A 55,384-nucleotide genomic window follows, 5' to 3' on the forward strand; every position below is an offset into this window, starting at 1 on the left:
ATGGAACGGATGATCGAGGAGAACATACTCGGATACCACGAGGTAAACGAGGCCATCGAGTCGTTCCAGCGCGACGGCGTCGAAGGACTCTCGTTCGATATGCACCGCTCGATATAGCATGGCCGAGGCAGAGTCCCAGACCACGGACGCGAAGGACCTCTTTTCCAGCGCCGTCTCCTCCACGTTCGAAGCCTACAGCGAGATGGAGATGTCGCCCGAGCGGTATCTCGGGCAGATCGTCGTCCCGTCGATCGTCTTCTTCGTCCTCTCGATTCTCGTGGTCGTCCTGGTGGACCTGCCGCTCATGGTCGCGGTGCCGATCCCGCTGCTGGGATTCCTCGGGGTCGTCACGGCCATCACGTTCCCGAAGATCAAGCGCGACCGCAAGCGCAAGCAGATCGAGGACCGGATTCACCTGTTCATCACCCACATGACCATCCTCTCGACTGCGAACATCGACCGCGTCGAGGTGTTCCGGCTCCTCGCGAAGGAGAAAGAGTACAAGGAGCTCGCGAAGGAGATGCGTCGACTGACCGAACTCGTCGACACGTGGAACCAGAGTCTGGACGACGCCCTCCGGCTGCGAGCGAGACAGGTGCCGAGCAAGACGCTGTCTGACTTCTTCGACCGGCTGGCGTACACGATCAACGCAGGCCAGGAGATCCAGGACTTCCTGCTGTCCGAACAGGACGCCGTCATCCAGAGCTACGTCACCATCTACGAGGGCGCGCTGGCGAACATCGAGGTCATGAAGGACCTCTACCTGTCGATGATCCTTTCGGTGACCTTCGCCCTCGTGTTCGCGACGGTGCTTCCCATCCTCACCGGGACGGACCCGACCATGACGGTCGGTGGAGTCGTGGTGATGTACGCGTTCGTCCAGGTCGGGTTCCTCTTTCTGGTCCAGCGGAGCGCGCCGTACGACCCTATCTGGTACCACCCGGACGACCGGGGCCAGACGGCGGCCGAGCGCAAGATCCGCGGTAGCGTCATCGCCGGCATCCTGCTCACCTCGATCGCCATCGCCGGGAGCCTGTTCGTGCTGCTCGGACAGACGCCGATCTCCCCGGAGGCGATCCCGCTGCCGATCTACGCCGCCTTCCCGACGACGCCGCTGCTCATCCCCGGCCTGATCGTCCGCAGGGAGGAGCGGAAGGTGAAGGACCGCGACGACGAGTTCACCAACTTCATCCGGGCGCTGGGCGCGACCGAGACCGCCAAGCAGTCCACGACGTCGCGCGTTCTGGAGACCCTGCGGAAGAAGGACTTCGGGGCGCTCACGCCGAACATCGACGACCTCTACAAGCGACTGAACATCCGCATCGAGCCCGAGATGGCGTGGCGACACTTCTCGTCGGACACGCGGTCGTACCTCATCCAGAAGTTCAGCGAGATGTACCTCCTCGGCCGCCAGATGGGTGGCGAACCCAAGCGACTCGGGGAGCTCATCAGCGGGAACATGAACATCGTCATGCAGTTGCGCGAACAGCGCGACCAGGCGACGGTGACCCTCATCGGCGTCCTCTACGGTATCACCGCTGCATCGACGTTCGCGTTCTTCATCGGCCTGGAGATCGTCAACATCCTCGCCGGGATGTCGATCGGTCTCAACACGCCGCAGTTCAACTTCGGGACTATCATCCACACCGAGGTGTACGACAACATAATGATCGAGTACCTGCTGGTCATCATCATCCTCCTCAACGCGGTGCTGTCGTCGCTGATGATCCGCATCGTGGACGGCGGACACAAGGTCAACGCGTACATGCACTTCGTCCTGTTGACGTGGACCAGCGCCGTCGTCGCCTGGATAACCCAGACGGTCGTCGGTGCCTTCCTGAACGTCTGAATATTTATGTACACGGAGTGTTTTTGAAGAAGCAGTAGCTGGCACGCGAGAAACCATGTCAGAAACAGTCATCGCCGACTTCGTCGCACGTTACAGCCTCGACACCACGGCGAGGTCCGAGCCCGTCCAGGGCCGGGTCGTCCTCAGCCAGAAGCGTCTCGTGCTAGCGTCGGAGGAGTCCAAGACGACGGTCCCCCTCTCGTCGGTCTTCGACGTGACGCTCGGTCACGTTCCCGACGAACTCGAATCGTTCTTCCAGGACACGCTGACGGTGGCGTACGAGCGCGACGACGGCCGCCACACCGTCGTCATCGAGGCCGACAACGATTCGGTCGGACGGTTCAAGACGTTGCTGTTCAAGGCGATACTGAGTGGGACCCCGGTCAAGGTGAAACATCCCGCGCGGCAGGGCGGTCGCATCATGAACAACGCCTACGAGACGGGGAAGATCCGCATCCAGCCGGGCGAGGTCGAGTTCCGGCAGATCAGCACGCCGTTCGCGGTCGACCTCTCTGCGGTGACCTACTTCCAGAAACAGCGGCGGGAGGTCAACGGGACCGAGCGGACCGTCGTCGCCATTCGGCACGCGACCGAGGGTCAGACGGTCACCTCCGAGTTCTTCGTCGCCTCCCAGCGCAAGCTCAACCTCCTGGGACGCTACTTCCGGCTCGAGTACTCCGAGATCGCCAAGGAGGCAGAGCGCGTCGACGCCTCCGAGCAGGAGATGGAAGCCCTGGTCGCCATCTACTCGGGCGGCACCAGCGGCAACCTCGCGGGCATGCTCGGTATCGACGCCGGGAGCGCCGCCATGCTGCTCACCGACCTCGAGGAGAAGGGGCTGGTGAACGAGGGCGACGGCGGCCTCTCGCTGACCTCCGCCGGGAAGATGCTCGTCAGCGACCGCATCGAGAAGGTCAACACGTAGCCACCGCTCCGCATCCGTACACTTCCCTCTGTTTCTGCCCACGACGCTTCACTGGTCCGGCGACGTCCGCCGTCCCTGCACGCCAGCGCGTACCCATGACCATCGCGTGGGCCGAGAGCACTGCAGTCCGTCCGCGGACCGCGTCGTTGGAGCCGGTCGACGTTGGCGGCCCGGACGGGGGAGCACGGACGGGTGACGATGGCGGGCAGCCGGACGTGGTAGTGCGAACGGACGACAACGGTGGACGGCAGGACCGTGGCGAGCGCGAGACGAGGAGAAAGCAGACGTAGGCGACGCTCGCCGGGAAGACCTGTGCGCCCTGGAACCCGCGACGAACTGCAGGAAAGCGTTACTTGTCGTTGATCGACTCGCTGGCGATGTTGCGGCCGCGGGTCTTCAGACTGACCTCGCGGCGCTTGCGGACCTCCTCCAGGACGTCGAGTTCGATGAGACGTTCGAATATCTCCTCGACCCTGTCGACGTCCATGCCGAGGAAGTCGGGAATCTCGAACGACGAGACGCCGGTGTACAGCGCCATCAGGACCTCTTTCTCCATTTCGTCGAGTTCGACGCCGGCCGAGCTCTGCTGCTCGCCCTTCTGGAAGATCGACCCCAGGAGCGAACACCGGCGAGCCTTCCCCGAGATGTACGTCTGGACGCTGGTCGACCCCTCGGAGTGTTCGACCTCGAGGACGGTCCGGGTCTCGCCCTCGACGGTCCGCTTTGCCGTGTCGACCTGGCCGACGTCGTCGAGCTCGATCTGGATGAACGTCCCGCTGGCGACGGCGATACCGACCTCCCCGACGTCGATCTTCACGCGAGCGCGCTCCCAGTCGGTGTCCTGCACGACGCCCCCTTTCACGGCCGGGTGTTTCGTGAGGATCATCTTCTGGTCGAGCATGGCGCCGTACAGTTTGGACTCGAACTTGTCGATGTCCATGCTCGTCGAGACCAGCAGCACGTCCTCGCCGACCTCGAGACTGAGGTAGTCGGACACGCTGGCGACGGCCTGGTTCACGTCGTACCGGCCGCTCATCCCCCTGACCTCCGAGAGCGGTATCGTTCGCTTGCCCTCGTTGCCCGCGAGGACGAGGCGCTTGTTCGACAGGAGGATCCGGCCGCTAGTCCAGGCGGCGTCCTTCAGCTTCTGGCCGTCCCGCATCGCCTGGAGGAACTTCCCCCTCGTGTCCGTTATCTTGTATTCGCCTTCACTCATACGTAAAAACCGGCGCGGTCAGTCGTTCAGCGCCTGCTTCGCCTCGGCGGACCCGTCGGTCAGGTCGGCGACGCGGTCGGCGAGTTCGTTGATGGCGTTGGTCTGTACGTTGCTCGCGTCGACGATGTCCTCGGTCGCCTCCTGGACCTCCTGGGTCCGGTCGCGGACGTCTTCGACGGTGGCCATGACCTCCTCGACGTTCGCGGCCTGTTCGTCGTTCGCCTCCGCGACCTCCGTCACGCCGGTCGCCGCCTCGTCGACGGCGTCGGCGATCTCCTCGAGGGCGATCAGTGCGTCCTCGATCTCGTCGCCGGCGTGCTGGACCTGTTCGTTGGACTCCTCGACGGCGACGACGGTCTCGTTGGCCTGCGACTGGATGTCGTTGATGCGCTCGGCGATCTCCTCGGTGTGCTTGCGCGTCTCGTTGGCGAGGTCCTTGACCTCGTCCGCGACGACCTCGAACCCGCTACCGGCCTCGCCGGCGCGTGCCGCCTCGATGTTGGCGTTGAGCGCGAGCAGGTTCGTCTGGTCGGCGACCTCGGCGATGACCTCGACGACGTCCTCGATCTCGGCCATCTGCGATTCGAGTTCTGTCACCGTGTCGACCAGGTCGTCGCTCATCTCGATGACCTCGTCGGTCGCCTCGCGAGCGCCCTCGCTCGACTCGAGACCGCTGTCGGCCGCCGCCTGCGCCTGTTCGGCGGCAGACGCGACCTGGTCGGAACTGGCTGCGACCTCCTGCATGCTCGCGCTGAAGTTCTCCATCTCCGTGGCGACGGTCGACAGCAGTTCCGTCTGTTCGTCCACGCGTTCCTCGATGGCGTGAGCGGACGTGGAGGCCGACTGCACGGAGTCGGCGAGGTCGGTCGCCGAGTCGTCGACGCGGTTGGCGAGCGTCTGGAAGCGTTCGCCCATGTCGTTGACCTGTCCGACGACGTCGATGAGGCCGTCGTCGATGACGTCGTGCTCGTCGGTGAACTGGGCGCGGGCAGAGAGGTCTCCCTCGCGCATCGTCGTCAGCGTCTCGCTGAGTTCCTCGACGAGCGCGGTCACGGCCTCGTGCCGCCGAATGTCGTCGGTGCGGTCGTGGACCGTCTCGACGACCGCCACGAGCTCGCCGTCCTCGTAGATGGGCTTCGCCGAGAACGTGATCTCCCGCTCGTCGCCCTCGGTGTTCAACATCGTCGATTCGTCCTGGTAGAGGTCCCGGCTAGCGTCCGGGCGCTCGACGCCGAACTCCGTATCCGCCGACCGCGGTGCCTCGACGACCTTCTCCGCCAGGGTCTTCCCGCGACGACCGTCCGAGTAGAAGGCGTCACTGAGGTACTCGAGTTCCCTCGCCTCCTCCTCGGGGACGCCGGTCAGGTCCGCCATGGCGGTGTTCCACGCCCGGACCTGCTTCTCCGCGCAGATCATGAACGTCGGGATGCCGATACCGTCGAGGAGTTCGTCGTCGTCGACGTCGAAATCCTCCTCTTCAGCTTCGGCGTCCAGTTCGACCTCGACGCTGTTCTCGTGCGCCTCCAGCCCGCTCTCCATCCCGGAGATGCCTGCCCAGATACCGTCGACGAGGTCGGACCTGGCGCGACGGATCTCGTCGGACACCGCCTCGTTGTCCTCCCCGAGCCGGTGGTCGAGTCGCTCGAACACCTCGTCGGCCATCTTCTCGAACGCCGCACCGTAGGTGGCGGCGTACGCAGCTCCGGAGATGCCTGCGTCGGCGTGCCTGCGACCAAGTGTCGGAGCGTTGTCGATGGCTGCGTCCGGATCGGTGAACAGTTCACCGAGATGATCGGCTTGTGCTCGCTGGAGTCGTTCGCTCGCACCGATCTCGCCGTAGACCTCCCCCAGCGAATCTATCGATATTCCGGTACTATTCGAGACGGACACCCCACGGGTTTCCGTCCCTCCGTCGAACGTGATACGCTGCTGAGATTCGCCGGACGTGGCGTTCCTCCTGCGAATCGCCCTTAAAACCCGTATGAGAGCGTCCGTAACCATCTTTGGCGAATCAAGACGTTAATCGGATATAAAACTTTAGTAAAATCTCACCAGAGATAACGCACGCGCACGAAGAGTAGTCAAGAATATGATAATAGCTCGGGAGCCGACCGACTGTCGGTGAGCGTCTATCGGCCACCGAGCTTCGACAGCGCAGAGAACGCTCGCTTCCGGACCTCCTCGTCATCGGTGTTGTCGACGAGTTCGTTCAGGCGCTTGCGAGCTCGCTCGCCACCTACCTTCCCGAGACCGAACGCCGCCATCGCCTGGGCGTCGGTGCTCGCCTCCCGATCCGATAGCAGTTCGAGCAGCGCTGTCTCGACCGAGTCCCCGCCGATCTCGGCCAGACTGGTCACCGCGAACTGTGCCGTCATCTCGTCCTCGTCGTCCAGCACGTCGACGAGCGTCTCGATCGCCGGCCAGCGGTTCTTCTCTCCCGTCACGCGCCCCAGTAACCACGTCGCGTTCCGTCGCTGGTGGGCCTGCGACCCCTCCTCGATGATGTCGATCAGCGACGTGACCACGATGCGGTGGTCCGTCGTCGCCAGCCGTTCCACCATCGTCTCGCGCAGGTCGTGGCTCTTCTGCGGCGGCGCGTTCGAAAGCAGTTCGATGAGCGAGAACACGGCCGCCTTGCGGACGGTGTCGGACTCGTCGCCGAGCAGGCCGACGAGCGCGTCGAGCGCCTTCGGGCTGCCGAACTCGCCGAGCGAACTGGCTGCGATACGACGGACCGCCTCGCTCGGGTCGTTCAGCATCTCGAGCAACGCCGCCAGCGCCTCGCTACCGTCCATCCGACCGAGTGCCTCGGCCGTCTCGCGTCGAACCTCGGCGTTCTGGTCCTTCAGCACCTTCGTGAGCGCCGACACTGCGCGCTTGTCCTCGAGCCGTCCGAGCGCTCGGGCGATGCGCGCCCGGACGCGGGGATCGGAGTCGTCGAGGTGCTGTATCAGGTCCTCTGTCGCCGACCGACTCCCGATGCGGCCGAGGACGTTCGCTGCGGCCATCCGCAGTTCGGGCTGGTCCGACGAGAGCGCGTTCGTCAACTCCTCGGCCCGTGCCCACTCGGCCTGCCCGCCGGTGATCTCCTCGCCGACGATGGCGGTGATGAGCTCCTCGACTGCCTCGCGCTGGTCGAGCGCGTCGATGGCGGCCGCCCGAACGTCGCCGTCGTCGTCCTCCTGTGCCGCCTCTGTCAGCGAGTCGACGACCTCCTCGTCCGGTGCGTCGACGCCGCCGAGGATCTCGGCGGCACGACGCCGAACACCCTCGTTGTTACTGTCTTCGAGCACCGACGTGAGCTTCTCCACGTCGTTTTCCTTCTCCAGGGTGAACAGCGAGGTCACGTCTATCGATTGATAGACGCCGGCAAAAATATAACTTTCCGTATGTCGATGCGCTCCGCGCTCGAAAGAAGGCGTATAGGGTTTACAGCGAGACTGCGCTGTCGCCGGAGAGCGACTGCGGGATGTCCGCCTGGTAGAACGTCACGGCACCGTACTGGGTGGTGAGCTTCAGTTCGACCTCTTCGCCTTCCTCGAGGTCTTCGCCGCCGATAGTCGAAGCGTGCATCGCGATCGAGAATCGGTCGTCCTGGTCATTCAGGACCGGAGCCGAGCCGTCAACGTCCTTGATGTCAGATACGTTGAAACCGGGATCCGACTCGAGATTAGCTGCACTGACTTCGGTAAGCGTCGTTGCCTCGTTCGGGCCGATCCACTCGATGGTGGCGCTGGAGAGGTTGATGTCGTCGGCGCCGGAGCCGCGCATCACCGTGATGTTGATGTACTCTACAGCTTCCCCGGAGCTGGTGGTGTTACCGAAACCGGAGACGACCTGAATGCGATTCGAGACCTGCGAGGTGGACTCCTCGCCGGTCTGTTCTGCCTTCGTTTGCAAGAAGCCCGCCGTGTTGATGAGCACGCCCGCCGCGATCGCGGCGACCAGCACCATCGCGATGAACACGATGAGCGTCCCGATGCCGACCTGACCGCGGTCGTCGAACCGCTGTTTGAGAGATTCCTTCATAGTATCACGTTAGACAGTCACTGCGCTCTCCTGGGAGAGCGACTGCGGGATGTTTGCCCGGTAGATAGTCACGGCACCGTACTGGGTGGTGAGCTTCAGTTCGACGCCCTGTCCCTCACCAAGACCGTCGCCGTCACCGATCGTCGGCGCATGCATCGAGACGGTGAAACGGTCGTCCTGATCGTTCAGGACTGGTAGCGAGTCGTCCGTGTCTTTGATAGCCGACACGTTGAAACCACCCGGATCGGACTGAAGATCACTTTCACTAACCTTCGTCAGCGTCGTCGCGCTGTCCGGACCGATCCACTCGATGGTGGCGCTGGAGAGGTTGATGTCGTCGGCGCCGGAGCCGCGCATCACCGTCAGGTTGATGAAGTCAACCTCCTCGTTCGTAGTGACGTTACCGAAGCCGGAGACGACCTGCACGCGGTTGGAGACCTGTGCGGTGGACTCCTCGCCGGTCTGTTCTGCTTTCGTCTGGAGGAAGCCCGCCGTGTTGATGAGCACGCCCGCCGCGATCGCGGCGACCAGCACCATCGCGATGAACACGATGAGCGTCCCGATACCGACCTGACCTCTGTCGTCAAGTCGCGTTTGGATTGCGTCTTTCATAGTTTCTCACGTAGGGTCCGGAACCGTAGTGTAAGGCTCCGGACGCTATCGACAACGAGTCAAAGCTATGTATTAAAACTACGCATCCAATTATCACGTCTGATACGACACCATAATCGCAGGACGAAAGCGGGACTTTGCGGCCGAATTGTCGGGGTGAATTCAATTGTATAGCGAGATTCTGAGGCGTGATTTCGGGTTATATCAACCTGTGAGAATACCAAAGATGACGAACAGGTTCCCGGCCGTGGTGAGCAGGTAGTTGACTGACAGGAGTACCGGCGTCCGGTCGAAGCCGGTGAGGAACGCACTCACCGTGGTCGCGATGGCGGCCGCGACGATGAGCGTGAATCCGATCGAGAGGTGCAACAGTGCACGACGCGACGTCCGGCGGTAAGACCGGACGGCGAACCCGACCATCGACAGTCCGGCGACGGTCAGGGTGAGGCTGAACGCCACGTAGAGAAGTTCGAGCGGAACCATCACGGCTCCTCCTTGAGGTCGCGCCAGACGTCGACCAGCGAGTTGTCGACCTCGGGCCGGTCTTCGAGTTCGACGTCGATTTCGTCGGCGTCGAACGATATCCGGATGTTGTCGATGTCGCGGCGGTACACCTTCGTACGTCGCCCCTCGTCGGAGAACTCCCGCCCCGAGAGTTCGAGCAGGTCCGCCTCGGTGAGTTCCTCGATGCGTCGGTAGCTCGTCGCGATCGGAATCCCGAGTTCGTCGCTCAGTTCCTGTGCGGACTTTGGCTCGCCGGTAGCGCTGAGTATCTCGGCGTTGTACTTGTTGCCGAGCACCCGGAGCAGTTCCACTGACCCCATCGGTTATCGGGTTTGATAACGCCCCCATAAAAAGATACCGTCACGATTCGCACCGTAACTAACGACGAGAATATTCGAATCATAGATGGGAATCGAACCGACGGTAGACCAGTCGGGCGGAAAACGCGGTCAGCGGAACAGTAAAGTGGATTCCATCGGGAGACACAGGTATGTCAAAAACCGTCGCAGAAACGCAGGTTCTGGTCTTCCGTCTGGAGGACAAGCAGTACTGTGTCGACATCGCGCACATCGACGAGATCGTCGACCGCGAGAAGTTGACCCACCTCCCGGATTCCGAACCCCACGTCGAGGGACTGATGGACCTCCGCGGGACGACGACGACCATCGTCAACCCGAAGACGGTCCTCGGACTGGACGACTCGGAGACTGGCGACCGCGTCGTCGTCTTCGAGACGGACGACGACGCGAGTACGGGGTGGCTCATCGACGAGGTGAGTCAGGTGGTCGGCGTCGACGAGGACAATCTCGACAAGTCCGTCGAGAGCGACTCCGTCCGCGGCGTGGTGCGACGCGACGACGACTTCGTCATCTGGGTGAAGCCGTCGGCGATCCACGGCTGACGACGACCGAGCGGCCCCTTTCACGAATCCTTCTGCACGGCTGACGACAGTACGGTTCTAGCTCCGGCACTAGTACGGTCCCCCTCGGCACTGTCCTGGTAGCTTCGACGTGGTCCCGTCCACGTGGTTCCGTTCTGGCGTCCACGTGGTTCCGTTCTGGCGTCTAACACACCCGGACGTGTCGAGAACGACGAGTACGAGGAGACCGGACGGTGAGGAAACTGGACAGTACGAGGGGTTGGAACCAGGCGAACGACTCCGTGTTCGGCGAAGAAGATGGCGTAGGACAGCGCGCGCGGCGACCGGACCCGCAGGATGGCTACCCCTGAAACAGGCATATCGTACCACGCAGCCAGCGATTTATCCACCGGGTCCGTTCGACCCCTCGACCGTCGGTACGGCCGAAGTATCGGGCTTAGGCGTCTCCTGCAGTCCGTTCAGCAAGCGTATAACAAAGGTCGTATCCGGGGTTTCATAGTTACCGTTCGGCCCTCGACAGGCGCGCTGTCGGGGTGCTCAGGACACAGAGAGGCGAGTTACCTATGAGATTCCCGAGAGCTAGGCGAACGTTATCCGACCGGGTCGAACCGGACGCCAGGACGACTCCAGCACGCCCGAGGATCCATGAGTGACGGTGACTCACCGGGGGGCGGCCGGCATTCGAACCGACGAACGCCGACGATTCAGGGGGTAAACTGTATGTCTGAACGCACGAACTGCTCACGTCTACGCGTACGAACGACAGGAACAGGAGCCACGACGGACAGCCACGTCTCGCAGGGGGTGGTCGCACGATGTGCGGCATAATCGCTCGCGTCGGTGACTCCGACGACGCCGTCGACGAACTGCTCACTGGCCTCGAGAACCTCGAGTACCGCGGCTACGATTCGGCGGGACTCGCGGTGAAGAACGGCGGCGGTCCGAACGTCTTCAAGCGCGAGGGGGAGATCTCCCGGCTGAAGACCGCCCTCGACGACGAAGCGCCCTCCGGCGGTCTTGGCATCGGGCACACGCGATGGAGCACGCACGGACCGCCGACGGACGAGAACGCCCACCCGCACACCGGCTGTGGCGACCGCGTAGCGGTGGTTCACAACGGGATCATCGAGAACCACGATCAGCTACGGGAGGAGCTGCAGGCACGCGGCCACGTCTTCGAGAGCGACACCGACACCGAGGTCATCCCGCACCTCGTCGAGGAGCATCTCGCCGAGGGAGCGACGGCCGAGGAAGCGTTCCGTCGGACCGTCCGCAGACTCTCCGGGAGCTACGCGGTCGCGATGCTGGTCGAGGACAGCGACGCCGTCTACGCCACGCGGCGCGGCTCGCCGCTCGTCCTCGGCGTCGACGAGGGCGAGTACTTCCTCGCCAGCGACGTGCCCGCGTTCCTCGACTTCACCGACGACGTCGTCTATCTCGACGACGGCGACGTGGTGGTCGCCGAACCCGGCGGCCACGTCATCACCGACCTCGACGGTAACAGCGTCGAACGGACGGTGAAGACGGTCGAGTGGGACCCCGAGGACGCCGGGAAGGGGGGCTACGACCACTACATGCTGAAGGAGATCCACGAACAGCCTGCCGCGCTCCGCCAGACGCTGCGGGGCCGCGCCGACCCGGCCACCGGCGAGGTCACGCTGGACGACTTCCCGCCAGGCACGTTCGACGACGTCGAGCGGGTCCAGTTCGTCGCCTGCGGAACGTCTTACCACGCCGGCCTCGTCGGCTCGCGGTTGCTCGGGACGCGAGGCGTCCCCTCGCAGGCGTTCCTCGCCAGCGAGTACGCCACGTCGCCGCCGCCGGTCGACGGGGACACCCTCGTCGTCGGCGTCACCCAGAGCGGAGAGACGGCCGACACGCTGGCTGCGCTCCGGCAGGCGCACGCCGCCGGCGCGCGGACCGTCGCGGTGACGAACGTGGTCGGCTCGACGGCGGCCCGGGAGTGCGACGACGCGCTGTTCATCCGCGCCGGCCCCGAGATCGGCGTCGCAGCGACGAAGACGTACTCCTCGCAGGTGGTGTCGCTGGCCCTGTTCGGCGAGCGCCTCGTCCGCGACGTGACGGGGAGCCGCAGCGACGACGTCGAACGACTCCTCCAGGGGCTCGCCGACCTCCCCGGCCAGGTCCAGCAGGTGCTCGACTACTCGAAGGCGCGGCGCGTCGCCAAGCAGTACCGCGACAGCGACGCCTACTTCTTCATCGGCCGGGACACGGTCCACCCCGTCGCGATGGAGGGGGCGCTGAAGTTCAAGGAGATCTCCTACGAGCACGCCGAGGGGTTCGCCGCCGGGGAGCTGAAACACGGGCCGCTCGCGCTCGTGACGCCGAACACGCCCGTCTTCGCCGTGTTCAACGACCGCGACGACGAGAAGACGCTCGGCAACGTCAAGGAGGTCGAGGCGCGCGGTGCTCCCGTCGTCGCAGTCGCGCCGGAGGGCCACGAGGAGGTGGTCCAGCACGCCGACGAGGTGCTGACCATCCCCGACACCCACCCGGACGTCACCGGCGTCCCCGCCAACGTCCAGCTCCAGCTGCTGTCGTACCACGCCGCGGACATCCTCGACCGCCCCATCGACAAGCCACGGAACCTCGCGAAGAGCGTAACGGTCGAATGAGCGGCGGCAACCCGGGCTTACAGCGCCGAACCGGGTTGAACGGTCTGGGCGGTTTAATCGCGGCCCGGCCGCATCCAGTCATCGAATGACCGCTGTCGTACTCTCCGTCGACGCCGAACTCGCGTGGGGGGACCGGGACCGGCCGGACCCTCCCCGGCACGTGGAAAGCGCCCGCGACTCGTGGTCGCGACTGCTGGCCACGTTCGACGAGTTCGACGTCCCCGTAACCTGGGCCGTCGTCGGACACCTCTTCCTCTCGGAGTGTGACGGGGAACACGACGACCACGCGACGCCGACCGACGACTGGTTCGAGGACGACCCGGGTGGACGCGCGGCGCGGTCGCCACTCTGGTTCGGCGGCGGCCTGGTCGGGTCCATCGCGGACGCGGACGCCGGCCACGAGATCGCAGGCCAGCCCTTCTCGCACGCAGCGTTCGACGACGGTCGGACGACCCGCGAGGTGGCGGTCGTCGAGACGCGTGCGACCCTGGAGGCGGCGGCCGACGCCGGGTTCGACGTCGAGACGTTCGTCCTCCCGCGGAACGAGGTCGCCCACCGGGACGTACTCGCGGCCTACGGGTTCACCTGCTATCGGGGCGCGCGCCCGGCGCTGTGGTTCGACGGCGCCCGTCTCGAGTCGCTCGCGAAGACGGTCGACCTGACCGTGAGCAGGACGAGCCCGCCGCTCGTCGAACCGGCGGTCGACGACCACGGACTGGTGACCGTCCCGGCGTCGATGCGCCTGGCCGACCTCGACGGGCCGGCGGGAACGCTCGTACAGACCCTGGGCGACCCCGTGGCCCGAGCAGCCAAGCGCGGCATCGACCGCGCCGCCGAAGAGGACGGCGTCTTCCACCTCTGTCTGCGGCCGAGCGACTTCTCCGAGGAGCGCGACTTCGAACGACTGCGAACCGTCCTCGAACACCTCGACGCCGTCCGCGAGGAGACCGGCCTCCCGGTCCGGACGATGGGCGAGGTAGCGGCGGACCTGCAGGTCGCCGACCCGGCGACCTCCCGGACGCCCATCGGTCCGCGGTGACCCGTCGGTCGCCCGATCCACTGCCACCGTCGCGATGCCTGCCGGTCCGTCGACTGCCGCTGTTCTGATTCCTGCCAACCCGTAGCGACCCTGCTACCCCCGTGACAGGGGGTCCGCAACCTCGGTATCGCAGTCGGGACAGACGGCCACCGGCCGGGACGCCTCGCCGAGCCCGACCTGCATCTCCTCGCGGCCGCATGCGGGGCACGCCCGCGGGGTCCGCGCGGCGCCGCAGTCCGGGCAGCCGAGCTGGACGCCGTCCTCGCTCACCGTCGGGCGGACGCCGACCCGGCCACAGGCCGGACACGACAGCGGCACGCGCACGTCCTCGCTGTCCGGCGGTGCGCCGACGGCGATGGCCACGAGGTCGCGGTCGGCGTCGTTGCGTCCCGACCTGAACTCGTCGCGAGCGAACCGTATCGCCTCACCGGCGCGGACCGTGACCGTCCATCCGTCCGCGGCGGCATCGCTATCGGCGCTTTCGTCGTCCGTCGCGTACACATCGAACGTCGACTCGCCCGCGAGGACGACGAACACCTCCTCCTGGTCGGCGTGTGCGTGGAGACCGCCGGGGAACCCGTCGCCGGGGCCGAGCCGGTAGTGGGTGACGGCGACGTCGGTCGTCGCCAGGTGCTCGGACAGTCGGGTGCGCCCGGCGTCGAGGTCGTCGTTCGACGCCGGGTCGTCGACGGACGCTCGTCGCATGGACGACGTTGACGAGCGGAGGGACAAGTAGGTTTCCGCGACGGACGACGGAAGGGGCGGGATTCGAACCACGCGAAGCCTGTCAGGCCCCCACCGGCGAAGCGGTGGTGCTCTACCACTGAGCCACCCTTCCACGCTGGTAGCCGACGCGATGTGTCCGAAAAACCGCGAAGTGGGTCAGCGACACTTCGACAGCGGACGAGTGGCCGAGACCGACATCGATATCCAGGCGTCGTCCCTGGACACGTCGGCGATCACGGCCCGCCGTGCGCCGTCCTCGTCAGTGTCGAGGGCGAACATCACGTCGTCGTCCGGTCTCGGTGCATCACCGTCGTCTATGATACGTGTCCGTTTCAGGGAGGATCACCGTGATTTCACTGCCCACCGCGGGGCGTACTCGCGATGTTGGGGCGTCCGTATCTTTGTTATTCACCTCCTGTGGCGGCGTAAGCGCGGCTTACGCTCGCTAACTGTCGCCAGGGTAACGCTCGCTGCGCGCCGGCAGGGCGGCGTCAGCGCGACGCGGCGCGGGTACGCGCGGGATAACAAAGTGCCAATCCGGAGTAGGGACACAGGGATTGATTTCATGGCTTCCGGACGTCTGACGACGAAGCAGCACCGCGCGGGGAGCACGCTTCGCCCGGACGAACAGGTTCGGCCACTCGCAGGCGCTCGTCACGGCGCGAGCACCGGACCGCCCTCGACGACCGCCCGCCGGTCGGGGGATAGATGAGCCACGACACCTCCGGTTCGGTGCGAGAGTGGGTCACCGACCCGGTCGGGGCGATACCGGTCGACCTCGTCCTCCTGACGCTGTTCGTCGCGGCGGTCGACTTCGCACTCGCACAGCCGGCCGTCTACGGAACGCCGCTGGCGGTCGTGCTCGGGGCCCCACTCGTGCTGTTCGCGCCGGGGTACGCCATCGTGGCGGTGCTGTTCCCCGGTGCGGGCCCCGAGAACGAACCGAGCGGCTGGGTCCGTGCGACCGTCAGGTCGAACCGCGCCGGGCTCACCGTCGGCGAGCGTCTCGCCGTCTCGTTCGGGACGAGCCTCGCGCTGCTCCCGCCGCTCGGCGTGGCGCTGTCGCTGGCCGGCGTGGGCTTCACGCCGTGGACGGTGCTCACGTCGCTGAGCGCCATCACGGTCGGCGGCGGCGCCGTCGGCGCGGTGCGACGCGTCCACCTCGCGCCGTCCGACCGGTTCGGCGTTCCCGTCCGGGCACTGTGGCGACGCCTTCGAGCTGGCGTCGTCGGAACCGACACCGCCATGGACGCGGTGCTGAACGTCGCGCTCGCGATCGCCGTACTGGCCGCCGTGGCGAGCCTTGGGTACGCCGTCGCGGTGCCGAGCGACGGCGAGGAGTTCTCGAACCTCTCGCTGGTGACCGAGAACGAGTCCGGCGAGTACGTCACGTCGGGCTACCCCCGGAACTTCTCCGCGGGCGAGACGAAGCCGCTGACGGTCGCCGTCGAGAACCACGAGGAACGGACGGTCGAGTACACCGTCGTCGCCAAACTCCAGCGCGTCGAGCAGGCGTCGAACGGCGAGGCGCGCGTGCTCAGGGAGACGGAGCTGACGCGACTCGACCAGCGCGTCGAGGCCGGGGAGACGTGGCGCACCCGTCACGACATCGCTCCGACGATGATCGGTGAGGACCAGCGGCTGGTGTATCTCCTCTACACGGACGACCCGCCGCGGAACCCGACGACGAGCAACGCCGACGAGCACGCTCACATCTGGATCAACGTACGCGGGGTCGAGACCGACGGATGACGCGGCTTGACGACGGACGGTGGTGGTGACCGATGTGGCCCTGGGAACATCTGGCCGTCGGCTACCTCTGCTACTCGGTGTACAGCCACCTGCGAGGAGCGCGACCGCGCAGTGACGCCGTCGTCGTCCTCGCGTTCGCCACGCAGGCACCGGACCTGGTGGACAAGCCGCTCGCGTGGTCGCTGTCGGTGCTGCCGAGCGGCCAGTCGCTCGCCCACTCGCTGCTGACGGCGGCACCGCTCTCTGCAGGTGTGCTCGCGCTCGCAGCGCGCGCGAATCGAACCGACGTCGGCGTCGCGTTCGCCCTCGGCTACCTGTCGCACCTCGCTGGCGACGTGATTTACCCCGCACTGCTCGGCGGCCCGGCGAACGTCGCGTTCCTGGCGTGGCCGGTCGTCCCCGCGCGGGCCGACCCCGCCGGTCCCGGTCTGTTCGCTCGCTTCTCGCAGTACTTCGGCGACTACGTCGCGCGCCTCGGCGACCCGCAGCTCTCGGGGTACGTGGCGACGGAGATCGGCCTGCTGGGCGTCGTGCTCGTCCTCTGGCTCTACGACGGGATGCCCGGACTCCCAAGGCCGTTCGCTTCCCGGCAGTAGCCTCGGTCACGTGACGTCGAACCTCGTCGGTAGCCGAGCGGCCGCGGGACGCCAGAAGAAGAGGCGGGAACGTCGTCGGTTCAGCGGAACCGCTTGTACACGTCCGAGAGCAGGTTCATCATGCGGGTGCCGCGCTCGACGCTGTAGTAGCGGACGAGTTCCGGGGCAAACTTCGCCTTGTAGCCACAGAGCCGGCGCTCGTTCGCGCCGACGAGGTCGTAGCGGCCGATCCCCTCGTCCATCGCGTCGGTCATGATGGCCCAGTCGACGAGGTCGTTGACGGGGACGTCGGCGTCGTGTTTCGCGCCGCCCTGCCAGCGATAGACGCGGTCGTCGTCGGCCAGGGCGACCATCCCGCCGACGAACTCGCCGTCGACCTCGCAGACGTAGGGGCGGACCGTGCCGTCCGGGAGCCGGTCGCGGAGCGCCACGACGAACTCGGGGTCGAGCGTGTAGGGTTCGCCCTGTTCCTCGTGGCGGGCCTCCACCTGCCGGACGATGCGGCGGACGGCGTCGTCGCCACCGACCCGGACCTCGTAGCGGTCGTCGTCGGTCCGGATGTTGCTCCGGGCGTCGCTGCTGAAGCTCGCTAGCAGGTCGTCCTCGCCGACCGTGAGGTCGACCTCGTAGGTGTGACGGGGCTGGATCTCGAACTCGTTCCACTCGAAGGGACGGACGTCCTCGTACCGCCCGCCGGTGCGGACGTGGACGTACTTCGGTCCGCACTCGCGGTCGAGCCAGTCGAGGCAGTTGTCGACGAACCGCCGGTGGCGACGCTCGGCCTTCCGGCGCTTCAGCTTGTCCATGTTCAGCAGTGCAGGGCCGAGATGGGGAATCCAGAGGTTCGGGGGCGGCGAGAACGCGGTCGAGACGCCGCCCTTGGAGATGGTGAACGCCGGGAAGATGCCGACCGGCTCCTGGCCCTTGAACCCGACCAGCGGGTGGTAGTCGGCTCCGGTGTACTCGGCCTGGACCTTCAGGGCGTCCAGGCGGTGGAACAGGTCGCCCTGGGGGGACCGCTCCACGAGGTCGTTCCAGCGGTCGAGGACGTCCTCGTCCGCGCGCTCCACTCTGATACCGTCGCGTTCGATGGTGACACTCATGTCATTCGATGTAACCGAGGTCGGCGAGTCGGGCCTCCACGTCCTCGTCGTCGACCGTGACCGTCTCGCCCGCGTCGTACGCGGGGTAGCTCTGCTCGCCGACGTCGTCGACGACGGGGAGGGGCTCGCCGTCCATCCGGTCGCTCGCGGGAACGTCCAGCGAGGCCAGGACCGTCGGCGCCACGTCGAAGAGGTGGGCGCTCGCGAGGTCGACGTCGGGGTCGACGCCGGTCCCGGCCGCGGCGACGATGCCGTCGCGCTTGTGGTTCCACGGCTCGCGCGGCGTACCGAACTGCGAGCCGCGCAACTGCGCCGAGAGGAACTGGTCGAAGTCGTTCGGGACGGTGACCACGTCCGGCGCGCGCTCGACGTGCGGGCCGTCGAAGAAGGCCTCGCGCGGGGCGACCGTCTCGAAGACTCGGGTGCCGTCCGGGGTGCGGACCCCCTCCAGGGCGTCCACGAGGGCGTTCCGCACCGAGTCGTAGCGGTCGGGCGGAACGGTGCCGTCGGGTTCCCGTCCCTGGAGGTTGATGCGGACGCCGCACTCGATGCGGTCGCGGACGTACGCGGCCGAGTTCGGGAAGTCGACCTGCTCGGTCGCGGCGCGGACGACGTCCTCGGGGACGTGCCGGGCGACGAACTCGTCGAGGCCGACGCGTTCGAGCGCCCTGCCGATGCGCTGGCTGGTGATGCCGGCCTTCGCGCCGAGCGAGAGGCCGCGCTCGACGAGCGAGCGGTCGCGGTCGCCGTCCGTCTCGCCGTCTCGCAGCCGGTTGCCGGCGATGGTCGACCACGAGGGCATCCCCTCGCCGCCGCGCACCGTCTCGACGTAGCCCTGGTCGCGCAGGAAGTCGTTTGCGCGGAACTCGTAGCCGGAGTAGGGACCCATGCCGTGGTCGCTGGCGACGACGACGGTGTCGGGGTCGCAGTCGTCCAGAACGGCGCCGAGCTGGTCGTCGACGGCCTCGTACACCGCCTGCACCTTCTCCTCGTCGTCCGGATACTCGTGGAAGACGGTGTCGGTCACCTGGAACTGCAGGAAACCGAAGTCCGGGTCGTACTCGTCCGCGAGGTATCGGAACGCCTCCCCGCGCATCCGCACCAGGCGGCGGTACCAGGCGACGTCGTCCGCCTCGTCGAGGCCGCGCGGCGCGTACACCCGGTAGCCGCCGATGGCGTCGCGGACGTCGTCGAGCAGCCCCTCGGGGTGGCAGGTCGGCGACTCGGGCGCGATGTACCCCGGGACGAGCGCGCCGTCGAACGCTCGCGGCGGGTGGGTTACCGGGACGTTCACCACCACGCTCGTCAGGCCGTGCCGGTCCAGGAGCTGCCAGAGAGCGTGTTCGCGGACGGAGGTCGCGTTGACGACGTCCCAGTCGTAGCCGTCGAACTCGAGGAAGCCGAAGACGCCGTGCTTGCCCGGGTTCACCCCGGTGTACAGCGACGGCCACGCGCTCGGCGTCCACGGTGGAATCTGCGACTCGAGCGGGCCGGTCGCGCCGGCCTCGAACACCGACCGCAGGTTCGGGAGGGCTCCCTCCGCGAACAGCGGGTCGAGCACCGACCGGCAGCCGGCGTCGATGCCGACCAGCAGTGTCTGTAGCGATGTGCGGTCCATGCCATCCACGTTGAAGCCACCTTCGGCCTTTGTTATGGACCTGCTGGCGCGCCGTAGACCGGTCGTACCGCCGGAATTCGACGTCTGGGCCGCCGTCGCTGGTCGGTCGCGAGTCCGGCGTCCGAGTACCGGGTGACCGGTGTCCAAGCGCCGGCGTTCGACGCCGGGACGCACCAGCGGCGCCGGTGGACCGACCGCGAAGGGCGGACCGCCGTCCGTCCGACCGTCGTTGGACGGCACCGGGTCGCTGGTCCGCGTCGACTCGGGAGGCGGACGGCGATCCCCCGTCGACGAACGGCCTGCTTCCCACGTCGACGCTTCGACGTCGCTCCGAACGGCCCCCCAGCGAGGAGTCGCTTCCGACGCGGTGACGGCGGGCGTCACGGTGGGGGAGAGACGCGGTGAAACGGGACGTGACCGGGGCGTAAGCACGCGTTTCGTCATCGCTGCGCGCCGCTCGCCGGGACGTTGGGGGTGGCGGTCCGCTACTGGATACGGCGGGGAACCGTCCACGAGACGGGTCGGTAAGCAGTGGTTCCGTCGCCTGGCGGCCCGTTAGTGGCCGCTTACGCGTCGGAAACGGGCCGCCAGACGCAGATCGCACTTGTACCGCGTCGAGCGGCCGATTCAACCCGCCGTTACCGGCCGGGTCAGGGAGCCACCCGGGAGACGGCCGTTAGAGTTAAATTCGAAAGAGGGCGTTGAGACGGAATCGTTAGCCCTATAAACTAGTAAGATAGCATTGAATCTGCATGGCACGCGACGAAACGACACGCGAGAAACACGAGAACACGTTCAGTCGACGATCCTACCTGCGGCTTGCTGGCGGCGCTGTTGCGGCGGCTACGGGCGCGAACGTCGTGTCCGGCCGGACGAGTGCGGCCGAGTACGAGACCATTACCGTCCCCGCGGGCGAGACGAAGCGCATCACCGTGGGCGACGGCGAGACGTTCGAGAACAAGCTCATCGACCAGAGCGCCGAGGGTGCGGCCGCGGCCATCGAGGCGGACGGTTCCGGCTGGAAGATCCGCAACGTCGGTTTCAAGGGCAAGTGCGGTATCCGGTCGTTCGGCTTCTTCACCATGATCCCGAGCGTCTCCTCGGGTGGCAAGGGCCTGATCGAGAACGTCTACATGGGCGACGGCGTCCAGACCGACGGTGCGAACGAGGCCGACCCGGGCGCTGTCTGGGTGAACGCGAACACGCCACACGAGGGCGAGCTCACCTTCCGCAACTGCAACATCCAGAAGTACGCGAACAACGGTCTGTACGCCAGCGGCCCTGGTGCGAAACACGGTGCCGGTGCCGGCGGTCCCGTGAAGGTCGAGAGCTGTTACTGCGCGAACAACGACATCGCCAACGTCCGTCTCGGCACGCCGGGCTCCTACGTCAAGGACTCCGTCATCGAGAACACCGACTCGGCGGTCCATCACCCCAACGGCCCCAACAAGCGCGGCATCTGGGGCTGGTACGTCCCGATCGAGGTCAAGAACTGCGACGTCAGCGTCACGGAGCACGACGCGGTCAACGGTGGCTTCCACGGCGGGAAGGTCAAGGTCTCGAAGTCCGAAGTCGAGGGGCGGACGGCCGGTAAGGTCTCGACCTCGTCCGTGGGCGACGACCCCAGGACGAAGGTCCCGAAGTCGGTCCCGCAGAGCGCCGAACAGGCGGCTCGCGGCAAGTAATCGCTTCTTACTCGCGGTAACCGTCTCTTTCCTCTGTTCTCTCCCGGCCCGGAAAGACATTTAAATCTCTGCCCCCACATTGAACGTATACCGGAACCTTCTTGAATCAGTAATGAGCCATTGAAGCCACATGGCACGCGACGAAACGGCACGTGAACCGGACGAGGGGAAGCTGATCGATCGGCGCTCGTACCTGAAGCTCGCGGGAGCGTCCGCCGCGACGTTCGCGGCGGCAGGCACGGTCAACGGCGCGGAGTACGACACCATTACTGTCGCTCCAGGTGATACGAAGACCATCTCGGTCGGTGACGGCGAGACGTTCGAGAACAAGCTCATCGACATGACCGCCGACGGCGCGTCGGCCCACATCACGACGAGCGGGTCGAACTGGGTCGTCCGCAACGTCGGCTTCAAGGGGACGCACCCGGGCGGTCACTACCTCATGACACCCGGCGTCAGCGACGCCTCGGGGACCGGTCTCGTCGAGAACGTCTACATGGGCGACGGTCAGGTCCCCCGGAGCGGGTCCGGCGGCATCTGGGTGAACGCGAACCTTCCCCACCGCGGGACGATCACCTTCCGCAACGTCCACATCGCCGGGATGATCGACAACGGGCTGTACGGTTCCGGCCCCGGCGCGCGGGGGTACGGCGGCAACCTCCACGTCGAGTCCTCGTACTTCAAGGCCAACACCATCTCGAACGTCCGCCTGAACGGGAAGAAGAGACCCTGCAACGTGACGAACACCGTCATCGACGCCAGCGGGAACAAGCCCTGCGGCCACGGCTGTTCCTCGCCCGGGTCGACCACGACGCGTGCGGTCTGGTCCTGGTACGGCGAGACGCACCTGCGCAACTGCGACGTCGTCGGAAGCTTCGCCACCACGAAGGGCGGGTCGGTGACCAAGACCAACACCCGGACGGGCGACGCAGCGGACCTGACGCCGCCGAAGGGCGTCCCGATGTCCGCGAAGGCGGCCGCAAGCGGCGGGAACGCCGGCAGCACGTCGTCGGGCAACCGGGCGCAGGTCAGCCAGGTGGCGACGGCCGAGAAGCAGGGGCTCCCAAACGTCGTCAGCATCGCCAGCACCGCCGCGACCGACTCCGCGACCTACGACCTCTCCGTCAGCGGCAAACTGCGCAAGAGCACCGACCGCAACGCGACGAAGGACGCCGACGACGAACGCGACGGGACCAGCGCGTCCGGGTCCGTTGCCGGTGGCACCGACAGCTACCGCTTCGGCGGCGTCGTCACGGAGCTGAACGTCGACGGCGCGGCGACGGTGTACCTCAACGGCGAGCAGGTCTCGCCCGGCGACGTCGGACTGCCGAACACCATCGTCGTCGACGGTTCGAACGACGACGGCGCCAGCACGTACGCCTTCGACGTGAGCGGCGACGTCGTCAAGAGCGACGACCTCGGCTCCGTCAACGCCTTCGACACCGTCGAGGGCAAGCACGTCACGGGGCGGGTCATCGACGGACGCGACGGCTACCGCTTCTCCGGGCATCTCACCCGGATAACGGTCGACGGCAGCGCGACGCTCCGCCTCGGCAAAGACAGCCTCTGACGATGGTGTACGAACCGTCATCCGGCGGCAACGCGGCGACCCGCCACGCCTGGCGACGGGTGCCGGACGACCCCGACCTCGAGGAGGACCTCGGCTACCGCATCGTCGACTGGGAGGTCATCCGGGCCCGCGAGGACGACGCCGGCCGTCTGATGTTCCTGCCGGCCGACGAGGAGATGCTCCGTGACGACGCGTTCATCCTCGCCGACGAGGACGCCGTCTGCAACGTCGAACACCGCCTGTAACGACCGTCCCACGCGTTCGGCCCTCCACTCGCCGCGCTGACCGCCGTTTCATCCGTCTTTCTGCTCCCGGCAGCACCGGCGGTCGCTGGCAGTCGTTCACGGCCAGGGCAGTGACTGGAGGGCGCGTCCGTCGTCGGTCACCGGCTCTCCGCGCGGCGGAGTTCGGGCGGCGTCCCGCGCCCGGTGCTGTGCCGATAGTAGAGGTACTGGACCAGCGCCGACAGCCCGTAGGCGAACAGTATCACCGCCGTGCCGGTCAACCCGGACAGGGCAGAGAAGGGGTAGATCTCGAGCCAGATGCCAGTGACGAGCGCGATGCTGCCGAGCGAGAGGGCGAGATAGTAGCGGTCCCACGGGAGTTCGCGGCGGGGAACGTCACCGAGGTAGGTGTCGAGTTCGCGGGCCCGCCTCGACAGGGATATCTCGCCGCTCGCCTCGTCGTAGTCGACGACGCCGGCGTCGTCGAGCTTCGGGAGATGGGTCTGGTACAGCGAGATGTAGACGCGCTTTCGCTGTTCGGTCGACAGCTCCGCAGGCGTGGTGTCGTTCTCCCACGCCGCCACCTGGTCGGTGAGGTCCGACAGCTCCGCCGCCCCCCCTTCGCGGCGCAGGTAGTACAGCGCATATCGACGGCGGGGGCTCTTGAGCACCTCGAACACCTGGTCCTGTGAGAGCCCGGAGCTAGCCATGATACCGGTACTGGCGCTCGTTCATCCGAAACAGTACACCCCCATTCCGTTCCGTGACCACCCTGTAGTCACGGGTTCCACCACCGCATACACCGACTGATGCCATTTCCCCACTTTGTTACCAAGGTGCTATGGCGTGTGAACGCGGTCGTAGGCGGCGGGTGAGGATTCACACGGGGAGGTTACGATTCGCGTCGCACGAATCCGTCCGACGTCGGGTGGTTCGACGCGATTCGTGCGACGCCGCCGGCACTAGTCGGGAGCTACTGACACCCAGGCAGCGTATAACAAAGAGGACAGATAGGCATGGAAGTGGATAACGCCCGCCTCCGTCGCCACAGGGCGGCGGACCCGGGCCGATCGCACACTATGAACTCGCTAGCATTCCCCGTCACGCCCCGCGAGCAGTCTCCCCGACGAGGTGGTCGACCGTGACCGAACGCCGGGACGAGAACCACGACGTCCACCCGGACGCGACGGTCGGGTACGCCTACGACGAGGACTCGGACCCCCCGGTCCTCGGCGCCGACGCCACCGTCCGCGCCGGAACGATCATCTACGACGACGTCGCCATCGGCGACGGCTTCACGACCGGACACGACGCGCTGGTGCGGGAGAAGACCATCGTCGGTGACGACGTCGTCGTCGGAACGAACACCGTCATCGACGGCCAGACCACGGTCGGGTCGCACGTCAGCATGCAGTCGAACGTGTACGTCCCGACGAACACGACCATCGGCGACCAGGTGTTCCTCGGCCCCTGCGCCGTCCTGACGAACGACGCCTACCCCATCCGGACCGAGTCGGAGCTCGCCGGGCCGACGCTGGAGGACCACGTCTCCGTCGGCGCGAACGCGACGCTCCTACCGGGGGTCACCGTCGGCGAGGGGTCGTTCGTCGCCGCCGGCTCCGTCGTCACCGACGACGTCCCGCCGGAGACGCTCGCGGTCGGGAGCCCGGCCGAACATCGACCGCTACCCGACAAGCTCGAAGGAGGGAACCGGATTTGATCCCGATAGCTGACCCACAGGTCGGCGAGGAGGCGCGCGAACGCGTGGCCGACGTCCTCGAGAGCGGCCACCTCGCCGACGGCCCGGAGGTACGACAGTTCGAGGCGGAGTTCGCCGACTTCTGTGGCACCGAGCACGCAGTCGCCACGAGCAACGGGACGACGGCACTCCACGCCGCGTTCGAGGCGCTCGACGTCGGCGACGGCGACACCGTCGTCACCTCCCCGTTCTCCTTCGTCGCCAGCGCGAACGCCGTCCGACTCGCGGGTGCGACGCCCGTCTTCGCCGACGTCGACCCCGAGACATTCACGCTCGACCCGGACGCCGTCGAGGCCGCGGTCCGGAAGCACGACGCGGACGCCGTGCTCGCGGTCCACCTCTACGGCCTGCCGGCACACCTGGACGAGCTGGAGGACATCGCGGCGGCCCACGACCTCGCGCTCGTCGAGGACGCCGCACAGGCCCACGGCGCTACCTACGACGGCCAGCGCGTCGGTTCGTTCGGCGACGCCGCCTGCTTCTCGTTCTACCCCACGAAGAACATGACGACGGGAGAGGGCGGGATGATAACGACCGACCGGCGCGACGTGGCCGAGCGCGCCGCGAGCTACGTCAACCACGGGCGGCCCGTGGGCGAGGAGACGGGCTACGACCACGTCAGGGTGGGGCACAACTTCCGGATGACCTCGCTCGCGGCCGCCATCGGCCTGGCGCAACTCGAACGACTCCCGGAGTTCAACGAGGTGCGCCGCGCGAACGCCGCCTACCTCTCCGACCGACTGGAGAGCGCCGACGTGGCGACGCCGGTCGAACCGGACGACCGCCGCCACGTCTACCACCAGTACACCGTCCGCACGGACGACCGGGCGGGGCTGCGCGAGCACCTCGAGGCGGAGGGCGTCGGCACGGGCGTCTACTACCCGACGCCCATCCACGAACAGCCGGCGTACGACCACGTCGACCCCTCGGTCCCGGTCGCCGAGCGACTCGCCGACCAGGCGCTGTCGCTACCGGTGCATCCGGGACTGGCCGAAGAGGAGGTGCGGACGATCGCAACTGCTGTCACCAACTATGAGTGAGCCAGCGAACGCGGCGGTCATCGGCGTCGGAAGCATGGGCCGCCACCACGCACGCGTCTACAGCGAACTGCCGGACGTCGACCTCGTCGGCGTCGTCGACGCCGACGAAGAGACCGCGACGGCCGTCGCCCGGGACCACGGAACCCGGACGATGGCGATGGACCGTGCCCTCGAAGTGGCGGACGTCGCCTCGATCGCCGTCCCGACCGAGTACCACTACCCCGTCGCGAACGACTGCATCGACCACGACGTCGACGTCCTCATCGAGAAACCGTTCGTCGACACCGCGTCCAGGGGCCGTGAGCTGCTCTCGAACGCCCGCTCTGCGGGCGTGACGGTCCAGGTCGGCCACATCGAGCGGTTCAACCCCGCGGTCCGGACGCTCGGGGAGATCGTCGCCGACCTCGACGTCATCGCCATCGAGGCCCAGCGACTGGGACCGCCGCCGGAGGGCCGCGCCGTCGACGACAGCGCGGTGATGGACCTGATGATCCACGACATCGACGTGCTGCTGTCGCTCGTCGACGACGACGTCACGACCGTCGCGGCGCAGGGCGCTCGCGACAACCGCTACGCGAGCGCGAGCGTCGCGTTCGACAGCGGCGTCGTCGCCAACCTGACCGCGAGCCGCGTCACCCAGGAGAAGGTCCGCCGGCTCTCCATCACGGCGGCGAACTGCCGGGTGAACGTCGACTACACCGACCAGACCGTCGAGATACACCGCCACTCGATGCCCGAGTACATCGACGACAACGGCGACCTGCGCTACCGCCACGAGAGCATCGTCGAGCGGCCGACCGTGGAGAACGGCGAACCCCTGAAGAACGAACTGCGGTCGTTCGTTCGCGCGGCGACGTCGGACGCGACCCCCGTCGTGACCGGCGAGGACGGCCTCCGCGTACTCGAACTCGCGCGGCGCATCGACGAACTGGCGGCGGACGAACAGCGCGCCGCCGCCGAGACGGAGGTGCGTCCCCGGTGAGCCTGCGGGAGACGCAAGCCTTCTACGGCAGCGACGCGTCGCCGGCCGAGCAGCGCGAGGCGTTCCGCTCCGGCGATATCCCCGTCGCCGTCTACGGACTCGGGAAGATGGGACTGCCGCTCGCCGCGGTGTACGCCGAGACGTGTGGGAACGTCGTCGGTGCTGACGTCGACCCCGCCGTCGTCGAGTCGGTGAACCGCGGCGACTGCCACGTCGACCGCGAACCCGGCCTGGACGACCTCGTCGCGGAGACGGTGTCGGCGGGGGCGCTGCGGGCGACCGAGTCGCCGCGCGAGGCCGCCGCGGAGGCGTCGGTCCACGTCCTCATCGTCCCGACGCCCATCACCGACGCGAACGAGCCGGACCTCTCCATCCTCCAGGCCGCGGTCGAGGACGTCGCCGACGGACTGTCACGAGGCGACCTCGTCGTCGTCGAGTGCACGGTGCCGCCGGGCACCGCCCGCGAGGCGGTGCGCCCGACGCTGGCGCGCGAGAGCGACGTCGACCGGGACGAGTTCGGCGTCGCCGTCTGCCCGGAGCGGACCTCCAGCGGGCGCGCGCTGAAGGACATCCGCGGGGCCTATCCGAAGGTCGTCGGCGGCGTCGACGACGAGAGCACGCGCGCCGCGGCGGTTCTGTACGGCGAACTGACGACGAACGACGTCATCGAGGTGCCGGACGCGACGACGGCGGAGGCCGTCAAGGTGTTCGAGGGGGTCTACCGCGACGTGAACATCGCGCTGGCGAACGAACTGGCGACGCTCGCCGACGCGATGGACGTGGACGTCAACGCGGCCATCGAGACCGCCAACACCCAGCCGTTCTGCGACATCCACCGCCCCGGCCCCGGCGTCGGCGGCCACTGCATCCCCTACTACCCGTACTTCCTCATCGACCGGTTCGAGCCGGAGATGCGCCTGCTGAAGACCGCCCGCGAGGTCAACGACTCGATGCCGTCGTTCACCGTCGAGACGCTCGCCGAGGAGCTGACGGACGAGGGCGAGGTCCTCGACGGTGCGACCGTCGCGGTGCTCGGGCTCACCTACCGTCCCGGCGTCGAGGAGACGCGGGCCACGCCGGCGCGGCCCATCTGCGCCGACCTCGACGAACGTGGAGCCGAGGTGCTGGCGGTCGACCCGATGCTGGCGACGGCCGACGACTTCGCGGCGTCGATGGTCGACCTGCCGGCGCTGGCCGACCACGACCTGGACGCCGCCGTGCTCGTCACCGCCCACGAGGAGTTCGCGGGCCTCGACTGGACCGCCTTCGACCCGATGGTCGTCGTCGACGGACGCGACGCGCTCGACATCGAGGGGGCCGACCACCGCGTCTACACCATCGGGGGTGGGTAGATGTACGAGGACAGCACCGTCGCGGTCGTCGTCCCGGCGTACGACGAGGAGGGGTTCGTCGGCGACGTCATCGACACCGTCCCCGGGTTCGTCGACCGCGTCTACGCCGTCGACGACGCCTCGACCGACGGGACGTGGGGCGAGATACAGGCCCGCGTCGACCACGAGGTGGCGGGCGGCGTGGACGCGGGCGTCGCCGCCAGCGACGCCGCGACCGCCGAACGCGAGGTCGAGTCCGACGGCGGCGCGGTCGACCAGCACGTCGTCGGCATCCGCCACGACCGCAACCGGGGCGTCGGCGCGGCCATCAAGACCGGCTACTGCGCCGCACGCGACGACGGCATCGACGTGACCGCGGTCATGGCCGGTGACGGCCAGATGGACCCGGCGATGTTGGAGCGCGTCGTCGCCCCGGTCGTCGACGGTCGCGCCGAGTACGCCAAGGGCAACCGGCTCTCGAGCGCCGAGTACCGGCGCGACATGTCGACGTGGCGCTCGTTCGGCAACTGGCTGCTGACCTACCTGACGAAGGTTGCCAGCGGCTACTGGGGGATGGTCGACCCGCAGAACGGCTACACCGCCATCTCCCTGGACGCGCTGGAGGCCGTCGACGTCGAGTCGGTGTACGACGACTACGGCTTCGCCAACGCCCTCCTCACCAGGCTGAACGTCCACGGAATGTGCGTCGTCGACGTCCCCGTCCCGGCCGTCTACGGCGACGAGGAGAGCAGCATCGCCTACTCGACGTTCGTCCCGAAGCTGTCCATGCTGCTGTTGCGTTGTTTCCTCTGGCGACTGAAGGCGAAGTACCTCGTCCACGACTTCCACCCGCTCTCGTTCCTCTACGGGGTGGGAGCCGCCGGGACCGGTGCCGGCCTCGCGAGCGCCCTCCGTGGCGACGACGAGGACGGCCTCGCCGCCACGCTGGTGGGACTGGTCGCGCTCCTGCTGGCGATGACGTTCGACCGCGAGGACAACGAGGAGCTGTACCGGAGGGAGAAGCCATGAAGGTGCTGACCGTCGTCGGCGCGCGACCGCAGTTCGTGAAGGCCGCCGTCGTCTCGCGACAGCTGCGCCGCGACCACGAGGAGGTGCTGGTCCACACCGGCCAGCACTACGACGAGGGGCTGTCCGACGTGTTCTTCGACGAACTCTCGATCCCGCGTCCGGACGTGAACCTCGGCGTCGGGTCGGACACCCACGGCCGCCAGACCGCCCGGATGCTCGAAGGGCTGGAGGCGGTCGTGACCGAGCGAGACCCGGACGTGGTGCTCGTGTACGGCGACACGAACTCGACGCTGGCGGCCGCCATCGCCGCGTCGAAGCTCGACCCGCCGCTCGCGCACGTCGAGGCCGGGATGCGCTCGGGGTCCGACATCCCCGAGGAGACGAACCGGGTGCTCACCGACCACGCCGCCGACCTGCTGTTCGCGCCGTCCGAGGAGGCGGCCGCGAACCTCCGGAGCGAGGGGCTCACCGACGGCGTCCACGTCAGCGGCGACGTCGGGTACGACGCCCTGCTGTGGGCGCGCGAGCGCGCGGACGAATCCGTGCTCGGCGACGTCGGCGTCGAGGACCGGGCGTTCGTCCTCGCGACCGTCCACCGGGAGGCGAACGCCGACGACCCGGACCGCCTCGAGTCCATCGTGGCGGCGCTGGCGGCCGACCCGCGGCGCGTCGTCTTCCCGGCGCACCCGCGGACGACGGACCGACTCAGGGAGTTCGGTCTCTACGAGCGCGCCACGCGCGAACTGACCGTCGTCGACCCCGTCGGGTACCGGCAGTTCGTCGCGCTGCTCGACGCCGCCGACGTCGTCGCCACCGACTCCGGCGGCGTCCAGAAGGAGGCGTTCTTCCTCGACACGCCCTGCGTCACCCTGCGGGAGGAGACCGAGTGGGTCGAGACGGTCGAGAGCGACTGGAACACGCTCGTCGGTGCCGACGAGGACGCCGTGCGGACGGCGCTCGCGGAGGCGTCGACGCCCGACGAGAAACCGTCGCCGTACGGCGACGGCGACGCGGCACGACACATCGTCGAGGTGTTATCAGATGTCGTCTGACCACTCGTTCGCGCTCTGTCTCACGCACGACCTGGACCGACCGTACAAGGGGTTGCAAGCGCCGTACTACGCGCTTGTCGACCGCGACCTCTCGCACCTCTCGGCGCTGTCGTCGGACGTCAATCCCTGGTGGCAGTTCGACACCATGATGGCGATCGAGGAGTCGCTGGGCGTTCGGTCGGCCGTCTACGTGCTCCAGGAGGAGTCGATCACCGAGAAGGACCCCCACCAGTGGCTGCAGCCGCGCTACTGGATCGAACACCTCGGTCGCTACGACCTCTTCGACGCCGACATCCTGCGGGCGCTGCACGAACTGGACGACGGCGGCTGGGAGATCGGCCTCCACGGCTCGTACGACTCGCCCGACGACCGGGCCCTCCTCGCCGAGCAGAAGACGGCGCTGGAGGCCGCGCTCGGCCACGAGGTGCGCGGCGGCCGCCAGCACCACCTCAACATGGCCGACGACACGTGGGAGCACCACGACGCCATCGGCCTGGAGTACGACGCCAGCCTCGGCTCCAGCAGCGAGGTGGGCTTCCAGCACGGCTACCGGCCGAAGCGCCCGTTCGACGACGACTTCCTCGTCTTCCCGCTGACCGTCATGGACGTCGCGCTCCCAGACCCCGGCGAGGCGTTCGACCGGGCGTGGGAGAAGTGTCGCCGCCTGCTCGACGAGGCGGAGGCGAACGACGCGGTGATGACGGTGCTGTGGCACCCGCGACTGTTCGCCGACGAGTTCCCCGGTCACAACCGGCTCTACCGCCGACTGATCGAGGAGGCGCTGGCGCGCGGAGCGTGGGTCGGTCCGCCGGCCGAACTGTACGACCGCCTCACGGAACCGGACGAGCGGGTCGGCGTCGCCGGTGCGAGCCGACCGTAGCCGCCGCCTGACAGCTGGTTCCGCCGACCCTGTCCACCGGCAGGTGGAGGATAACAAAGTGAAAACCGGGTGCTAACTGGAAACGAGACGACGAATGAGAGTCGAACGTCTGAACCTCGCCGAGTGGGCCGACGCACTCCCGCCGGACGGCTTCGAACCGTTTCACCTTCCAGAGGCACTATCCGCCATCGACAGCCACGCGACCGGCGATCTCCGGCTGTACGGCGGCTTCAAAGGGAACCAGCCCATCGCACTGCTACCGGTGGTCGTTCAGGAGCGGTCGGTCGGGACCGCCGTGCTCTCGCCGCCGCCCGGGATGGCGATTCCACGACTCGGTCCCATCCTCATGCCGACCAGCCCCAAACGACGCAAACAGGAGAAGGTGAACCAGGAGTTCACCGAACGGGTCCTCGACCGCGTCGGGGCCGACTTCGCGCTCGACGAGCGACTCGCCAGCGCAGGCCTGGACGACGCGCTCGCGACGCGGGTCGGCGAGCGCGTCGACGAGGGGCTCACCCTGTTCCGGATGATCTGTGGCACCGACTACGGCGACCCGCGCCCCTACCTCTGGGGCGATCTCGCGGTCGAGCCCTACTTCACGTACCACCTCGACCTCGACGGGCGGTCGCCGGACGAGGTGATGAAGTCCTTCAGCAAGAGCCTCCGGCGCGAGATCCGCGACGCCCGCGACCTCGACGTCACCGTCGAACGCGAAGGGGTCGACGGCGCCCGCGCCGTCTACGAGCACACCGTCGCGCGCTACGACGACCAGGGCGAGCGCCTCGACCTGCCGTGGCCGTACGTCCGCGAACTCTGGCAGAACATGGACGACCGCGCGCGGACGTACGTCGCCCGCGACGGCGACGGCGAGTACCTCACGGGCATCACCGTGCTGTACTCCAACGACGCGGGGTACTTCTGGCAGGGCGGCGCGCGCACGGTGTACGAGGGAACGAGCGTCAACAGCCTCGTCCACTGGAACGTCATCGAGGAGATCGTCGACGACCCCCCGGTGGAATCGGTGACGACCTACGACCTGATGGGGGCGAACACCCAGCGACTCTGTCGGTACAAGTCGAAGTTCGGCGCCGACCTCGTTCCCTACTACCTGGTGGAGTCGTCCGGCACGACCATGGCTGCAGCCAAGCGAGCCTACGAGTTCGTCCAGGGATGAGGTACCTCTTCTTCACGAACACCCCGGCTCACGTCCACCTCTATCGCCACGCCGTCGAACGACTCGACGAGCGGGGCCACGACGTGCTCGTGCTCGGTCGCGACTACGGCTGCACGCAGGCGCTGCTCGACTACTACGACCTGCCGCACGAGATCTACGGCGCCTGCGACACGACGAAGCTCTCGCTGTTCCGCGAACTGCCGGAGCATTACCTCGGCATCTTCCGGCGGACGCTCCGGTACCGGCCGGACCTCGTGTTCGGCGTCGGGTCGTACGCCGCCCACGCCGGCGCCGTCTCGCGAGCGCCGGTGGTCGTCGTGGCCGACTCCGAGCCCACGACGCTCGACCACCTCGCCGCGCGGCCGTTCGTCGACACGTTCCTCACGCCGCACACGTTCGGCAAGGACCTCGGCGGCAACCACTACGAGTTCCGCGGGTTCAAGGAACTCGCCTACCTCCACCCGGCGGTGTACGACCCCGACCCGACCATCCGCGACGAACTCGGCGTCGGGCCGGACGAGCGCTACGTCGTCCTCCGGTTCAACGCCTTCGGCTCCCACCACGACGTCGGCCAGTCGGGGTTCTCGCCGGCGAAGCGTCGCCGCCTCGTCGACACGCTCGCCGAGCACGCGACCGTCTTCGTCTCCGACGAGGCGGACGGCCCGACGCCGGAGCAGGCCCGCCCGTTCGACCTCCATCCCGCACGACTCCACGACGCGCTGGCCGAGGCCAGCCTGCTCGTCGCCGACACCCAGACGATGGTGACGGAGGCGGCGCTGCTGGGGACGCCCGCGATCCGCTCGAACTCCTTCGTCGGCGACTCCGACATGGGCAACTTCCTCGAACTCGAGCGCGAGGGACTGATATACAACCGCCAGGACTTCGACGACGTCCTCGACCGCGCGCACGAACTGGTGAAAGACGACACCGCGAAGGAGCGCTGGGCCGCGAAGCGCGACGCGTACGTCGCCGACAAGGTGAACCTGACGGAGGTCATCGTCGACGTCGCCGAGCGGGCCGCGCCCGTGCGGACGGGGTCGTCGATGGAGCGCGTCGCCGCCGTCTCGCAGCGGTAACCCCGCCGTCGCCGTCCGTTCGGATACCGTCCCAGCACTCCCGGGTGACGACTCGGGGTCGCTCTTCTCTTCGACGACGACCTGCGGTCGCCGTCCTCGCCCCCGCGCAGCGCGGCACCGACGCGCAGCGACGGCTACTGGACCACGGCCGGCTCCCCCGCCTGCGACCGGCGTCAACGTCCTCCTGTCGTCGCCCAGTCCCGGTCGAACCGTCCGACACGGCCGGCTTACTTCGGCGCGCCACCGTGGCGAGAGCAGGAATTCCGGGACAGGCAGGTCGTTCGCGTCGATAGGCGGTGGATAACAAAGGCCGTCTCCGGCCATGCTATCGCCAACGTGTCGAGAGGAGTTACCGGGTCGAGTGCCCGACAAGTGACAGACTCGCTACGGGTGCTCAACCTCGTGACCAACACCGACGCTCGCTTCTACAACGAGCAGCTACGGGTGCTGCGCGACCATAGCGTCCAGGGCGAGACGCTCGCGCCGCCGGGCAACCACGTCGCCCGCGAGTCCGTCACTCGGCGCTCGGCCACCGACTACCTGCGGTTCTTTCCCACCGTGTTCAAGAAGTCCTTCGACGATTACGACATCGTCCACGCCAACTACGGGCTGACGGCCCCGATGGCACTGGCCCAGCCCAACCTCCCGGTGGTGCTGACGCTGTGGGGGTCCGACCTGCTCGGGGAGTACGGCTGGCTGAGTCGACGTTGCGCGCGCCACTGCGACGCGGTCGTCGTCATGTCCGAGGAGATGGCCGCCGAGCTCGACGTGACCTGCCACGTCATCCCGCACGGCGTCGACTGCCAGCGGTTCAACCCGGCGCCGCCGGCGGTGGCCCGCGACCGGGTCGGCTGGAACAACGACGCCCGCCACGTCCTCTTCCCCTACCCACCGTCGCGGGAGGTCAAGGACTACCCGCGGGCCGAGCGCGTCGTCGAGGCTGCCGACGAACGCGTCGACGCACCGGTCGAGCTCCAGACGGTGTACGGCGTCGACCACGACGACATGTCGGCCTACTACAACGCCGCGGACGTCCTCCTGCTCCCCTCGAAGAGCGAGGGGTCGCCCAACTCCGTCAAGGAGGCGATGGCGTGCAACCTCCCGGTCGTCACGACCGACGTCGGCGACGTGCGGGAGCGCCTCGATGGCGTCAGTCCGTCGCACGTCTGCACGTCCGACGAGGAACTCGTCGACGGCCTGGTCGACGTCCTCGCGGACCCGCGGCGGTCGAACGGCCGGCAGGCGGCCCGGGACGTCAGCCTCGAACGCATGGGTGAACGACTGCGCACCGTGTACGACACCGTTCTCGAATGAGAGTCGTCGTCACCATCCAGCATCCGGCGCACGTTCACTTCTACCGACCGGTCGTCGCCGAGCTCGGACGGCGCGGCCACGAGGTCCACGTCTTCGCCCGCGACAAGGACGTCGCCCTGGAACTGCTGGACCGCCACGGCATCGACCACACCGTCCTCGCCGGGCAGGCCAACTCGCTCACCGAACTGGCGAAGGTGCAGTTGACCTACGAGTACCGCCTGTTCCGCGAGGCGCGCCGTATCGACCCGCACGTGATGACGGCCATCGGCGGCGTCGCGGTCGCCCACGTCGCGCCGCTGGTCGGCGCGCGGAGCGTCGTCTGGATCGACAACGAGGGCGTCCAGTCCCACCGCATCACGACGCCGCTGGCCCACGTCGTCTGTACGCCCCGGCGGTTCCGCGAGGACTACGGCCGCAAGCACGTCCGCTACGACGGTTATCACGAACTGGCCTACCTCCACCCCGACCGGTTCGACCCGGACCCCGACCACCTCCGCGAGCACGGCGTCGAACCGGACGAGCGGTTCTTCTTCGTCCGGTTCCGCGAGTGGTGCGCGCTCCACGACGTCGGCGAGGCCGGCTTCTCGCAGGCGGCCAAGCGCGACCTCGTCTCCTTCCTCGAGGAGCACGGGTCGGTGTACGTCTCCAGCGAATCGGCGCTGCCGCCGGAGTTCGCGGACTACCGCCTGCCGGTGCCGGCGGACCTGGTCCACGACCTGCTGTACTACGCCGACCTCTACGTCGGCGACTCCGCGACGATGGCGACGGAGGCCGCGGTGCTCGGGACGCCGTCGGTCCGCGCCCAGTCGTTCGCCGGCGAGGGCGACATGACGAACTTCCTCGAACTGGAGGAGTACGGCCTGCTGTTCTCGACGCCGGACGACGACGAGGCGGTCGCGCAGGCGAAGTCGCTCGTCCGCGAGGCCGACCCGGAGACCTACCAGCGCCGCCGCGAGGAACTGCTCGCCGACAAGATCGACGTGGCGCGGTACGCCACCGATCTCATCGTGAGCGCCGGCCGCCCCGCCGCCGAACCGACCGCGTCGCGGCGGGCCGCCGACGGCGGGCGCGGGTTCAGGGAGTAGGCGACGAGCGGTGCCGACTCGCCCGGCGGACAAGCGCGATATTGAAATGTAACCTCTCCCTAACGTGTGTATGGCCAAGTACTCGACAGGGGGCTCCTCCGGCGGTGGCGACGGGGGATCCTGCGAACTCTGTGGCACGACCAGCGACTCGCTGACCCAGGCCAACGTCGCCGGCGCGCAGCTTTCGGTCTGTTCGAGCTGCGCGTCGTCGCACGACGACGCCGGCGCGGACGAGCAGCGCGCCCGCGACCGTGACGACGAGGTCAACCGCCGGAAGCGCGCCGCGCAGAACACGGCGAAGCTGAACGACGCCCGGAAGGGCGACTCCAGCCACTGGGAGAACGAGGGGACGAACTACGCGGACGACCCACTCCCGTACCTCGTCTCCGACTACGGCGAGCGCGTCGTCGAGGCCCGGCAGGAGGCCGGCCTCCAGCGCGGCGAGCTCGCGGACGAACTCGACGTCCCCGAGAAGAAGCTGCTCGCCGTCGAGCAGAGCCGCGCGAACCGGGCCGGCGTCGGCGGGTCGCTCGTGGAGGCCATCGAGGACCGCCTCGACGTGACCCTCTCGGAGTCGGCGTGATCGAGCGGCGTCGGTTCGTGCCGGCGTGACGTTTTTGGTCGCGGATTGCACACCTCCGGTATGACCCGTGCACCCGCGGAGCCGTACGAACGGAGCTTCGAGGCGACGGTCGACTCGGTCGACGGTCGCGAGGTAGTGCTTTCGGAGACGTACTTCTACGCCGAGAGCGGCGGCCAGCCGGCGGACCGGGGAACCGTCGGCGGCGTCCAGGTCGCGGACGTCCAGAAGCGCGACGGCGACGTCGTCCACGTCCTCGACGCCGACCCGTCCCTGTCCGCCGGGGAGGCGGTGTCCTGCGAAGTCGACGACGCGTTCCGCACCTACTGCATGCGCGCCCACACCGCGAGCCACGTCCTCTACGGCGCGGGCCGACGCGTGCTGGACGACCTCGGCTACGGCGGGTTCGACATCGACGACGAGAAGGTGCGCATCGACTTCACGACGTCGACGGAGATCGACGACGACGCGCTCGTCGAACTCGAACGCCTGGCGAACCGCGCGGTCTGGGAGTCCCGCCCCGTGTCGTGGGAGCAGGTCGACCGGGACGAGGCGGCCGAGCGCGAGGCGGTCGCGTTCAACACCAAGACCGAGGAGGGCGTGTTCGACGACGCCGAGGAGGTCCGCGTCGTCACCATCGGCGGCGAGACGGCGGACGGCGACCCGTGGGACGTCGCTGCCTGCGGCGGGACGCACGTCCGGAACACGAAGGAGGTGGGGCCGGTCACCGTTCTCGACCGCTCGAACCCCGGCGAGGGACTGACCCGCGTCGAGTTCGCGGTCGGCCCGCGCGCCATCCGGGAGCGGCGCGCGGAGAAGGCGGCCGCGCTCGACGCCGCGCGGGCGGCCGGGACGAGCGTCGGCGACCTCGCCGACGAGGTCGAGCGCCTGACGGCGGAGCTGGAGTCGGTCGAGTCGGAACTCGCGGACGCGAAGGCCGACCTCGTCGACGCCCGTGTCGCGGAGCTCGCCGAGGAGACGGTCGAGCGCGACGGACGGGAGTGGCTGGTCGGCACCGTCGACGGCGTCGGGCCGAACGAACTCGACGACCGGGTGCGGGAACTCGCGGGCGAGGTCGCGGACGTGGTCGTCCTGACGGGCGAGGACGGTGCCACCTTCCTCGTCGTCGGCACGGACGGCGACCTCGGAGCCGGCGACGTCGTCGACGAGGTCACGGGCGAGTTCGGCGGCGGCGGCGGCGGCAGTCCCACCTTCGCCCAGGGCGGCGGCCTCGACGCCGCGCCCGAGGACGTCGTCGCCTACCTGCGCGAGTAGGTCAGGCGTCGACGCCGAGCCGGTCGAACAGGAACGTCCACTCGTCGAGCTTCTCGCGCGCTTCCATCGCTGCTGGCTTGCCGACGCCGTGGCCCGTTTCCTGCTCCTCCCTGAGCAGTATCGGCGAGTCGGACGCGTCTCTCTCCTGCAGCAGGGCGGTCATCTTCCGCGCGTGGGCCGGGTGGACCCGGCTGTCGCTGGTCGCGGTCTTGAACAGCGTCGCGGGGTACTCCTCCCCCGCGACGTTGTGGTACGGCGAGTAGTCGCGGACGTACTCGAAGGCGTCGGGGTCGTCCGGGTCGCCGTACTCGGGTGTCCACGACGCGCCGAGGAGGAACTCGTGGAACCGGAGCATGTCCAGCAACGGGACGACACAGAGGCAGGCCGCGAACAGGTCCGGACGCCGGGTGATGGCCGCGCCGACGGTGAGACCGCCGTTGCTGCGGCCCGCGATGCCCAGACGCTCCGGCCGCGTGTGCCCGCGGTCGACGAGGTGCTCGGCGGCCGCGACGAAGTCGTCGAAGGTGCGCTGCTTGGTCGCCTTGCGCGCGGCGTGGTGCCACTCCTCGCCGAACTCGCCGCCGCCCCGAAGGTTCGCCACCGCGTAGACGCCACCGCGTTCCAGGAACGGGACGACGTACGGGTCGAACGACGGCGTCATGCTCTTCCCGAACCCGCCGTAGCCGTACAGCAGGGCGGGGTTGTCGCCGTCGCGCTCGACGTCCGACCGGGCGACGACGAACGCCGGTACCTCGGTGTCGTCCGCCGATTCGAACCACTCCTGGCTGACGTCGAGGTCGGCGTCCACGGACACGTCGGGACGGTCGCACTCGACGAGTCCATCGCCGACCGCGTACCGGTACACCGTCGGCGGCTGGTCGAACGACTCGAAGCGGAAGAAGACGGCGTCGCCGTCGGTCGAGCCGTCGAGGCCCGAGACGGTGCCGGGACCGGGGAGGTCGACGTCCGCGACGTGGTCGCCGGCGAGCGTGTAGACGGCGAGTTCGGAGGTGACGTCGCGCTCGTAGTGGACGACGAGGTGGTCGCCGGCGAACGCGAAGTCGTCGGCGACGGCCGACTGCTCCGGGACGACGGTGTCGAAGCCGTCGGGGTCGGCCAGGTCGACCGCCGCGACGCGGAAGTTCGGCGCGTCGGCGGTCGTCCGGACGTACGCCCGGTCGCCGCGCACCTGCGGCTCGATGATGGCGTCGCGGCCGGTGACGAGCGGGTCGAGGTCGCCGTCCGCGAGTCGGTAGAGGTCGGTGCGCTCCCAGCCGTGGTCGAGCGCGACGACGAGACGGTCGCCGTCGGCGTGGAGCGCGGGCCAGGTGTCGGCGGCCAGGTCGACGTCCAGTTCGTCGTCGTCTGCGGGAGCGTCGCCCAGCCGGTGGTACGCGACGGCCTTGTCGAGTTGCCCGTCGCCGTCGGGGTCGCCCGTCCGGACGTAGTAGAAGCCGTCGCCGTACCACGCGAACGACACCGCGCTCGTGCGGCCCGTCGCGGGGAGTTCGTCGACGACGTCGCCGGTCTCCGCGTCGGCGACGCGGACGTCGTACTGCTCGTCGCCGCTCGTCGTGACGCCGTAGGCGACCAGGTCGCCGTCCGGCGACGGGACGTGCCAGTTCAGCGCGACGGTGCCGTCGTCGCTCCACCCGTTCGGGTCCGCGAGGACGCGCCGTTCGGCCTCGCCGTCACCGGCGTCGCGCTCCCGGACGGTGAGTCGAGGCAGGTCGTCGTCCGGCCAGGCGACGCGCTGGAACAGTCGGTCGCCGGCCGGCTTCACGGGGTGGAACGCCGCCCGTTCGGCCAGTTCCTCGAAGCGGGGACGGAGTCGGTCGCGCGTCGGCGACGCCCGCAGGTGGTCGTCGGCGTGGTCGTTCTGCGCTGCGACCCAGTCGGCGACCTCGTCGCCGTCGCCCTCCAGCCACCGGTACGGGTCGACGACGGTCTCGCCGTGTCGCGTCTCCGTGACCTCGCGGCGCGGGGTCCGCGGCGGATCTGTCGGCATGTGGAGGAGTTCGGCGAGGTGACGTAAACCTCGTCGGGAACCGGCAACGGCGCTCAGCGGTGGGTGAACAGCAGCAGGCGGTCGTCCTCGCGGACGATGCAGACAGTCGCGTCGCCGGGCGGGTCGACGCTGTACTCGCGTCGCTCTGTCAGGAGGAGGTCGGCGAACGCGTCGCCGCAGGCCGGGCACGCGACGTCGTCGCGGTTCTCGAACAGTTTCGTGTGACCCGCGTCCTTCTTGAGCTTCATCCGGTGGCGCTGGTCGTGGACGTCGAACGCCGTCATCGGTTGGCCCTCCACTGTTCCCGCGTTATCGAGTAGCGGTGGACGTCGCGGACCTCGTCACCCGCAGGGTACCAGTTTCGCAGCAGGCCGTCGTGGTCACCGCCGAAGCGCTCGACGTACTTCTCGATGGCGCGGCGCGACTTCTCGTTGCCGGCGAAGTGGTCGACGACGACCACCTCCAGGTCGAGGCGGTCGAAGGCGACGTCCATCAGCGCCGCGGCGCGCTCGCCGGAGTAACCCCGACCCCAGAACCGCTTCCGCAGCCACGTGCCGAACGTGGCCGTGCGGCGGTCCCAGTCGACGTCGATGCCGGTCATGCCGGCGATCTCGCCGGCGCCGTCCTCGCCGTCCTTCGGGCGGATGACGTACTCCGACCCCTCTGCGTCGGCGCGGGCCTGCTCTCGCGCCTCGACGAAGTCCTTCGTCTCTTTCGGGGTCCGGTGGGGGTCCCAGGTGAGGTGTTCGGTCACCTCGTCGATGTGGGGCGCGCCGGTCGAGCAGTGACCGTAGAACTCGAAGAGGTCGACGGTCTCGTGCGTGAGAGCCTCCAGCACGAGACGGTCGGTCTCGATGCGCTCCGGAAACATGCGCTCGACCACTTCCCCGCCCCATAAAAGTCTTCTGACAGTTACCGCCGGCGGACGCCGACCGCGTCAGTCCGGCGACTCGCGTGCGCGAAGGCGGTCGGTCAGCGCGCCGACCACGTCCGTGAGATGGGCCGTGCCCCACACCGCGGTGATGACTCCCCCGGCCATGTTGAACAGGAGGTCGAGCATCGTGTCCTCGACGCCGAACTGCGTGAGGACGGCCTTTCCCCCGAACACGCCCGCGAGGCCGCCGAGCGCGAACTCGATGACCTCCCACAGGACGCCGAACGCGAGGACGAACAGGAGGATGAACACGAACATGAATCGGGGTGGCAGGACGATGTCGGCGTGGTGTTCGTCGAGCGCGCGCACCGTCGCGTACCCCGCTGCGGCGACCAGCGACGCCGACATCGTGTGGGTGAGGTGGTCGTACCACCAGACGTCGACGTACGGGCCGAGGGTGCCCACGGCGTGGAGGAAGACGGCCAGCGTTATCCACAGCGTCAGCCCCGGGTCCATCGGGATGTCGTAGTCGCGTTCGAGGATAGCTGGAACGAACGTGACGAACAGCGCCAGGGCCGCGTTGACGGTGATGCCGAGGTTGCCGCGGGAGAGACCGGCGACGAGGATGGCGACGAGACTCAGCTCCATGGCTCGCGTGGCCTGGCGCTCGCGGCGGTCGGAGATGTGGAGGCGGTCGCGAATCCTCATAGGTCGTGGAGTGCGTCGGGGAGGCGCGCCTCGATGGGCGCGACCCGCCGGAAGTACAGTTCGAAGATGACGCCGGCGACCATCCCCGTGAACGTCGCGTAGACGAAGTCCCACATCAGGCGGCTCTCGCTCTGGATGAACTCGGTGCCGAGCACGCCGTCCGAGAGCCACTGGACGACCGCCCACACGCCGGCCGTCGCGGTCGTGGTGACGACCACGAACAGGATGGCGAACCAGTGGGTCATCCGGACCGCGGTGAACGTGTGGAGCTCGACGGCGACGATGAGCGCCAGCGCGGCGACCGACATGTACGTCGTCAGGCGCAGGCCGTACATCCAGGTTCCCAGCGACTTCGCGAGGATGGGCAGCGCGGCCAGCACGAGCACCTCCCAGGGGAGCATCGCGCTGCCGTCGCGGTAGGCCGCCGCCGGCACCAGCGCCAGCACGGCGACGAACGCGGCGAACCCGGCCCAGAGCACGTCGCCGTCGAGGACGTTCTCGGCCACGACGACGAACAGGAACACCACGAGGGTCCAGGCGAGCCCGGCGTTGACCCGCTCGTCCTCGACGATCGCTCCCAGCCCGGCAGTTCGCCTGGTCATGGTATCACGTAGGTCGCCGGGGGTACAAAAGCCTGCGTGACCGGGCGGTGCCAGACCTACACGCCCAGGTAGACGGCGACGTACGCCAGCATCGCCAGCGTCACCGCCGTCAGCCCGGTACACACCCAGACGCGGGGGTCGCGGGACGGCCGGAACCGACGTGCCGGATGGAGCTGCGGCGCGACGCCGACGAACCCCACCGCAAGGATGGAGAAGACGAAGTGGTACGACACCGCCATCGTCGGTGCCGGCAGCAACAGTGCGGCGATGGCGTACCCCGCACCGAGCGCCGACCGCGGGTGGACGTGGGTACCGAGGCGGTCGCCGTCGCGCAGGCGGAAGTACGTCGCCGCCGCCAGCCAGCCGGTCGCCAGTTCCAGCCCGAAGATGGCGACGAGATTCAGCGTCGGGTCGCCAGCCACGTGGAGCCGCCCGGCGAGCAGCGTGACGTCGAACGGGTAGAGAAAGCCCGGCGGCTGGCCCGTGAACACGTCGCCGAACGGGTGCGAGAGCAGGCCGAACGCCGCCGCGGCGAGCAACGCCGTCGGCCCGAGGTCGGTCCGGTCGGCCGCGGCCGCGGCCACGACGACGCCGGCGACCGCGAACACGAGCATGACGCCCGCACCGAGGACGCCGCTCTCGGCGAACGCGAGGCCGACCAGCGCCGCGAGCGCGGCGGCACCCGCCGTCCGGCGGTAGCGGTCGCGGGTCGTCCAGACGAACGCGACGGCCGCGACCGCGCCGACGACCAGCGAGTGGGTGACCGCGCGGTGGACGAGGGTGGAGGTCCCCCAGAACGCGGCGGTCATCTCCCAGACGCCGCCGAAACCGGCCTGCGCGAGGCCGACCAGCGCGTAGCTCATGTCGACGTCGGGCACGGCCGCGAACGCGCCGGCGACCGCACCGAACGCCAGCGCTCGCCGACCGGGCCAGCGGCGACTCGCGACGAGCGCGGCGAGGGCGAAGGCCAGGAGGGCGTGGCCGACCATCATAGTATCGGCACTTCGTACTACGCCATCTTAAGCCTCTCTCCTACGAGAGGTGACAGCTTCGCAGGGTGAGCGGAACCGTCATCGCCGGGCAGCGAGGACGGTGGTTCCGCCGGTCGGCGGAACCGAAGTCCATTTGCGCCGCGCGCGCCAATCGACGCGCGTGACGCGAGACGACGTTTCGGCGGTGGTGTACGACTTCGACGGGACGCTCGTGGACCTGGTCGTCGACTGGAACGCGGTCGCCGAGGAGGTCGCCGACGTCCTCGCGACGGGCGGCGTGGACGCGAGCGACGCCGACCTCTGGCGGATGCTCGACCTGGCAGACGAGGCGGACCTCCGGCCGACGGTCGAGGACGTGATCAGCGCCCACGAGTGCGACGGGGCGCGACAGTCGACCCGTCTCCGGCACGCCGACCTGGTGGCCGACCACGACGTTCCGGTCGGCGTCTGCTCGTTGAACGCCGAGGCGGCCTGCCGGGTCGGTCTCGAGGTTCACGACCTCGCGGGCCACGTCGACGCGGTGGTCGGCCGCGACTCGGTCGCGACGCGGAAGCCGGACCCGGAACCGCTGATCGCGACGCTCCGCAGGCTCGACGCCGACGGGGACGCGCTGTTCGTCGGCGACTCGCGCCGGGACGAACTCACGGCCGAGCGCGCCGGCGTGGCGTTCGAGTGGGTCTGATTCTACTGCTGGCTGCGAGCGTAGGCGTAGACGCCCAGCGCGACGACCAGCCAGACGACGGCCCCGACGCGGATGGCGAACTCCGCGCGAGCGCCCCACGTCGGCAGGTCGACCCCGGAGAACAGGGCCAGGGCGGCGACGACCGGCGCGCCGACGACGATGGAGACGACGAACGTGACCTGCATCACCCACCCGAAGTCGACGCCGTCCGGATCGTGGGTCTCGACTGGTTCTGGCACGGTTCGAACCGGGTTCCGGGAGCGCTTAAGGGTTACTCGGTCCGGCCGGCCGTCTCTCGCCGCCGCGCGACCGCGACCGACAACACTGAAGGGGGTCCGCGTACTCAACCGGAGCGATGAGCTACGCGCTGCGCGAGCACACGGCCGACGTCGCCGTCGAGGCGACCGGTGACACCCTCGACGCGACGTTCGCCGCCATCGGGGACGGGATGGCGGCGGCGATGTGCGACGACGTTCCCGACGCGGGTGACCGCTTCGACGTGACCGTCCGGGCCGAGGGACTGGAGGCGCTCCTGTTCGACTACCTGGACGAACTCATCTACCAGCGCGACGTCCGCGCCGTCCTGCCGGTCGACAACGAGGTCGCGGTCACCGACGCCGACGAGGAGTGGGAGCTCTCGGGCAGCGCCCGCGGCGTCCCGCTGGGCGACGTCGACGCCCGCGAGATCAAGGCGGTCACCTACTCGGAGATGGCCGTCGAGGAGCGACCGGACGGCTGGCGGGCGTACGTGGTCCTCGACGTCTGAATCGGCGAGAAACCGTCGAGAGCGTCGCGTCACCACAGGCGGTGAAAATCGCTGGAAACGGGGTGACGCGACCCGCAACGGAACGTTACTGGAACGCGCCGCCGACCGCGCGGTCCTGGGTCTCGCGCTCGGCGGTGTCGAACCGCTCTTCGATCTCCGCGTAGCGTTCGCGGGTCTCCTCGGTGACGCTCTGGGTCACCTCGTCGAGTGCGGCCTCGAAGTGCTCGGCCTTCACCCGGACGTTCCCGACGCTCTCGCCGATCTGCTCGGGGTCGACGCTCTGGATGAACTCCCGGCTGGCGGCCATCGACGCCTCGCGGCAGACCGCCTCGATGTCCGCGCCGACGTAGCCCTCGGTCTTCTGTGCCAGGGCGTCGAGGTCGACGTCGTCGGCGAGCGGCTTCTCGCGGGTGTGGACCTCGAAGATGGCGCGGCGCGCCTCCTCGTCGGGCACCGGCACGTGGACGTGGCGGTCCAGACGACCGGGGCGCAGCAGCGCCGAGTCGATGAGGTCCGGCCGGTTCGACGTGGCGATGACGACCACGTCCTCCAGTTCCTCCAGCCCGTCGAGCTCGGTCAGCAGCTGGGAGACGACGCGCTCGCTGACCTGCGAGCCGCCGCCCTGCCCGGACCCGCGTTCGGTGGCGATGGAGTCGATCTCGTCGAAGAAGACGACGGTCGGGGCGTTCTCGCGCGCCTTGCTGAACACCTCGCGGACGCCCTTCTCCGACTCGCCGACCCACTTCGACAGCAGTTCGGGGCCCTTGATGGAGATGAAGTTGCTGTCGCTCTCGTTGGCGACGGCCTTCGCCATCAGGGTCTTGCCGGTCCCGGGCGGGCCGTACATCAGCACGCCCTTGGCGGCCTGCATGTCGAGCTCCGTGAACACCTCGGGGAAGTCGAGCGGCCACTGGATGGTCTCGCGGAGTCGCTCTTTGGTGTCCTCCAGGCCGCCGACGTCGTTCCAGGTCACGTCGGGGACCTCGACGAACACCTCGCGGAGCGCCGAGGGTTCGATGCCCTTCAGCGCCTCCTTGAAGTCGTTCTCGGTCACCTGCAGCGAGTCCAGCACGTCTGCGGGTATCTCGTCGCTCTCGAGGTCGATCTGCGGGCGGATGCGCCGCAGCGCGTTCATCGCCGACTCCTTGGAGAGCGACTCGAGGTCGGCGCCGACGAAGCCGTGGGTGTTGTCGGCGTACTCCTCGAGGTCGATGTCGTCGGCCATCGGCATGCCGCGGGTGTGGACCTGCAGAATCTCGAGGCGGCCCTCGCGGTCCGGGACGCCGATCTCGATCTCGCGGTCGAACCGACCGGGGCGACGGAGCGCGGGGTCGACGGCGTCGACGCGGTTGGTCGCCGCGATGACCGTCACCTCGCCGCGCTCCTCCAGGCCGTCCATCAGCGAGAGCAGCTGGGCGACGACCCGGCGCTCGACGTCGCCGCCGGCCTCCTCGCGCTGGGGCGCGATGGAGTCGAGTTCGTCGATGAAGACGATGGCCGGCGCGTTCTGCTCGGCCTCCTCGAACACCTCGCGCAGTTGCTCCTCGCTCTCCCCGTAGTACTTCGACATGATCTCGGGGCCCGAGATGGTCTGGAAGTGCGCGTCGATCTCGTTGGCGACGGCCTTCGCCATCAGGGTCTTGCCGGTCCCAGGCGGGCCGTGCAGGAGCACGCCCTTCGGCGGTTCGATGCCGAGGCGGCTGAACAGCTCGGGGTGGCGCATCGGCAGTTCGATCATCTCGCGGACCTGCTCGAGTTCGCCCTCGAGACCGCCGATGTCCTCGTAGGTCACGTCGGGGCGGGCCTCACCGCCGGCGGCGCCCTCGGCGATCTCCTCGGCGGGGCGCTCGCTGATCTGGATGTCGGTGGAGTCGGTGACGACGACCGTCCCTTCGGGGTCGGTGCTGGCGACCTTCAGCGGGATGGACTGGCCGGAGCCCATCCCCATCAGGCCGAATCCGAAGGGGATGGCCTGCCCCTGGGTGATGGCCTGGCCGCTCAGCTTGTCGCGGATGTGGGGCGCGATGTTGCCGCGGATCTGGAGGTTCTGCGGGAGCGCGATGGTGACGCGCTTGGCCGGCTTGACGTCGGCCGTCTCGATGGTGACCTTGTCGTCGATGCCGACGCCGGCCTCCTGACGGAGCTTGCCGTCGATGCGGACGATGCCGCGCCCCTCGTCCTCGGGGTAGCCGGGCCAGACGCGCGCCACGGCACGACCCTGCCCCCGCCCCTCGATGACGATGTAATCGCCGTTCTCCACGCCGAGGTCCTCCATCGAACGGCGGTCCACGGCGGCGAGCCCGCGACCCGCGTCCTTCTGCTTGAGCGGCTTGACAGTAAGTTTCATCGTCTCACCTCGACCGTGACGACGCCATTGTTGATAAACGCTTGCGCCTCGCCCTCCGGTAGTTCGACCTCCGTCTGGTAGTTGTCCTCGGCGCCCTCGACGACGAAGATGGCCACGTCGTCGAGCACGTCCACGGAGACGTCCGCCGTCCCGAAGTCCGCGACGAGCAGTTCCTCGTCGTCGTACCGGTAGCGGCGGGCGATGCTCCCCTCGCTCTGAGTGATGCGTTCGAGTGACATTTCTTCCTAACTTCCGGTTAGGGCTTACAATATTTAAACCTTTCTCAAGAAGGGTTGTTCCCGTACCGCGATTCCCTGTTTTGGAGTCGAAATGCAGTTCACAGACGCGGGGCCCCGGAATTTTATACCATCTGCCAGCGAAGGAGCGGTATGGAAACGGTGACCCACCACGGTCGGACCACGGCCTATCGCCGGGCCGACCGCGGTGCCGGCGGCGACCCCGTCCTGTTCGTCCACGGCAGCGGCGGCTCGCACGAGGTGTGGAAGGCACAGCTCGGACGACTCTCCTCGACGGTCCCGGTCGTGGCCGTCGACCTGAGCGGCCACGGCGAGTCGGACGACGTGGACGCCGACGCCGGCTGGGGTGCGCTGTCGGCGTACGCCTCCGACGTCGACGCCGTCGCCCGCGAGACGGGCGCGACGACGTTCGTCGGCAACTCGCTCGGCGGCGCGGTCGTGATGCACCTCCTCCTCGAGCGCGACCGCTCCCCCGAAGCGGTCGTGCTCGCCGGCACCGGCGCGAAACTCGCCGTCCTCGACGACCTCCTCGCGTGGCTCGACGGCGACTTCGACCACGCCGTGGAGTTCCTGCACGGCGAGGACAGGCTCTTCCACGACCCCGACGACCGGTACGTCGACCTGTCGAAGGCCGGGATGTACGACGTCGGTCGGCGCGTCACAGAACGGGACTTCCGCTCCTGCCACACCTTCGACGTCCGCGACCGTCTCGACGAGCTCGCCGCGCCGACGCTCGCCGTCGTCGGCGAACACGACCGCCTCACCCCGCCCTCGTACCACGAGTACCTCGCGGAGAACGTCCAGGACGGACGGTACGCCGAGATTCCGGACGCGGCCCACCTCGCGATGCTGGAACGCCCCGAGGCGTTCAACGAAGCGCTGACCGACTTCCTCGACGACGTGCGGTGACAGCCCGGTGGCGTCCGGACGGCGGTTGGCATCCGGTGACGGCCCGGTCAGTACACGTCGTCCAGGTTCTCCTCGACGTGGCTGTGCTCGTCCGCCGGGAACTCGCCGGACTCGACGGCGTCGCGGAAATCCTCGACCGCACGCTCCATCTCCCCGCGGACGTCGCCGAACTGCTTCGAGAAGGAGGGCGACCAGTCGCTCAGACCGACGGCGTCGTTGACCACGAGCACCTGGCCGTCGGTGTCGGGGCCGGCGCCGATGCCGATGGTCGGGATGGACAGCGCCTCCGTGATGGCCGCCGCGATGTTCGCGGGGACGTGCTCCAGCACGAGCGAGAACGCGCCTGCCTCCTCGTGGGCGAGCGCGAGGTCGAGCATCTCCTCGGCTGCCTCCTCGCTCGTGCCCTGACGGGAGTAGCCGCCGAGTTCGTTGACGTGCTGGGGCGTCAACCCGAGATGGGCCATCACCGGGATGCCGACCTGGGTCAGCGTCTCGGTCAACGCCACGGTGTGCTCGCCGCTCTCGATCTTGACCGCACTCGCGCCCTCCTCCTTCAGCATCCGGCCCGCGTTCTCGACCGCCGTCGCCTCGTCGTAGCCGAAACTCAGGAACGGCAGGTCTGCGACGACGAGCGCGTCCTCGACGCCGCGGGCGACCGCGCCCGTGTGGCTCGCCATCTCGTCGACGGTGACGGGGAGCGTCGAGTCGTATCCCAGCACCGCGTTGCCGACGCTGTCGCCGACCAGCACGACGTCGATGCCCGCCTCGTCGACGATCTCGGCCGTCGGGGTGTCGTACGCCGTCAGCATCGTGATCGTCTCCTCGCCGGCCATCTCGCGAACGTCCTGAACCGTTACCATGCGACTTCCTCGTCGTTCCGACGGCTTAATCGCCCCGGTAGCGGCGGAACGCGAGCCGCCGCGCCAGCCGTCACGAAGGTCGTTGCCGACCGGTGACCCGCCCCGAGCCGGCAGGTTGACCGTGACCACCGCGCACGGACCGGCGCGTGCCGGTAAAACTATATTGGCCAGTCTGCTACTCCTTCCCAGTGAGTGTAAACGTCGACATGCGCGTCGTCGGACCAGGCGACAAAACCTACGTGGAGGACGCCTGGAAACTCAAAGAGCAGATCCGCATCGAAGAGGACGTGCTCAAGCAGCGACGCAAGTTCTTCACCGACGCCTACCGCCGCTCGACGGTGTACCTCTACGTGGTCGAAGGAGGGGATGAGGAGCAACTCATCGGATTCGCCGCGGCGCGGCGCGACGGCTACATCCTCTTTCTCGCGGTCGACAAGCGGTTCCGCGGCGAGGGGTTCGGCGAGCGACTCGTCGCCCGCGTCGCCGACAACCACTCCTCGGTGACCTGTCACGCCCGCGCGACCAACGAGAACGCGCTCAGGTTCTACCGCCACCTGGGGTTCGAGGTCGAGCGCCGCATCCGGAACTACTACGAGGACGGCGGCGACGCGTACTACCTCCGCCTCGGCGAACCGGAGGGGCTGACGAAGATCCTATCGGACTTCATGCGCGGGTAACCGACGAAAGCGACGGGCAAGTCTGGCGACGCGCCAGTGGCGGCCGCCAACCACTAAACCTCCGCCCGTCGAAGCGCAACGCATGACGCTTCGAGTCGGCGTTCTCGGTTACCGGTTCATGGGCAAAGCCCACGCGAACGCGATGGCGCGGCTACCGATGTTCTTCCCCGACGCACCCGACGTCGAGCGCCACGTTCTCGTCGGTCGGGACGAGGCGGCGCTCGCGGACGCAGCCGACCGCCTCGGGTTCGCGGAGACCAGCACCGACTGGGAGTCGGCTATCGACCAGGTCGACGTCTTCTACAATCTCGGTCCGAACCACGTCCACGCAGAGCCGTCCATCGCGGCGCTCGAACGCGGCGTGCCCGTCCTCTGCGAGAAGCCGCTGTCGAACGACCTCGGATCCGCCGAGCGCATGGCGTCGGCCGCGAGCGAGGCCGACGTCCCGACGGCCACGGCGTTCAACTACCGCTACGTCCCCGCGCTGCGGTACGCGAAGCGCCTCATCGAGGACGGCGAACTGGGCGAGATACGCCAGTTCCGCGGGCGCTACCTCCAGGACTGGCTCGTCGACCCGGACGCGCCGTGGTCGTGGCGCAACGACGAGGAGATGGCGGGCAGCGGCGCGCTGGGCGACCTCGGCGCGCACACCGTCGACCTCGCGCGCTTCCTCGTCGGCGACGTCGAGCGCGTCTCGGGCCACCTCCAAACCTTCGTCGACGAGCGGCCGGTGGAGGGGGAGACTCCGGAGGAATCTCCGGAAGGCGGTGGAACCGCCGAACGCGAGACGCGGCCGGTGACCGTCGACGACGCCTACTCCGCACAGGCAGAACTGGCGGGCGGCGCGATGGCGACCTTCGAGGCCTCCCGGTTCGCCACCGGCCACAAGAACGACCACACGGTCGCGGTGCACGGCTCGAAGGGGAGCCTGAAGTTCTCGCTGGAGCGACTGAACGAACTCGAACTGCTCCGGGAGGGCGACCGCGGCTACGAGACCATTCTCGTGACGGACGCCGAGGACCCCTACGTCGACCACTGGTGGCCGCCTGGCCACGTCCTCGGCTGGGAGCACACCTTCGTCCACGAGGACTACGAGTTCCTCTCGGCGGTCGCGGACGGCGACGGCACCGACGCGTACCGCCCGAACTTCGAGGACGGCGCGGCCGTCCAGCGCGTGCTGGAGGCGATAGAGCGGAGTGACGCTGCCGGGGAATGGGTCGACGTGACGTAGCTTCGTCACGTCCCCGATTCCCCGGGAGAACCGCCGAATGGGTCAGCGTGGCGTAACGTCGCCACGCATCCGATTCGGCGGTGAAGTTGGCGAATGGGTCAGCGTGGCGGAACGTCGCCACGCATCCGATTCGGCGGTGAAGTTGGCGAACGGGTCGCCCGAGACGCTCACTCCTCGATGATGAACGCGCCGGCCGTGATGGTGTTCTCGGAGACGATGGCGGCCCGGAGCGTGTACGACGTGAGCACGAGGAACGGCGTCAGTGCGACGACGTAGGCGAAGGTGAGGAACAGGAAGAGGTTGTCCACGCCGAGGGTCGACCCGGCGATGCGGATGCCGTCGACGGCGAGCAGGACGTAGGATATGAGGAGGATTGCGGGCAGTCCCGTGTAGAGAAGGTCCCGGGAGAGGTAAGAGAACTCGCGCTTGTAGTAGACGGTCTTGAAGTACTCACGCGCGGTGGCGAAGTACTGCAGTGCGGTGACGATGTCGTTGAGGCTCTGGCCGACCGACTCGGGGAGGTCGGAGGAGTCCGAGTACAGCGCCCGCCCGTCGTCGATGTACGGCGAGGGGTCGTAAGCCGGGCCGAACAGGGCCTCGTCGAACGAGCCGAACTCCGCCGTCTGGAGCACGCTCTCGGTCCCCGAGAGGCCGTCGCGCGTCGTCTCGACGTACTCCGTGACCGCAATCTTCGGTTCGCCGTCGAGGTCGGACGCCCGTTCCTCCAGTTCGTCGAGTTCACTTCTGACAGCCTCCATTATGGTCAGCAGGAACCCCGACGGGTCGGCGGGACTGACGGCCCCGTCCACGAACTGGGCGGCCTCCTCCCGGAAGTCCCACGATTCGACGACGCGCTCGTGCTGGCTGCCGATGGGGGCCAGTTCCTGCGAGACGACCAGTGAGTTGATGGAGACGACGATGGACACCAGCAGGATGACGCCGCTGAGGAGCGTGTTCAGCAGCATCTGGACCGTGTTCTGTTCGGTCAGGATCCGCCGTGCGTCGACGGGTTCGACCAGCGTCAGGCCGAGCATCGCGAGATAGACGGTGACCGCCAGTGCGACAGTGACGGCGCGTCGGTGCCCGCTGATGAACAGCCAGTTCAGAAACCGCCTGCCGGCGTTCCGGCCGGAGTCGTCCATATCGTCGCGTCGGCGGTGCCCCTCTTAGTTCTGGTCGCCTACATTGTCGGACCCTGACAAACGGTACCCCCGCCCACGCCCTTCGACCTGCGTAGATTCGGCGGAAGGGAAAGGGATACGGTCTCGTAGTCCCGACGCACGGCCATGAACGAACCGGGGCTGCACGCGCTGCTGGACCGGGAGACGGTCCGGCGACGGGTCGACGCCGGGGCGCTGCCCGACTGGGCCGTCGCCCACTACGAGAGCTTCCACGACGCGCTGGTCGGCGAACACGAGGGGTCGCCGTTCCCCTGCTACTTCGGGGCCGACGCGGAACGCGACGGCTCGATGCTGTACACGTTCTGCGACTCGACGACGGAGAAGGAGTCGCTCGTCGCGCTCGGCGAGACGCTGCTGGAGTACCTCGACGTCTACCGCGACCACCCCGGCCGGACGCCGCTCGTCACCTTCTTCCGGCCGCCCGAGCGCGAGTTCACGGAGGCCGACTACCACGAGGCGCTGTGGCACGTCCTGCAGTTCCTCCACGTCCACGACCCGGAACCGTGGCCCGAGGACATCCCGACCGACCCGGACGACGAGCGCTGGGAGTTCTCCTTCGGCGGCGAGCCCATGTTCCCGACGTGTCGCGCGCCCTTCTACGACCAGCGGCAGAGCCGCTACTGTCCGGTTGGCCTGGAGATCACGTTCCAGCCCCGGACCGTCTTCGAGGGCATCACGGCCGACACGGAGGCGGGCCAGCGCGCCCGCGACGTCATCCAGGACCGCATCCAGGAGTACGACGGCACGTGTCCGCACGCTGACCTCGGCGACTGGGGCGTCGAGGGCGACCGCGAATGGCCACAGTACCTGTTCTCCGCCGACGAGGAGCAGGCGCCGGACGAGTGCCCGATGGCCGTCACGCGGGACCACCCGCGGGCGCCGATGCTCATCGGCCGATGAGCATCGCGCTTCCCGACGACACCGTCCTGCTGCTGGTCGACTTCCAGCGGGGGTTCGACGACCCGCGGTGGGGCGAGCGCAACAACCCTGACGCGGAGGCGCGGGCGGCCGACCTGCTCGCGGCGTGGCGGGCCGACGACCGCCCGGTCGTCCACGTGCGCCACGACTCCCGGGAGGACGATTCGCCGCTGCGCGCCGGCCGGCCGGGCTACGCGTTCGTCGACGACCTCGCACCCGCCGGCGACGAACCGGTGTTCGAGAAGCAGGTGAACGGGGCGTTCGTCGGCACGGGCCTGGAGGAGTGGCTGCGCGACCGCGGGTACGGGACGCTGGTCGTCTGCGGCCTCACCACCGACCACTGCGTCTCGACGACGACGCGGATGGCGGAGAACAGGGGGTTCAGTCCCGTCGTCGTCGCCGACGCGACGGCGACGTTCGACCGCACCGCGCCCGACGGGACCGCGCTCTCGCCGACCGAGAACCACCGGGCGGCGCTGGCCCACCTCGACGGCGAGTTCGCGGCCGTCGCCGTCGCCGAGGCGGTCCTCGCTGCGTTCGACTGACTCAGTTCTCCCAGGTTCCCTCGTCGGTCACGACCAGGTCGAGGAGGTCCGTCGGCGTCGCGTCGTACGCCGGGTTCTCGACCGCGAACCCTTCGGCGGGTTCGCGGATGACCTCGCTCACGGAGCGGAAGTCGTTCTCGAACCGGAAGCCCTCGTCGACGATCTTCGCGCTCGACCCGACGGTCGTGACGGGGACGTCGGCGTGGTCGGCAGTGGCGACCAGCGGGTAGGTGCCGACCCGGTTGTACAGCGTCTCGTCGACGATGCAGTCCATGCCGGTGAACACGCGGTCGCACTCCGGGAGGAAGTGACCGGCCGCGCTGTCGATCAGGAGGTGGACGTCGACCTGGTCCATCTCCCCGAGCACGCGGGCGGTCTTGCGACCGAGGTACCGCGGGCGGGCCTCCAGGACGTACGCCTCCAGGTAGCAGCCGTCGGCGACGGCCTGCTCGACGGCTTCCAGGACGGTGGAGGAGTAGTCGTGGGTCATGAACGTCATGCCGTCCTCGAACAGAGAGACGGCGTTGTCGGCCGCGCGCCGCTTGGCCGTCACGACCTGTTCGACCACGTCGTCGATGGCCTCCTGCGTCCGTTCCTTTGCCGCCGCGACCGAGTCCGCGTCCACCTCCTCGACCATCCGGACGATGGCGCGCTGGGTCGTCGCCAGCGAGGCGTGCGACGGGTTGGCGCGCCGGAGGACGTTGGAGTTGCGCTCCAGGGCGCGCACGTACTCCTCGACCGTCTCGTGCTCCCGGTCGAGCAGGTCTTCCAGCGCGCGAGCGGCCTTGACAGCGACGGTCGAGGAGCTGTGCGTCTGCATCTCCTTGATCTCCTCGACGGTCTCGTCTATCATGCGCTAACCGTGCGCGTCGGGCTACATGGCTTTTCTGGGTTCCGGTGCACCCACCGCGCCGACCGGTTCAAGACGTCCGAGCGCCTACTCCCACCGATGACCGTTCCCGTGCGCTACTACTGTCCCCGCTGCGAGGCCATCGTCACCCTCGAACGCGAGGCCAGCATGGCGGACAAGTCCGTGACCGCCGACCCGCTCGACGGGTGGGAGTACGCACGCGCGTACGACGACTTCGAGGACGCCGACGGCGTCGAGATCGTCTGCGGCGCGAGCGAGACCGACGGCGGGGGCTGTGGGCGCGTCTTCTACCTCAACTTCGTGAAGTTCGAGGACGGCGAGGAACTCGACCCGCCGGTCGCCCTGCGACCGGAGGACGCGCCGAACTTCGATTTCAGGCGCTAACCCTTGATGTTGCAGACGGGGTAGGTGCGGGCGACCGTGTCGCCGATGCCGAGCGCGTCGGAGACCCGCACCACCTCGTCGACGTCCTTGTAGACGCCGGGTGCCTCCTCGGCGACGGTCGCGCCGCTCTGTGCCTTCACGTATATCTGCTCGCCCCGCAGTTCGTCCTGGACGTCGCCGCCCCAGTAGTCCTTCTTCGCCTGCGTGCGACTCATGGTGCGGCCGGCGCCGTGCGCCGTCGACCCGAAGCTGAGGTCCATCGACCGCTCGCCCCCCCGGAGGACGTAGCTACCGGCCCCCATGCTCCCGGGGATGATGATGGGCTGGCCGACGTCGAGGTACGCGCCCGGCACCTCGGGGTGGCCGGCCGGGAACGCCCGCGTCGCGCCCTTGCGGTGGACGTACAGCTCCCGTTCCTCGCCGTCGATTTGATGCGTCTCCTTCTTCGCGATGTTGTGCGCGACGTCGTACAGTAGCTCCATCTCCATGTCGCGCCAGTCGCGGTCGAAGACGCGCTCGAACACCTTGCGGGTGCGGTGCATCACGAGCTGGCGGTTCACCCACGCGAAGTTGATGGCCGCGCCCATCGCGCCGTAGTAGTCCTCCGCGAGCTGGCTGCCGGCGGGCGCGGCGGCGAGTTCCCTGTCCGGCAGCTTCGACAGCAGGCCGCCGTGGGTCTTCTCGATGTCCCGCAGGTAGTCGGTGCAGACCTGGTGGCCGAGTCCCCGGCTCCCGCAGTGGATGAGGACGACGATCTGGTCGGCCTCCAGGCCGTAGGCGTCGGCGACGTCCTCGCGGTAGACGTCGGTGACGCGCTGGACCTCGAGGAAGTGGTTCCCGGAGCCGAGGCTGCCGAGCTGGTTCTTGCCGCGGTCCTTGGCCTTCTGGGACACCTTGCTCGGGTCGCTCTCCTCGCGGACGCCCTCGTCCTCGCAGTGGGCGAGGTCCGCCTCGGTGGCGTACCCCTCGTCGAGCGCCCACGCCATCCCGCGGTCGAGCACCTCGTTCACGGTGTCGACGCCGCGCTCGAC

Annotated in this window: 56 protein-coding genes, 1 tRNA gene and 1 pseudogene (2 of these 58 cut by a window edge); 32 read left to right on the forward strand and 26 right to left on the reverse strand. The window is 68.3% G+C overall.

Annotated elements, in window-relative coordinates:
- The 3 genes and pseudogenes from NKT36_RS03565 to NKT36_RS03575 form a co-directional block, all read left to right on the forward strand.
- A pseudogene (locus NKT36_RS03565) lies at positions 1-117 on the forward strand (type II/IV secretion system ATPase subunit); its annotated part reaches 1,107 nt to the left of the window's first position; the annotation flags it as partial.
- A gap of 1 nt (position 118) precedes the next feature.
- Entirely contained in the window at positions 119-1,849 is a 1,731-nt protein-coding gene (flaJ, locus tag NKT36_RS03570; RefSeq protein ID WP_327052577.1) for an archaellar assembly protein FlaJ, read from the forward strand.
- Positions 1,850-1,904: 55 nt separating this feature from the next.
- Positions 1,905-2,774, forward strand: a complete 870-nt coding sequence (locus NKT36_RS03575; protein ID WP_327052578.1) for a CheF family chemotaxis protein — start codon at positions 1,905-1,907, stop codon at positions 2,772-2,774.
- A gap of 349 nt (positions 2,775-3,123) precedes the next feature.
- On the opposite strand, the gene NKT36_RS03580 is transcribed toward NKT36_RS03575, so the two are convergent.
- From NKT36_RS03580 to NKT36_RS03610, 7 genes are all read right to left on the reverse strand, one after another.
- Positions 3,124-3,990: a CheF family chemotaxis protein gene (locus NKT36_RS03580; protein ID WP_327052579.1), complete on the reverse strand. Its 867-nt coding sequence runs from the start codon at positions 3,988-3,990 to the stop codon at positions 3,124-3,126.
- A gap of 18 nt (positions 3,991-4,008) precedes the next feature.
- Positions 4,009-5,880, reverse strand: coding sequence for a methyl-accepting chemotaxis protein (locus NKT36_RS03585; protein WP_327052580.1), 1,872 nt, complete (start codon positions 5,878-5,880; stop codon positions 4,009-4,011).
- A gap of 239 nt (positions 5,881-6,119) precedes the next feature.
- Positions 6,120-7,337, reverse strand: coding sequence for a HEAT repeat domain-containing protein (locus tag NKT36_RS03590; protein ID WP_327052581.1), 1,218 nt, complete (start codon positions 7,335-7,337; stop codon positions 6,120-6,122).
- Between the two features lie 82 nt (positions 7,338-7,419).
- The gene (locus NKT36_RS03595) at positions 7,420-8,019 is read right to left on the reverse strand and encodes an archaellin/type IV pilin N-terminal domain-containing protein (RefSeq protein WP_327052582.1); all 600 of its coding nucleotides are present in this window, start codon (positions 8,017-8,019) and stop codon (positions 7,420-7,422) included.
- A gap of 9 nt (positions 8,020-8,028) precedes the next feature.
- On the reverse strand, positions 8,029-8,631 hold the full coding sequence (locus tag NKT36_RS03600) for an archaellin/type IV pilin N-terminal domain-containing protein (RefSeq protein ID WP_327052583.1): 603 nt from the start codon (positions 8,629-8,631) through the stop codon (positions 8,029-8,031).
- Positions 8,632-8,835: 204 nt separating this feature from the next.
- Positions 8,836-9,114: a DUF7521 family protein gene (locus NKT36_RS03605; protein ID WP_327052584.1), complete on the reverse strand. Its 279-nt coding sequence runs from the start codon at positions 9,112-9,114 to the stop codon at positions 8,836-8,838.
- Complete coding sequence (locus tag NKT36_RS03610; protein WP_327052585.1) at positions 9,114-9,455, reverse strand: ArsR/SmtB family transcription factor; 342 nt, start codon at positions 9,453-9,455, stop codon at positions 9,114-9,116. Before NKT36_RS03610 ends, NKT36_RS03605 begins: the two co-directional genes overlap by 1 nt.
- 170 nt (positions 9,456-9,625) lie before the next feature.
- On the opposite strand from NKT36_RS03610, the gene NKT36_RS03615 reads away from it, so the two are divergent.
- From NKT36_RS03615 to NKT36_RS03625, 3 genes are all read left to right on the forward strand, one after another.
- On the forward strand, positions 9,626-10,036 hold the full coding sequence (locus NKT36_RS03615; protein WP_327052586.1) for a chemotaxis protein CheW: 411 nt from the start codon (positions 9,626-9,628) through the stop codon (positions 10,034-10,036).
- A 794-nt stretch (positions 10,037-10,830) separates the two neighbouring features.
- Positions 10,831-12,651: a glutamine--fructose-6-phosphate transaminase (isomerizing) gene (glmS, locus tag NKT36_RS03620; RefSeq protein ID WP_327052587.1), complete on the forward strand. Its 1,821-nt coding sequence runs from the start codon at positions 10,831-10,833 to the stop codon at positions 12,649-12,651.
- 85 nt (positions 12,652-12,736) lie between these two features.
- Positions 12,737-13,690 (forward strand): polysaccharide deacetylase family protein, encoded by a 954-nt coding sequence (locus tag NKT36_RS03625; protein ID WP_327052588.1) that lies wholly within the window; start codon positions 12,737-12,739, stop codon positions 13,688-13,690.
- 93 nt (positions 13,691-13,783) lie between these two features.
- Here the strand turns inward: NKT36_RS03625 and NKT36_RS03630 are convergent, their stop codons facing one another.
- The 3 genes from NKT36_RS03630 to NKT36_RS19295 form a co-directional block, all read right to left on the reverse strand.
- Complete coding sequence (locus NKT36_RS03630; protein WP_327052589.1) at positions 13,784-14,395, reverse strand: cupin domain-containing protein; 612 nt, start codon at positions 14,393-14,395, stop codon at positions 13,784-13,786.
- A gap of 48 nt (positions 14,396-14,443) precedes the next feature.
- A tRNA-OTHER gene (locus tag NKT36_RS03635) sits at positions 14,444-14,528 on the reverse strand.
- 44 nt (positions 14,529-14,572) lie between these two features.
- Entirely contained in the window at positions 14,573-14,695 is a 123-nt protein-coding gene (locus tag NKT36_RS19295) for a DUF7556 family protein (RefSeq protein WP_456071257.1), read from the reverse strand.
- 429 nt (positions 14,696-15,124) lie between these two features.
- Between NKT36_RS19295 and NKT36_RS03640 the strand changes: the two genes are divergently transcribed.
- Complete coding sequence (locus tag NKT36_RS03640; protein WP_327052590.1) at positions 15,125-16,168, forward strand: DUF1616 domain-containing protein; 1,044 nt, start codon at positions 15,125-15,127, stop codon at positions 16,166-16,168.
- Positions 16,169-16,200: 32 nt separating this feature from the next.
- Positions 16,201-16,764 (forward strand): metal-dependent hydrolase, encoded by a 564-nt coding sequence (locus NKT36_RS03645; protein WP_327052591.1) that lies wholly within the window; start codon positions 16,201-16,203, stop codon positions 16,762-16,764.
- Positions 16,765-16,844: 80 nt separating this feature from the next.
- Here the strand turns inward: NKT36_RS03645 and NKT36_RS03650 are convergent, their stop codons facing one another.
- The gene (locus NKT36_RS03650; protein WP_327052592.1) at positions 16,845-17,867 is read right to left on the reverse strand and encodes a lipid II:glycine glycyltransferase FemX; all 1,023 of its coding nucleotides are present in this window, start codon (positions 17,865-17,867) and stop codon (positions 16,845-16,847) included.
- Position 17,868: 1 nt separating this feature from the next.
- A complete protein-coding gene (locus NKT36_RS03655) occupies positions 17,869-19,485 on the reverse strand; it encodes an alkaline phosphatase family protein (RefSeq protein ID WP_327052593.1) in 1,617 nt (538 codons plus the stop codon).
- Positions 19,486-20,237: 752 nt separating this feature from the next.
- On the opposite strand from NKT36_RS03655, the gene NKT36_RS03660 reads away from it, so the two are divergent.
- The 3 genes from NKT36_RS03660 to NKT36_RS03670 all read left to right on the forward strand — a co-directional run bounded on the left by NKT36_RS03660 (position 20,238) and on the right by NKT36_RS03670 (position 22,985).
- Positions 20,238-21,170: a hypothetical protein gene (locus NKT36_RS03660; protein ID WP_327052594.1), complete on the forward strand. Its 933-nt coding sequence runs from the start codon at positions 20,238-20,240 to the stop codon at positions 21,168-21,170.
- 130 nt (positions 21,171-21,300) lie between these two features.
- Positions 21,301-22,740 carry a hypothetical protein gene (locus NKT36_RS03665; protein ID WP_327052595.1) on the forward strand — a complete coding sequence of 480 codons (1,440 nt, stop codon included), beginning with the start codon at positions 21,301-21,303 and terminating at the stop codon, positions 22,738-22,740.
- A gap of 2 nt (positions 22,741-22,742) precedes the next feature.
- The gene (locus NKT36_RS03670; protein ID WP_327052596.1) at positions 22,743-22,985 is read left to right on the forward strand and encodes a hypothetical protein; all 243 of its coding nucleotides are present in this window, start codon (positions 22,743-22,745) and stop codon (positions 22,983-22,985) included.
- A gap of 137 nt (positions 22,986-23,122) precedes the next feature.
- Here the strand turns inward: NKT36_RS03670 and NKT36_RS03675 are convergent, their stop codons facing one another.
- A complete protein-coding gene (locus tag NKT36_RS03675; protein WP_327052597.1) occupies positions 23,123-23,674 on the reverse strand; it encodes a DUF7344 domain-containing protein in 552 nt (183 codons plus the stop codon).
- 431 nt (positions 23,675-24,105) lie between these two features.
- On the opposite strand from NKT36_RS03675, the gene NKT36_RS03680 reads away from it, so the two are divergent.
- The 13 genes from NKT36_RS03680 to NKT36_RS03740 all read left to right on the forward strand — a co-directional run bounded on the left by NKT36_RS03680 (position 24,106) and on the right by NKT36_RS03740 (position 37,541).
- A complete protein-coding gene (locus NKT36_RS03680) occupies positions 24,106-24,684 on the forward strand; it encodes an acyltransferase (RefSeq protein WP_327052598.1) in 579 nt (192 codons plus the stop codon).
- On the forward strand, positions 24,681-25,763 hold the full coding sequence (locus NKT36_RS03685; protein WP_327052599.1) for a DegT/DnrJ/EryC1/StrS family aminotransferase: 1,083 nt from the start codon (positions 24,681-24,683) through the stop codon (positions 25,761-25,763). The genes NKT36_RS03680 and NKT36_RS03685 overlap by 4 nt, the downstream gene beginning before the upstream one ends.
- On the forward strand, positions 25,756-26,745 hold the full coding sequence (locus NKT36_RS03690) for a Gfo/Idh/MocA family oxidoreductase (protein WP_327052600.1): 990 nt from the start codon (positions 25,756-25,758) through the stop codon (positions 26,743-26,745). The genes NKT36_RS03685 and NKT36_RS03690 overlap by 8 nt, the downstream gene beginning before the upstream one ends.
- Positions 26,742-28,097 (forward strand): nucleotide sugar dehydrogenase, encoded by a 1,356-nt coding sequence (locus NKT36_RS03695; protein ID WP_327052601.1) that lies wholly within the window; start codon positions 26,742-26,744, stop codon positions 28,095-28,097. Before NKT36_RS03690 ends, NKT36_RS03695 begins: the two co-directional genes overlap by 4 nt.
- Complete coding sequence (locus NKT36_RS03700; protein ID WP_327052602.1) at positions 28,098-29,105, forward strand: glycosyltransferase family 2 protein; 1,008 nt, start codon at positions 28,098-28,100, stop codon at positions 29,103-29,105.
- Positions 29,102-30,157 carry a non-hydrolyzing UDP-N-acetylglucosamine 2-epimerase gene (gene wecB / locus NKT36_RS03705; RefSeq protein WP_327052603.1) on the forward strand — a complete coding sequence of 352 codons (1,056 nt, stop codon included), beginning with the start codon at positions 29,102-29,104 and terminating at the stop codon, positions 30,155-30,157. Before NKT36_RS03700 ends, wecB begins: the two co-directional genes overlap by 4 nt.
- The gene (locus tag NKT36_RS03710) at positions 30,147-31,037 is read left to right on the forward strand and encodes a polysaccharide deacetylase family protein (protein ID WP_327052604.1); all 891 of its coding nucleotides are present in this window, start codon (positions 30,147-30,149) and stop codon (positions 31,035-31,037) included. The genes wecB and NKT36_RS03710 overlap by 11 nt, the downstream gene beginning before the upstream one ends.
- Positions 31,038-31,131: 94 nt before the next feature.
- Positions 31,132-32,211, forward strand: coding sequence for a GNAT family N-acetyltransferase (locus NKT36_RS03715; RefSeq protein WP_327052605.1), 1,080 nt, complete (start codon positions 31,132-31,134; stop codon positions 32,209-32,211).
- On the forward strand, positions 32,208-33,287 hold the full coding sequence (locus NKT36_RS03720) for a DUF354 domain-containing protein (RefSeq protein ID WP_327052606.1): 1,080 nt from the start codon (positions 32,208-32,210) through the stop codon (positions 33,285-33,287). The genes NKT36_RS03715 and NKT36_RS03720 overlap by 4 nt, the downstream gene beginning before the upstream one ends.
- A gap of 372 nt (positions 33,288-33,659) precedes the next feature.
- Positions 33,660-34,601: a glycosyltransferase family 4 protein gene (locus NKT36_RS03725; RefSeq protein WP_327052607.1), complete on the forward strand. Its 942-nt coding sequence runs from the start codon at positions 33,660-33,662 to the stop codon at positions 34,599-34,601.
- Positions 34,598-35,686, forward strand: coding sequence for a hypothetical protein (locus NKT36_RS03730; RefSeq protein ID WP_327052608.1), 1,089 nt, complete (start codon positions 34,598-34,600; stop codon positions 35,684-35,686). The genes NKT36_RS03725 and NKT36_RS03730 overlap by 4 nt, the downstream gene beginning before the upstream one ends.
- 70 nt (positions 35,687-35,756) lie before the next feature.
- Positions 35,757-36,269, forward strand: a complete 513-nt coding sequence (locus tag NKT36_RS03735) for a helix-turn-helix domain-containing protein (protein WP_327052609.1) — start codon at positions 35,757-35,759, stop codon at positions 36,267-36,269.
- A 60-nt stretch (positions 36,270-36,329) separates the two neighbouring features.
- Positions 36,330-37,541: an alanyl-tRNA editing protein gene (locus NKT36_RS03740; protein ID WP_327052610.1), complete on the forward strand. Its 1,212-nt coding sequence runs from the start codon at positions 36,330-36,332 to the stop codon at positions 37,539-37,541.
- A gap of 1 nt (position 37,542) precedes the next feature.
- Here NKT36_RS03740 and NKT36_RS03745 read toward each other — a convergent pair whose 3' ends face one another.
- The 6 genes from NKT36_RS03745 to NKT36_RS03770 form a co-directional block, all read right to left on the reverse strand.
- Positions 37,543-39,549, reverse strand: coding sequence for a prolyl oligopeptidase family serine peptidase (locus tag NKT36_RS03745; RefSeq protein ID WP_327052611.1), 2,007 nt, complete (start codon positions 39,547-39,549; stop codon positions 37,543-37,545).
- Between the two features lie 53 nt (positions 39,550-39,602).
- On the reverse strand, positions 39,603-39,833 hold the full coding sequence (locus NKT36_RS03750; RefSeq protein WP_327052612.1) for a DUF7385 family protein: 231 nt from the start codon (positions 39,831-39,833) through the stop codon (positions 39,603-39,605).
- Positions 39,830-40,420, reverse strand: a complete 591-nt coding sequence (locus tag NKT36_RS03755) for a GNAT family N-acetyltransferase (RefSeq protein WP_327052613.1) — start codon at positions 40,418-40,420, stop codon at positions 39,830-39,832. The genes NKT36_RS03750 and NKT36_RS03755 overlap by 4 nt, the downstream gene beginning before the upstream one ends.
- A 66-nt stretch (positions 40,421-40,486) precedes the next feature.
- Positions 40,487-41,131, reverse strand: a complete 645-nt coding sequence (locus tag NKT36_RS03760) for a hypothetical protein (protein ID WP_327052614.1) — start codon at positions 41,129-41,131, stop codon at positions 40,487-40,489.
- Positions 41,128-41,733 (reverse strand): hypothetical protein, encoded by a 606-nt coding sequence (locus NKT36_RS03765; RefSeq protein ID WP_327052615.1) that lies wholly within the window; start codon positions 41,731-41,733, stop codon positions 41,128-41,130. The genes NKT36_RS03760 and NKT36_RS03765 overlap by 4 nt, the downstream gene beginning before the upstream one ends.
- A 56-nt stretch (positions 41,734-41,789) precedes the next feature.
- A complete protein-coding gene (locus NKT36_RS03770) occupies positions 41,790-42,725 on the reverse strand; it encodes a metal-dependent hydrolase (RefSeq protein WP_327052616.1) in 936 nt (311 codons plus the stop codon).
- A 160-nt stretch (positions 42,726-42,885) separates the two neighbouring features.
- Between NKT36_RS03770 and NKT36_RS03775 the strand changes: the two genes are divergently transcribed.
- Positions 42,886-43,407 (forward strand): HAD family hydrolase, encoded by a 522-nt coding sequence (locus NKT36_RS03775; RefSeq protein WP_327052617.1) that lies wholly within the window; start codon positions 42,886-42,888, stop codon positions 43,405-43,407.
- A gap of 2 nt (positions 43,408-43,409) precedes the next feature.
- On the opposite strand, the gene NKT36_RS03780 is transcribed toward NKT36_RS03775, so the two are convergent.
- Positions 43,410-43,646, reverse strand: coding sequence for a DUF5822 domain-containing protein (locus NKT36_RS03780; RefSeq protein WP_327052618.1), 237 nt, complete (start codon positions 43,644-43,646; stop codon positions 43,410-43,412).
- Between the two features lie 116 nt (positions 43,647-43,762).
- On the opposite strand from NKT36_RS03780, the gene NKT36_RS03785 reads away from it, so the two are divergent.
- Positions 43,763-44,173, forward strand: coding sequence for an archease (locus tag NKT36_RS03785; protein WP_327052619.1), 411 nt, complete (start codon positions 43,763-43,765; stop codon positions 44,171-44,173).
- A gap of 85 nt (positions 44,174-44,258) precedes the next feature.
- On the opposite strand, the gene NKT36_RS03790 is transcribed toward NKT36_RS03785, so the two are convergent.
- Positions 44,259-46,520 (reverse strand): CDC48 family AAA ATPase, encoded by a 2,262-nt coding sequence (locus NKT36_RS03790; RefSeq protein WP_327052620.1) that lies wholly within the window; start codon positions 46,518-46,520, stop codon positions 44,259-44,261.
- Entirely contained in the window at positions 46,517-46,759 is a 243-nt protein-coding gene (locus NKT36_RS03795) for a DUF7127 family protein (RefSeq protein ID WP_327052621.1), read from the reverse strand. Before NKT36_RS03795 ends, NKT36_RS03790 begins: the two co-directional genes overlap by 4 nt.
- A 150-nt stretch (positions 46,760-46,909) precedes the next feature.
- On the opposite strand from NKT36_RS03795, the gene NKT36_RS03800 reads away from it, so the two are divergent.
- A complete protein-coding gene (locus NKT36_RS03800) occupies positions 46,910-47,686 on the forward strand; it encodes an alpha/beta fold hydrolase (RefSeq protein WP_327052622.1) in 777 nt (258 codons plus the stop codon).
- A 47-nt stretch (positions 47,687-47,733) separates the two neighbouring features.
- On the opposite strand, the gene panB is transcribed toward NKT36_RS03800, so the two are convergent.
- Positions 47,734-48,546 carry a 3-methyl-2-oxobutanoate hydroxymethyltransferase gene (gene panB / locus NKT36_RS03805; protein ID WP_327052623.1) on the reverse strand — a complete coding sequence of 271 codons (813 nt, stop codon included), beginning with the start codon at positions 48,544-48,546 and terminating at the stop codon, positions 47,734-47,736.
- 188 nt (positions 48,547-48,734) lie between these two features.
- Between panB and NKT36_RS03810 the strand changes: the two genes are divergently transcribed.
- Together NKT36_RS03810 and NKT36_RS03815 are read left to right on the forward strand one after the other, a co-directional pair.
- Entirely contained in the window at positions 48,735-49,223 is a 489-nt protein-coding gene (locus NKT36_RS03810; RefSeq protein ID WP_327052624.1) for a GNAT family N-acetyltransferase, read from the forward strand.
- An 82-nt stretch (positions 49,224-49,305) separates the two neighbouring features.
- Positions 49,306-50,454 carry a Gfo/Idh/MocA family protein gene (locus NKT36_RS03815; RefSeq protein WP_327052625.1) on the forward strand — a complete coding sequence of 383 codons (1,149 nt, stop codon included), beginning with the start codon at positions 49,306-49,308 and terminating at the stop codon, positions 50,452-50,454.
- Between the two features lie 167 nt (positions 50,455-50,621).
- Here NKT36_RS03815 and NKT36_RS03820 read toward each other — a convergent pair whose 3' ends face one another.
- Positions 50,622-51,596, reverse strand: a complete 975-nt coding sequence (locus tag NKT36_RS03820; RefSeq protein ID WP_327052626.1) for a hypothetical protein — start codon at positions 51,594-51,596, stop codon at positions 50,622-50,624.
- 144 nt (positions 51,597-51,740) lie between these two features.
- Here NKT36_RS03820 and NKT36_RS03825 point away from each other — a divergent pair, with 144 nt between their 5' ends.
- Together NKT36_RS03825 and NKT36_RS03830 are read left to right on the forward strand one after the other, a co-directional pair.
- Entirely contained in the window at positions 51,741-52,535 is a 795-nt protein-coding gene (locus NKT36_RS03825; RefSeq protein ID WP_327052627.1) for a YqcI/YcgG family protein, read from the forward strand.
- The gene (locus NKT36_RS03830) at positions 52,532-53,098 is read left to right on the forward strand and encodes a cysteine hydrolase family protein (protein ID WP_327052628.1); all 567 of its coding nucleotides are present in this window, start codon (positions 52,532-52,534) and stop codon (positions 53,096-53,098) included. The genes NKT36_RS03825 and NKT36_RS03830 overlap by 4 nt, the downstream gene beginning before the upstream one ends.
- Position 53,099: 1 nt before the next feature.
- Here NKT36_RS03830 and NKT36_RS03835 read toward each other — a convergent pair whose 3' ends face one another.
- Positions 53,100-53,951, reverse strand: a complete 852-nt coding sequence (locus tag NKT36_RS03835) for a translation initiation factor eIF-2B (RefSeq protein ID WP_327052629.1) — start codon at positions 53,949-53,951, stop codon at positions 53,100-53,102.
- A gap of 96 nt (positions 53,952-54,047) precedes the next feature.
- Between NKT36_RS03835 and NKT36_RS03840 the strand changes: the two genes are divergently transcribed.
- Positions 54,048-54,353 (forward strand): hypothetical protein, encoded by a 306-nt coding sequence (locus NKT36_RS03840; RefSeq protein ID WP_327052630.1) that lies wholly within the window; start codon positions 54,048-54,050, stop codon positions 54,351-54,353.
- Here NKT36_RS03840 and NKT36_RS03845 read toward each other — a convergent pair.
- On the reverse strand, positions 54,350-55,384 hold the 3' portion of the coding sequence (locus tag NKT36_RS03845; RefSeq protein WP_327052631.1) for an RtcB family protein. Its footprint extends 423 nt past the window's final position; only the last 1,035 of its 1,458 coding nucleotides appear in the window; its start codon lies off the right edge, out of view; the stop codon is at positions 54,350-54,352. The genes NKT36_RS03840 and NKT36_RS03845 overlap by 4 nt on opposite strands.

The sequence above is a fragment of the Halomicrococcus gelatinilyticus genome, assembly GCA_024227995.1.
Taxonomy (GTDB): Archaea; Halobacteriota; Halobacteria; order Halobacteriales; family Haladaptataceae; genus Halomicrococcus; species Halomicrococcus gelatinilyticus.

What these genes read in the sequence shown, in the direction of transcription:
- flaJ (WP_327052577.1), top strand. Translation starts at nt 119, where the DNA reads ATGGCCGAGGCAGAGTCCCAGACCACGGACGCGAAGGACCTCTTTTCC.
- NKT36_RS03575 (WP_327052578.1), top strand. Translation starts at nt 1,905, where the DNA reads ATGTCAGAAACAGTCATCGCCGACTTCGTCGCACGTTACAGCCTCGAC.
- NKT36_RS03580 (WP_327052579.1), bottom strand. Translation starts at nt 3,990, where the DNA reads ATGAGTGAAGGCGAATACAAGATAACGGACACGAGGGGGAAGTTCCTC.
- NKT36_RS03595 (WP_327052582.1), bottom strand. Translation starts at nt 8,019, where the DNA reads ATGAAGGAATCTCTCAAACAGCGGTTCGACGACCGCGGTCAGGTCGGC.
- NKT36_RS03600 (WP_327052583.1), bottom strand. Translation starts at nt 8,631, where the DNA reads ATGAAAGACGCAATCCAAACGCGACTTGACGACAGAGGTCAGGTCGGT.
- NKT36_RS03605 (WP_327052584.1), bottom strand. Translation starts at nt 9,114, where the DNA reads ATGGTTCCGCTCGAACTTCTCTACGTGGCGTTCAGCCTCACCCTGACC.
- NKT36_RS03610 (WP_327052585.1), bottom strand. Translation starts at nt 9,455, where the DNA reads ATGGGGTCAGTGGAACTGCTCCGGGTGCTCGGCAACAAGTACAACGCC.
- NKT36_RS03615 (WP_327052586.1), top strand. Translation starts at nt 9,626, where the DNA reads ATGTCAAAAACCGTCGCAGAAACGCAGGTTCTGGTCTTCCGTCTGGAG.
- glmS (WP_327052587.1), top strand. Translation starts at nt 10,831, where the DNA reads ATGTGCGGCATAATCGCTCGCGTCGGTGACTCCGACGACGCCGTCGAC.
- NKT36_RS03625 (WP_327052588.1), top strand. Translation starts at nt 12,737, where the DNA reads ATGACCGCTGTCGTACTCTCCGTCGACGCCGAACTCGCGTGGGGGGAC.
- NKT36_RS03630 (WP_327052589.1), bottom strand. Translation starts at nt 14,395, where the DNA reads ATGCGACGAGCGTCCGTCGACGACCCGGCGTCGAACGACGACCTCGAC.
- NKT36_RS19295 (WP_456071257.1), bottom strand. Translation starts at nt 14,695, where the DNA reads ATGTTCGCCCTCGACACTGACGAGGACGGCGCACGGCGGGCCGTGATC.
- NKT36_RS03640 (WP_327052590.1), top strand. Translation starts at nt 15,125, where the DNA reads ATGAGCCACGACACCTCCGGTTCGGTGCGAGAGTGGGTCACCGACCCG.
- NKT36_RS03645 (WP_327052591.1), top strand. Translation starts at nt 16,201, where the DNA reads ATGTGGCCCTGGGAACATCTGGCCGTCGGCTACCTCTGCTACTCGGTG.
- NKT36_RS03650 (WP_327052592.1), bottom strand. Translation starts at nt 17,867, where the DNA reads ATGAGTGTCACCATCGAACGCGACGGTATCAGAGTGGAGCGCGCGGAC.
- NKT36_RS03655 (WP_327052593.1), bottom strand. Translation starts at nt 19,485, where the DNA reads ATGGACCGCACATCGCTACAGACACTGCTGGTCGGCATCGACGCCGGC.
- NKT36_RS03660 (WP_327052594.1), top strand. Translation starts at nt 20,238, where the DNA reads ATGGCACGCGACGAAACGACACGCGAGAAACACGAGAACACGTTCAGT.
- NKT36_RS03665 (WP_327052595.1), top strand. Translation starts at nt 21,301, where the DNA reads ATGGCACGCGACGAAACGGCACGTGAACCGGACGAGGGGAAGCTGATC.
- NKT36_RS03670 (WP_327052596.1), top strand. Translation starts at nt 22,743, where the DNA reads ATGGTGTACGAACCGTCATCCGGCGGCAACGCGGCGACCCGCCACGCC.
- NKT36_RS03675 (WP_327052597.1), bottom strand. Translation starts at nt 23,674, where the DNA reads ATGGCTAGCTCCGGGCTCTCACAGGACCAGGTGTTCGAGGTGCTCAAG.
- NKT36_RS03690 (WP_327052600.1), top strand. Translation starts at nt 25,756, where the DNA reads ATGAGTGAGCCAGCGAACGCGGCGGTCATCGGCGTCGGAAGCATGGGC.
- NKT36_RS03700 (WP_327052602.1), top strand. Translation starts at nt 28,098, where the DNA reads ATGTACGAGGACAGCACCGTCGCGGTCGTCGTCCCGGCGTACGACGAG.
- wecB (WP_327052603.1), top strand. Translation starts at nt 29,102, where the DNA reads ATGAAGGTGCTGACCGTCGTCGGCGCGCGACCGCAGTTCGTGAAGGCC.
- NKT36_RS03710 (WP_327052604.1), top strand. Translation starts at nt 30,147, where the DNA reads ATGTCGTCTGACCACTCGTTCGCGCTCTGTCTCACGCACGACCTGGAC.
- NKT36_RS03715 (WP_327052605.1), top strand. Translation starts at nt 31,132, where the DNA reads ATGAGAGTCGAACGTCTGAACCTCGCCGAGTGGGCCGACGCACTCCCG.
- NKT36_RS03720 (WP_327052606.1), top strand. Translation starts at nt 32,208, where the DNA reads ATGAGGTACCTCTTCTTCACGAACACCCCGGCTCACGTCCACCTCTAT.
- NKT36_RS03730 (WP_327052608.1), top strand. Translation starts at nt 34,598, where the DNA reads ATGAGAGTCGTCGTCACCATCCAGCATCCGGCGCACGTTCACTTCTAC.
- NKT36_RS03735 (WP_327052609.1), top strand. Translation starts at nt 35,757, where the DNA reads ATGGCCAAGTACTCGACAGGGGGCTCCTCCGGCGGTGGCGACGGGGGA.
- NKT36_RS03740 (WP_327052610.1), top strand. Translation starts at nt 36,330, where the DNA reads ATGACCCGTGCACCCGCGGAGCCGTACGAACGGAGCTTCGAGGCGACG.
- NKT36_RS03745 (WP_327052611.1), bottom strand. Translation starts at nt 39,549, where the DNA reads ATGCCGACAGATCCGCCGCGGACCCCGCGCCGCGAGGTCACGGAGACG.
- NKT36_RS03750 (WP_327052612.1), bottom strand. Translation starts at nt 39,833, where the DNA reads ATGACGGCGTTCGACGTCCACGACCAGCGCCACCGGATGAAGCTCAAG.
- NKT36_RS03755 (WP_327052613.1), bottom strand. Translation starts at nt 40,420, where the DNA reads ATGTTTCCGGAGCGCATCGAGACCGACCGTCTCGTGCTGGAGGCTCTC.
- NKT36_RS03760 (WP_327052614.1), bottom strand. Translation starts at nt 41,131, where the DNA reads ATGAGGATTCGCGACCGCCTCCACATCTCCGACCGCCGCGAGCGCCAG.
- NKT36_RS03765 (WP_327052615.1), bottom strand. Translation starts at nt 41,733, where the DNA reads ATGACCAGGCGAACTGCCGGGCTGGGAGCGATCGTCGAGGACGAGCGG.
- NKT36_RS03770 (WP_327052616.1), bottom strand. Translation starts at nt 42,725, where the DNA reads ATGATGGTCGGCCACGCCCTCCTGGCCTTCGCCCTCGCCGCGCTCGTC.
- NKT36_RS03785 (WP_327052619.1), top strand. Translation starts at nt 43,763, where the DNA reads ATGAGCTACGCGCTGCGCGAGCACACGGCCGACGTCGCCGTCGAGGCG.
- NKT36_RS03790 (WP_327052620.1), bottom strand. Translation starts at nt 46,520, where the DNA reads ATGAAACTTACTGTCAAGCCGCTCAAGCAGAAGGACGCGGGTCGCGGG.
- NKT36_RS03795 (WP_327052621.1), bottom strand. Translation starts at nt 46,759, where the DNA reads ATGTCACTCGAACGCATCACTCAGAGCGAGGGGAGCATCGCCCGCCGC.
- NKT36_RS03800 (WP_327052622.1), top strand. Translation starts at nt 46,910, where the DNA reads ATGGAAACGGTGACCCACCACGGTCGGACCACGGCCTATCGCCGGGCC.
- panB (WP_327052623.1), bottom strand. Translation starts at nt 48,546, where the DNA reads ATGGTAACGGTTCAGGACGTTCGCGAGATGGCCGGCGAGGAGACGATC.
- NKT36_RS03815 (WP_327052625.1), top strand. Translation starts at nt 49,306, where the DNA reads ATGACGCTTCGAGTCGGCGTTCTCGGTTACCGGTTCATGGGCAAAGCC.
- NKT36_RS03820 (WP_327052626.1), bottom strand. Translation starts at nt 51,596, where the DNA reads ATGGACGACTCCGGCCGGAACGCCGGCAGGCGGTTTCTGAACTGGCTG.
- NKT36_RS03825 (WP_327052627.1), top strand. Translation starts at nt 51,741, where the DNA reads ATGAACGAACCGGGGCTGCACGCGCTGCTGGACCGGGAGACGGTCCGG.
- NKT36_RS03830 (WP_327052628.1), top strand. Translation starts at nt 52,532, where the DNA reads ATGAGCATCGCGCTTCCCGACGACACCGTCCTGCTGCTGGTCGACTTC.
- NKT36_RS03835 (WP_327052629.1), bottom strand. Translation starts at nt 53,951, where the DNA reads ATGATAGACGAGACCGTCGAGGAGATCAAGGAGATGCAGACGCACAGC.
- NKT36_RS03840 (WP_327052630.1), top strand. Translation starts at nt 54,048, where the DNA reads ATGACCGTTCCCGTGCGCTACTACTGTCCCCGCTGCGAGGCCATCGTC.